The 56,269-nt window shown below is 65.9% G+C and carries 53 protein-coding genes (2 of these 53 running past the window's edge); 38 read left to right on the forward strand and 15 right to left on the reverse strand.

The window, feature by feature from the left end; translation table 11 throughout:
- Window positions 1-105, reverse strand: the 5' end (the start) of a protein-coding gene (locus tag N0B28_RS05545; RefSeq protein WP_058541449.1) for a LysR substrate-binding domain-containing protein. 777 nt of this gene lie to the left of the window's left edge; 105 of the gene's 882 nt are visible here — the first part of the coding sequence; its start codon is at window positions 103-105; the stop codon falls past the left edge of the window.
- Between the two features lie 124 nt (window positions 106-229).
- On the opposite strand from N0B28_RS05545, the gene N0B28_RS05550 reads away from it, so the two are divergent.
- From N0B28_RS05550 to N0B28_RS05570, 5 genes are all read left to right on the forward strand, one after another.
- On the forward strand, window positions 230-1,000 hold the full coding sequence (locus N0B28_RS05550) for a sulfite exporter TauE/SafE family protein (RefSeq protein ID WP_043860657.1): 771 nt from the start codon (window positions 230-232) through the stop codon (window positions 998-1,000).
- A 17-nt stretch (window positions 1,001-1,017) separates the two neighbouring features.
- Window positions 1,018-1,575 (forward strand): hypothetical protein, encoded by a 558-nt coding sequence (locus N0B28_RS05555; protein ID WP_054915068.1) that lies wholly within the window; start codon window positions 1,018-1,020, stop codon window positions 1,573-1,575.
- A gap of 84 nt (window positions 1,576-1,659) precedes the next feature.
- A complete protein-coding gene (gene guaB / locus N0B28_RS05560) occupies window positions 1,660-3,129 on the forward strand; it encodes an IMP dehydrogenase (RefSeq protein WP_043860652.1) in 1,470 nt (489 codons plus the stop codon).
- Window positions 3,130-3,208: 79 nt separating this feature from the next.
- Window positions 3,209-4,786: a glutamine-hydrolyzing GMP synthase gene (gene guaA / locus N0B28_RS05565; protein WP_043860651.1), complete on the forward strand. Its 1,578-nt coding sequence runs from the start codon at window positions 3,209-3,211 to the stop codon at window positions 4,784-4,786.
- 99 nt (window positions 4,787-4,885) lie between these two features.
- Window positions 4,886-5,239, forward strand: coding sequence for a helix-turn-helix domain-containing protein (locus tag N0B28_RS05570; protein ID WP_043860650.1), 354 nt, complete (start codon window positions 4,886-4,888; stop codon window positions 5,237-5,239).
- A gap of 2 nt (window positions 5,240-5,241) precedes the next feature.
- On the opposite strand, the gene N0B28_RS05575 is transcribed toward N0B28_RS05570, so the two are convergent.
- Window positions 5,242-5,790 carry an NAD(P)H-dependent oxidoreductase gene (locus N0B28_RS05575; protein WP_100633051.1) on the reverse strand — a complete coding sequence of 183 codons (549 nt, stop codon included), beginning with the start codon at window positions 5,788-5,790 and terminating at the stop codon, window positions 5,242-5,244.
- A 198-nt stretch (window positions 5,791-5,988) separates the two neighbouring features.
- On the opposite strand from N0B28_RS05575, the gene N0B28_RS05580 reads away from it, so the two are divergent.
- From N0B28_RS05580 to N0B28_RS05600, 5 genes are all read left to right on the forward strand, one after another.
- Window positions 5,989-6,903 carry a LysR family transcriptional regulator gene (locus N0B28_RS05580; protein WP_043860656.1) on the forward strand — a complete coding sequence of 305 codons (915 nt, stop codon included), beginning with the start codon at window positions 5,989-5,991 and terminating at the stop codon, window positions 6,901-6,903.
- Window positions 6,904-6,937: 34 nt separating this feature from the next.
- Window positions 6,938-8,395 carry a gamma-aminobutyraldehyde dehydrogenase gene (locus tag N0B28_RS05585; RefSeq protein ID WP_275730786.1) on the forward strand — a complete coding sequence of 486 codons (1,458 nt, stop codon included), beginning with the start codon at window positions 6,938-6,940 and terminating at the stop codon, window positions 8,393-8,395.
- Window positions 8,396-8,664: 269 nt separating this feature from the next.
- The gene (locus tag N0B28_RS05590) at window positions 8,665-9,822 is read left to right on the forward strand and encodes an iron-containing alcohol dehydrogenase (protein ID WP_043860647.1); all 1,158 of its coding nucleotides are present in this window, start codon (window positions 8,665-8,667) and stop codon (window positions 9,820-9,822) included.
- 10 nt (window positions 9,823-9,832) lie between these two features.
- On the forward strand, window positions 9,833-11,164 hold the full coding sequence (locus N0B28_RS05595) for an APC family permease (protein ID WP_275730789.1): 1,332 nt from the start codon (window positions 9,833-9,835) through the stop codon (window positions 11,162-11,164).
- A gap of 122 nt (window positions 11,165-11,286) precedes the next feature.
- Entirely contained in the window at window positions 11,287-12,711 is a 1,425-nt protein-coding gene (locus N0B28_RS05600; protein WP_275730791.1) for a gamma-aminobutyraldehyde dehydrogenase, read from the forward strand.
- Window positions 12,712-12,806: 95 nt separating this feature from the next.
- On the opposite strand, the gene N0B28_RS05605 is transcribed toward N0B28_RS05600, so the two are convergent.
- Together N0B28_RS05605 and N0B28_RS05610 are read right to left on the reverse strand one after the other, a co-directional pair.
- Window positions 12,807-15,737, reverse strand: coding sequence for a membrane-targeted effector domain-containing toxin (locus tag N0B28_RS05605; protein ID WP_275730792.1), 2,931 nt, complete (start codon window positions 15,735-15,737; stop codon window positions 12,807-12,809).
- A gap of 132 nt (window positions 15,738-15,869) precedes the next feature.
- Complete coding sequence (locus N0B28_RS05610) at window positions 15,870-18,770, reverse strand: membrane-targeted effector domain-containing toxin (RefSeq protein ID WP_275730795.1); 2,901 nt, start codon at window positions 18,768-18,770, stop codon at window positions 15,870-15,872.
- Between the two features lie 215 nt (window positions 18,771-18,985).
- On the opposite strand from N0B28_RS05610, the gene N0B28_RS05615 reads away from it, so the two are divergent.
- Window positions 18,986-20,368 (forward strand): multicopper oxidase family protein, encoded by a 1,383-nt coding sequence (locus N0B28_RS05615; protein WP_275730797.1) that lies wholly within the window; start codon window positions 18,986-18,988, stop codon window positions 20,366-20,368.
- Window positions 20,368-20,850, forward strand: coding sequence for a tRNA adenosine(34) deaminase TadA (gene tadA / locus N0B28_RS05620; RefSeq protein WP_054915054.1), 483 nt, complete (start codon window positions 20,368-20,370; stop codon window positions 20,848-20,850). The genes N0B28_RS05615 and tadA overlap by 1 nt, the downstream gene beginning before the upstream one ends.
- An 84-nt stretch (window positions 20,851-20,934) precedes the next feature.
- Here the strand turns inward: tadA and mltF are convergent, their stop codons facing one another.
- Entirely contained in the window at window positions 20,935-22,395 is a 1,461-nt protein-coding gene (mltF, locus tag N0B28_RS05625) for a membrane-bound lytic murein transglycosylase MltF (protein WP_043860640.1), read from the reverse strand.
- A 236-nt stretch (window positions 22,396-22,631) separates the two neighbouring features.
- Between mltF and purL the strand changes: the two genes are divergently transcribed.
- Together purL and N0B28_RS05635 are read left to right on the forward strand one after the other, a co-directional pair.
- Window positions 22,632-26,531 (forward strand): phosphoribosylformylglycinamidine synthase, encoded by a 3,900-nt coding sequence (gene purL / locus N0B28_RS05630; RefSeq protein ID WP_043860639.1) that lies wholly within the window; start codon window positions 22,632-22,634, stop codon window positions 26,529-26,531.
- 2 nt (window positions 26,532-26,533) lie between these two features.
- Entirely contained in the window at window positions 26,534-26,845 is a 312-nt protein-coding gene (locus N0B28_RS05635; protein ID WP_054915053.1) for a YqfO family protein, read from the forward strand.
- A gap of 99 nt (window positions 26,846-26,944) precedes the next feature.
- On the opposite strand, the gene tatC is transcribed toward N0B28_RS05635, so the two are convergent.
- The 3 genes from tatC to tatA are packed head-to-tail and all read right to left on the reverse strand — an operon-like array spanning window position 26,945 to window position 28,187.
- Complete coding sequence (gene tatC / locus N0B28_RS05640) at window positions 26,945-27,691, reverse strand: twin-arginine translocase subunit TatC (protein WP_054915052.1); 747 nt, start codon at window positions 27,689-27,691, stop codon at window positions 26,945-26,947.
- A complete protein-coding gene (gene tatB, locus N0B28_RS05645; protein WP_054915051.1) occupies window positions 27,688-27,975 on the reverse strand; it encodes a Sec-independent protein translocase protein TatB in 288 nt (95 codons plus the stop codon). Before tatB ends, tatC begins: the two co-directional genes overlap by 4 nt.
- Window positions 27,975-28,187 (reverse strand): twin-arginine translocase TatA/TatE family subunit, encoded by a 213-nt coding sequence (gene tatA, locus N0B28_RS05650; protein WP_275730804.1) that lies wholly within the window; start codon window positions 28,185-28,187, stop codon window positions 27,975-27,977. The genes tatB and tatA overlap by 1 nt, the downstream gene beginning before the upstream one ends.
- 141 nt (window positions 28,188-28,328) lie before the next feature.
- Here tatA and gspK point away from each other — a divergent pair, with 141 nt between their 5' ends.
- Window positions 28,329-29,294 (forward strand): type II secretion system minor pseudopilin GspK, encoded by a 966-nt coding sequence (gene gspK, locus N0B28_RS05655; RefSeq protein WP_054915050.1) that lies wholly within the window; start codon window positions 28,329-28,331, stop codon window positions 29,292-29,294.
- A 21-nt stretch (window positions 29,295-29,315) separates the two neighbouring features.
- Here gspK and N0B28_RS05660 read toward each other — a convergent pair whose 3' ends face one another.
- A complete protein-coding gene (locus N0B28_RS05660; RefSeq protein ID WP_043860633.1) occupies window positions 29,316-31,367 on the reverse strand; it encodes a PhoX family phosphatase in 2,052 nt (683 codons plus the stop codon).
- Window positions 31,368-31,595: 228 nt separating this feature from the next.
- Between N0B28_RS05660 and N0B28_RS05665 the strand changes: the two genes are divergently transcribed.
- The 12 genes from N0B28_RS05665 to N0B28_RS05720 are packed head-to-tail and all read left to right on the forward strand — an operon-like array spanning window position 31,596 to window position 42,242.
- Window positions 31,596-33,236 (forward strand): lipoprotein UxpA, encoded by a 1,641-nt coding sequence (locus tag N0B28_RS05665; protein WP_275730808.1) that lies wholly within the window; start codon window positions 31,596-31,598, stop codon window positions 33,234-33,236.
- Window positions 33,233-33,658, forward strand: coding sequence for a hypothetical protein (locus N0B28_RS05670; RefSeq protein WP_058541457.1), 426 nt, complete (start codon window positions 33,233-33,235; stop codon window positions 33,656-33,658). Before N0B28_RS05665 ends, N0B28_RS05670 begins: the two co-directional genes overlap by 4 nt.
- Window positions 33,659-33,662: 4 nt before the next feature.
- Window positions 33,663-35,618 carry a type II secretion system secretin GspD gene (gspD, locus tag N0B28_RS05675; RefSeq protein WP_058541458.1) on the forward strand — a complete coding sequence of 652 codons (1,956 nt, stop codon included), beginning with the start codon at window positions 33,663-33,665 and terminating at the stop codon, window positions 35,616-35,618.
- 5 nt (window positions 35,619-35,623) lie between these two features.
- Window positions 35,624-37,072, forward strand: coding sequence for an ATPase, T2SS/T4P/T4SS family (locus tag N0B28_RS05680; protein ID WP_078480108.1), 1,449 nt, complete (start codon window positions 35,624-35,626; stop codon window positions 37,070-37,072).
- A 3-nt stretch (window positions 37,073-37,075) separates the two neighbouring features.
- The gene (gene gspF / locus N0B28_RS05685) at window positions 37,076-38,278 is read left to right on the forward strand and encodes a type II secretion system inner membrane protein GspF (RefSeq protein ID WP_058541460.1); all 1,203 of its coding nucleotides are present in this window, start codon (window positions 37,076-37,078) and stop codon (window positions 38,276-38,278) included.
- A gap of 13 nt (window positions 38,279-38,291) precedes the next feature.
- Window positions 38,292-38,726 carry a type II secretion system major pseudopilin GspG gene (gene gspG, locus N0B28_RS05690; protein ID WP_100633059.1) on the forward strand — a complete coding sequence of 145 codons (435 nt, stop codon included), beginning with the start codon at window positions 38,292-38,294 and terminating at the stop codon, window positions 38,724-38,726.
- Between the two features lie 2 nt (window positions 38,727-38,728).
- Complete coding sequence (gene gspH, locus N0B28_RS05695) at window positions 38,729-39,169, forward strand: type II secretion system minor pseudopilin GspH (protein WP_058541462.1); 441 nt, start codon at window positions 38,729-38,731, stop codon at window positions 39,167-39,169.
- On the forward strand, window positions 39,166-39,534 hold the full coding sequence (locus N0B28_RS05700) for a type II secretion system protein (RefSeq protein WP_054915043.1): 369 nt from the start codon (window positions 39,166-39,168) through the stop codon (window positions 39,532-39,534). Before gspH ends, N0B28_RS05700 begins: the two co-directional genes overlap by 4 nt.
- Window positions 39,531-40,118 carry a prepilin-type N-terminal cleavage/methylation domain-containing protein gene (locus tag N0B28_RS05705; RefSeq protein WP_043860624.1) on the forward strand — a complete coding sequence of 196 codons (588 nt, stop codon included), beginning with the start codon at window positions 39,531-39,533 and terminating at the stop codon, window positions 40,116-40,118. Before N0B28_RS05700 ends, N0B28_RS05705 begins: the two co-directional genes overlap by 4 nt.
- A complete protein-coding gene (locus N0B28_RS05710; protein WP_275730818.1) occupies window positions 40,115-41,215 on the forward strand; it encodes a type II secretion system protein GspL in 1,101 nt (366 codons plus the stop codon). The genes N0B28_RS05705 and N0B28_RS05710 overlap by 4 nt, the downstream gene beginning before the upstream one ends.
- Entirely contained in the window at window positions 41,212-41,598 is a 387-nt protein-coding gene (gene gspM / locus N0B28_RS05715; RefSeq protein WP_275730821.1) for a type II secretion system protein GspM, read from the forward strand. Before N0B28_RS05710 ends, gspM begins: the two co-directional genes overlap by 4 nt.
- Window positions 41,599-41,618: 20 nt before the next feature.
- A complete protein-coding gene (locus N0B28_RS05720) occupies window positions 41,619-42,242 on the forward strand; it encodes a general secretion pathway protein GspN (RefSeq protein WP_275730824.1) in 624 nt (207 codons plus the stop codon).
- 87 nt (window positions 42,243-42,329) lie between these two features.
- Here the strand turns inward: N0B28_RS05720 and N0B28_RS05725 are convergent, their stop codons facing one another.
- Complete coding sequence (locus tag N0B28_RS05725) at window positions 42,330-42,887, reverse strand: L,D-transpeptidase family protein (protein ID WP_054915039.1); 558 nt, start codon at window positions 42,885-42,887, stop codon at window positions 42,330-42,332.
- 34 nt (window positions 42,888-42,921) lie between these two features.
- Complete coding sequence (locus tag N0B28_RS05730) at window positions 42,922-43,470, reverse strand: NUDIX hydrolase (RefSeq protein WP_043863174.1); 549 nt, start codon at window positions 43,468-43,470, stop codon at window positions 42,922-42,924.
- Between the two features lie 131 nt (window positions 43,471-43,601).
- Here N0B28_RS05730 and N0B28_RS05735 point away from each other — a divergent pair, with 131 nt between their 5' ends.
- The 5 genes from N0B28_RS05735 to purT all read left to right on the forward strand — a co-directional run bounded on the left by N0B28_RS05735 (window position 43,602) and on the right by purT (window position 46,761).
- Window positions 43,602-44,201, forward strand: a complete 600-nt coding sequence (locus N0B28_RS05735; protein ID WP_275730828.1) for a CoA pyrophosphatase — start codon at window positions 43,602-43,604, stop codon at window positions 44,199-44,201.
- A gap of 40 nt (window positions 44,202-44,241) precedes the next feature.
- On the forward strand, window positions 44,242-44,766 hold the full coding sequence (locus N0B28_RS05740; protein ID WP_054915036.1) for a gamma carbonic anhydrase family protein: 525 nt from the start codon (window positions 44,242-44,244) through the stop codon (window positions 44,764-44,766).
- On the forward strand, window positions 44,766-44,978 hold the full coding sequence (locus N0B28_RS05745; RefSeq protein ID WP_043863177.1) for a DUF1289 domain-containing protein: 213 nt from the start codon (window positions 44,766-44,768) through the stop codon (window positions 44,976-44,978). The genes N0B28_RS05740 and N0B28_RS05745 overlap by 1 nt, the downstream gene beginning before the upstream one ends.
- A gap of 62 nt (window positions 44,979-45,040) precedes the next feature.
- Window positions 45,041-45,508, forward strand: coding sequence for a VUT family protein (locus tag N0B28_RS05750; RefSeq protein ID WP_054915035.1), 468 nt, complete (start codon window positions 45,041-45,043; stop codon window positions 45,506-45,508).
- 71 nt (window positions 45,509-45,579) lie between these two features.
- A complete protein-coding gene (purT, locus tag N0B28_RS05755; protein WP_054915034.1) occupies window positions 45,580-46,761 on the forward strand; it encodes a formate-dependent phosphoribosylglycinamide formyltransferase in 1,182 nt (393 codons plus the stop codon).
- A gap of 100 nt (window positions 46,762-46,861) precedes the next feature.
- Here the strand turns inward: purT and N0B28_RS05760 are convergent, their stop codons facing one another.
- The 3 genes from N0B28_RS05760 to ccsA form a co-directional block, all read right to left on the reverse strand.
- The gene (locus N0B28_RS05760) at window positions 46,862-48,172 is read right to left on the reverse strand and encodes an MFS transporter (protein WP_043863180.1); all 1,311 of its coding nucleotides are present in this window, start codon (window positions 48,170-48,172) and stop codon (window positions 46,862-46,864) included.
- Window positions 48,173-48,245: 73 nt separating this feature from the next.
- Window positions 48,246-49,445 carry a transporter associated domain-containing protein gene (locus N0B28_RS05765; protein WP_088514564.1) on the reverse strand — a complete coding sequence of 400 codons (1,200 nt, stop codon included), beginning with the start codon at window positions 49,443-49,445 and terminating at the stop codon, window positions 48,246-48,248.
- A gap of 10 nt (window positions 49,446-49,455) precedes the next feature.
- Window positions 49,456-50,259 (reverse strand): cytochrome c biogenesis protein CcsA, encoded by an 804-nt coding sequence (gene ccsA / locus N0B28_RS05770; protein ID WP_162484878.1) that lies wholly within the window; start codon window positions 50,257-50,259, stop codon window positions 49,456-49,458.
- Window positions 50,260-50,464: 205 nt separating this feature from the next.
- Between ccsA and ffh the strand changes: the two genes are divergently transcribed.
- The 6 genes from ffh (at window position 50,465) to N0B28_RS05800 (ending at window position 54,526) form a co-directional block, all read left to right on the forward strand.
- On the forward strand, window positions 50,465-51,841 hold the full coding sequence (ffh, locus tag N0B28_RS05775) for a signal recognition particle protein (protein ID WP_043863183.1): 1,377 nt from the start codon (window positions 50,465-50,467) through the stop codon (window positions 51,839-51,841).
- A 238-nt stretch (window positions 51,842-52,079) separates the two neighbouring features.
- Window positions 52,080-52,331, forward strand: a complete 252-nt coding sequence (gene rpsP / locus N0B28_RS05780) for a 30S ribosomal protein S16 (RefSeq protein WP_028942918.1) — start codon at window positions 52,080-52,082, stop codon at window positions 52,329-52,331.
- A gap of 5 nt (window positions 52,332-52,336) precedes the next feature.
- Window positions 52,337-52,873, forward strand: coding sequence for a ribosome maturation factor RimM (gene rimM, locus N0B28_RS05785; RefSeq protein ID WP_043863184.1), 537 nt, complete (start codon window positions 52,337-52,339; stop codon window positions 52,871-52,873).
- A 3-nt stretch (window positions 52,874-52,876) separates the two neighbouring features.
- Entirely contained in the window at window positions 52,877-53,629 is a 753-nt protein-coding gene (gene trmD / locus N0B28_RS05790) for a tRNA (guanosine(37)-N1)-methyltransferase TrmD (protein ID WP_043863185.1), read from the forward strand.
- Between the two features lie 42 nt (window positions 53,630-53,671).
- Window positions 53,672-54,022: a 50S ribosomal protein L19 gene (rplS, locus tag N0B28_RS05795; protein ID WP_043863186.1), complete on the forward strand. Its 351-nt coding sequence runs from the start codon at window positions 53,672-53,674 to the stop codon at window positions 54,020-54,022.
- A 96-nt stretch (window positions 54,023-54,118) separates the two neighbouring features.
- Entirely contained in the window at window positions 54,119-54,526 is a 408-nt protein-coding gene (locus N0B28_RS05800) for an acyl-CoA thioesterase (RefSeq protein ID WP_043863187.1), read from the forward strand.
- Between the two features lie 21 nt (window positions 54,527-54,547).
- On the opposite strand, the gene N0B28_RS05805 is transcribed toward N0B28_RS05800, so the two are convergent.
- A protein-coding gene (locus tag N0B28_RS05805; protein ID WP_058541463.1) for a sodium:proton antiporter crosses the window boundary here: on the reverse strand, window positions 54,548-56,269 show its 3' portion. 81 nt of this gene lie beyond the right edge of the window; the window shows 1,722 of its 1,803 coding nt (coding positions 82-1,803); its start codon lies beyond the right edge, outside the window — the gene reads right to left on this strand; its stop codon occupies window positions 54,548-54,550.

Raw genomic sequence — 56,269 nt, forward strand, 5'->3', positions numbered from 1 at the left:
CCGGCTCAGCGCCGACTGCGCGACGAACAGGCGCTCGGCGGCAGCACTGAAACTGCCGGACTCGGCAATCTCGACGAAGTAGCGTAATTGTCGGGTGGAGATCATGAGGGATGCCTTTTCGAGATGGCTGATGGCGCAATTGCATATTAGTCGGCATGGCTGGCCAATGGCTAAAGTTCGTCTGAACGCTGCCTCACTCACGACTCAGGCATACACCATGCTCTCCACACTGCTCGACTCGCTCCCTTTCACTGCGCTCCAATGGCTGCCGATACTGCTTGGCATCGGCGTCGCCTACATCGTGTTCGGCATCGCCGGCTTCGGCACCGCGCTGGTCGCCGGGCCGGTCCTGATCAACTTCATGCCGCTGTCGCGCATCATCCCGTTGCTGGTGCTGCTGGACTTCGTCGCTGCCTTCGGCAACTGGCTGCCGGCGCGCAAGGCCGTGGTGCGAGGCGAACTGCTGCGCCTGCTGCCGTGCATGGCCATCGGCTGCACCCTGGGCGTGGTGTTCCTGCTCAACCTCAAGTCCGACCTGCTGCTGTTGCTGATGGGCCTGTTCATCAGCGCCTATGCGCTCTACAGCCTGGCGGTGAAGGTCAAGCCGGCGCGCCTGAATGCCGGCTGGTCGGTGCCGATGGGTATCACCGGCGGCCTGTTCGGTGCGCTGTTCGGCAGCGGCGGCTTCCTCTATGCCATCTACCTCAATGCCCGGCTCGACGCCAAGGAGCAGGTGCGCGCGACCCAGAGCGCGCTGATCAGTTGCAGCACCGTGGTGCGCCTGAGCCTGTTCCTGATTGCCGGGGTATACGCCGACCTGCCGTTGCTGCTGCTTGCCCTGTGCCTGCTGCCGATGATGTTCGCCGGCCTGTGGGTGGGGCGCCGGCTGACCCTGAAGATGTCCCGAGAAACCTTCGTGCGGCTGGTCACCTGGCTGGTGCTGGCCAGCGGCATCGCGCTGATCGCGCGCTACCTGAGTGAGGTAAACTGGCACCTTTAACCTGTTCGGCCGCCTTCATGACATTCCAGAGCATCATCGTCCCCAAGATCTCCACCGTGCCGGTGCACGAGCCGCGCGCCCGCGCGATCCTGCGCTGGCTGGTACGCGAAAAGGTGATCGAGGAACAGCTCAGCACCTGCGGGCGCACCGGCAACCGCATGGGCTATGCCATCGCCGAGGGTGCGCGCAAGGTGGTCGAGCGGCCGCAGTTGCTACCGTACGGCCAGCCCGTCAATGGCCTGGAAGTCATCTACAAGCGCTGCATCTATACACCTACCGAAGGCTTTCTCGAAGAAGCCGGCTGCGCCGAGTGCCGCCGGGAAGTGGGGGTGGAGCTGTTCGCCAGCCTGGAAGAGTGGATGCCCGGCATCAGCGACAACTTCACCTGCCCGCGCTGCGGCCATGAAGACGACATCAACGGCTTCCTTTACCTGCAGCCCTGTGCCTTTTCCAACCTGGGGTTCATCTTCAACAACTGGGGCGAGGCCGGTTTCAAGCCGTCTTTCATCGATGCCTTTGCCGACTGGCTCGACCAGCCGGTGGCAGTGGTGCAGGTAAAGCTGCAAGACAACTGACCGAAGGCCCATCTTTACATTGAGTCACACGGCGCGCATGAGTATAATGGCGCGCTTCCATTTTCCCGCCCGGGAGCCCCCGCGATGCTGCGTATCAGCCAAGAAGCCCTGACCTTCGACGACATTCTCCTAGTACCCGGTTACTCCGAGGTGCTACCTAACGAAGTCAGTCTCAAGACCCGTTTGACCCGTGGCATCGAGCTGAACATTCCACTGGTTTCCGCCGCCATGGATACCGTGACCGAAGCCCGTCTGGCCATTGCCATGGCCCAGGAAGGCGGCATCGGCATCATCCACAAGAACATGACCATCGAGCAGCAGGCTGCCGAAGTGCGCAAGGTCAAGAAGTTCGAGGCCGGCGTGGTCAAGGACCCGATCACCATCGAGGCCGACGCCACCGTACGCGACCTGTTCGAACTGACCCGCCTGCACAACATCTCCGGCGTGCCGGTGCTGCACAATGGCGACCTGGTCGGCATCGTCACCTCCCGTGACGTGCGCTTCGAAAACCGCCTCGACGCCACCGTGCGTGAAGTGATGACGCCCAAAGAGCGTCTGGTCACGGTCAGCGAAGGCGCCGACAAGAACGAGGCCCGCGAGCTGCTGCACAAGCACCGCATCGAGCGCGTACTGATCGTCGACGACAAGTTCGCCCTCAAGGGCATGATGACCGTCAACGACATCGAGAAAGCCAAGGCCTACCCGCTCGCCAGCAAGGACGACCAGGGTCGCCTGCGCGTCGGTGCTGCAGTGGGTACCGGCAAGGACACCGGCGACCGCGTGACCGCACTGGTTGCTGCCGGCGTCGACGTGGTGGTGGTCGACACCGCCCACGGCCACTCCAAGGGCGTTATCGACCGCGTGCGCTGGGTCAAGCAGAACTTCCCCGACGTGCAGGTGATCGGCGGCAACATCGCCACCGGCGCAGCCGCCAAGGCCCTGGCCGAAGCCGGCGCCGACGCGGTCAAGGTCGGTATCGGCCCTGGCTCGATCTGCACCACCCGTATCGTCGCTGGCGTCGGCGTGCCGCAGATCAGCGCCATCGCCAATGTGGCTGCCGCGCTGGAAGGCACCGGCGTACCGCTGATCGCCGACGGTGGCATCCGCTTCTCCGGTGACCTGTCCAAGGCCATCGTCGCCGGCGCCAGCGCCGTGATGATGGGTTCGATGTTCGCCGGTACCGAAGAGGCCCCGGGCGAGATCGAGCTGTTCCAGGGTCGTTCCTACAAGGCCTACCGCGGCATGGGCTCGCTGGGTGCGATGTCCCAGGCCCAGGGTTCCTCGGACCGCTACTTCCAGGACTCCTCGGCCGGTGCCGAGAAGCTGGTACCGGAAGGTATCGAAGGGCGCGTGCCGTACAAGGGCACCCTGACCGCGATCATCCACCAGCTGATGGGCGGCCTGCGTTCCTCGATGGGTTACACCGGCAGCGCCAACATCGAAGAAATGCGTACCAAGCCCGAGTTCGTGCGCATCACCGGTGCCGGCATGGCCGAGTCCCACGTGCATGACGTGCAGATCACCAAGGAAGCGCCAAACTACCGCGTAGGTTGATGCTCCTGGCAATACCTGTAAGCGGGGCTGTTCACGACAGCCCCGCGTCGTTTCCGATTACCACTGACGAGATTGAGTCATGGCCCTCGACATTCACGCTCACCGTATCCTGATCCTCGACTTCGGTTCCCAGTACACCCAGCTGATCGCCCGCCGCGTGCGCGAAATCGGCGTGTACTGCGAACTGCACCCGTTCGACATGGACGACGAGGCGATTCGCGAATTCGCCCCCCGCGGGATCATCCTCGCCGGCGGCCCCGAGTCGGTGCACGAAGCCGACAGCCCGCGCGCGCCACAGGCCGTATGGGACCTGGGCGTACCGGTATTCGGTATCTGCTACGGCATGCAGACCATGGCCGAGCAACTGGGCGGCAAGGTTGAAGGTTCCGAGCTGCGCGAGTTCGGCTACGCCCGTGTCGATGTGGTCGGCAAGAGCCGCCTGCTCGACGGCATCGAAGACCACGTCGACGCTGACGGCGTATTCGGCCTGGACGTGTGGATGAGCCACGGTGACAAGGTCACCCGCATCCCGGAAGACTTCCACATCCTGGCCAGCACCCCAAGCTGCCCGATCGCCGGCATGTTCAACGATGATCGCGGCTACTACGGCGTGCAGTTCCACCCGGAAGTGACCCACACCAAGCAGGGCGGTCGCATCCTGTCGCGCTTCATCCTCGACATCTGCGGCTGCGAAGCACTGTGGACCCCGTCGAAGATCGCCGAAGACGCAATCGCCCAGGTGCGCGCCCAGGTCGGCACCGACAACGTGTTGCTGGGCCTGTCCGGCGGCGTGGACTCCTCGGTGGTTGCGGCGCTGCTGCACAAGGCCATCGGTGACCAGCTGACCTGCGTGTTCGTCGACAACGGCCTGCTGCGCCTGCACGAAGGCGAGCAGGTGATGGCCATGTTCGCCGAGAACATGGGCGTCAAGGTGATCCGTGCCAACGCCGAGGACCAGTTCCTGAACAACCTGGCCGGCGAAGCGGACCCCGAGAAGAAGCGCAAGATCATTGGTCGTACCTTCATCGACGTGTTCGATGCCGAGTCGAACAAGCTGCACAACATCAAGTACCTGGCCCAGGGCACCATCTACCCCGACGTGATCGAGTCGGCCGGTGCCAAGAGCGGCAAGGCCCACGTGATCAAGTCGCACCACAACGTCGGTGGCCTGCCGGAGGAAATGAACCTCAAGCTGGTCGAGCCGCTGCGCGAACTGTTCAAGGACGAAGTCCGTCGTCTGGGCCTGGAGCTGGGCCTGCCGTACGACATGGTCTACCGTCACCCGTTCCCGGGTCCGGGCCTGGGTGTGCGCATCCTGGGTGAAGTGAAGAAGGAATACGCCGACCTGCTGCGTCGTGCCGACCACATCTTCATCGAAGAGCTGCGCAAGGCCGACTGGTACCACAAGGTCAGCCAGGCCTTCGTGGTATTCCAGCCGGTGAAATCGGTGGGCGTGGTCGGTGACGGCCGTCGTTACGCCTGGGTGGTGGCGCTGCGTGCGGTCGAGACCATCGACTTCATGACCGCGCGTTGGGCGCACCTGCCATACGAACTGCTGGAAACCGTCAGCGGCCGCATCATCAACGAGATCGAAGGCATCTCGCGCGTCACCTACGACGTATCGAGCAAGCCGCCTGCGACGATCGAGTGGGAATGATAGGGCGTCCGGCATTCGCCGGAACCCGCTAGCGACATACAGCCGAAAGCCCGCGTAACTGCGGGCTTTTTGCTACGCGCCTTTTGTCAGGAGAAGTACATGGTCAACCGCGTGTTCAACTTTCCCATCGACGCTACCATCGAGGCCATCGGCGGGCGCTGGAAGTGCTCCATCCTGTGCCACCTGATGGAAGGCCCCAAGCGCACAGGCGAGCTGCTGCGCCTGATGCGCCCCTTGTCGTCGAAGGTGCTCACCGAGCAACTCAAGGAGTTGCAGGGCGATCTGCTGGTCGAGCGCGAAGCCTTCCCTGGCAAGGTGCCCAAGGTGTTGTATCGGGTGACCGAGCACGGCCGCACCTTGCAGCCGATCATCGATGCGATGTGCCAGTGGGGTGCCCTGCATTCAGGTAATGCGCTGGCCACCGAGACACCGCCGGCGCCCGCCGAAGGCTGAACTCAGGCTGCCTGGGCAAATTGGCGCAGGTAATCCAGGTAACCTTCGGCGTTGGCCTCCAGCTCCGCCGGGTCGATGGCGTACTCGGCACCATAGAACACCCACGGGCGTACCGGCAGTGCTTCGATGTAGCGGAGGGTGACTTCCAGCGGGCGCAGCAGTTCGTCCAGGCTGTAGCTGTAACGCCCGCCGGCCCTGTAATCGTCTTGCCTGATGCCGGCAGAAATCGCCATGCCAATGCGTTTGCCCGCCAGCTGGCGCTGCCCTTCGCCGTGGCCGTAGGCAAAGTCGTGGGTGAGCACTTCGTCCTGCCATTGCTTGAGCAGCGGCGGGGTGCTGAACCAGTAGAACGGGAACTGCCACACGATGCTGTCATGGGCGCGAACCAGTGCCTGCTCGGCTTCCACGTCCAGCGCGCCGCCCTGGGGATACACCTCGTACAGGCGGTGCAGGGTGACGTTCATGTCGCTGGCTTCAAGGGCTTTCAGCCAGGCCTGGTTGACGACGGATTTTTCCAGGTTGGGGTGGGCGAGAATGATCAGGGTGCGCATGGCTCGGTACTCCAGTGATTGAGGCGGGCAATCTAGGGCGGGCGTCAGATCCTCACAAGTACGCACCTTTTTGTAACCACCCGGGGCCGCCCACGCGGTTTCACGTTGAACCGCAGGCGCGGCGGTTTTCACCAAGCCATCGATAAAAAAGATATACACTCGCCTGCATCTATAAAAACAACGTACCGGGTAATGCCCATGATGACTCTGCGTCAGATCCGCCACTTCATTGCCGTGGCCGAGACCGGTTCGATCTCGGCTGCGGCCCAGGCGGTTTACATCTCCCAGTCCACCCTGACCCTGGCCATCCAGCAGCTGGAACAGGAAATCGGCGTGAGCCTGTTCAATCGCCACGCCAAGGGCATGCACCTGACCCACCAGGGCCATCAGTTCCTGCGCCAGGCGCACCTGATCCTGGCCACGGTGGACAACGCCAAGCGCAGCCTGCAGCAGAGCACCGACCAGGTCGCCGGCCAGCTGGTGGTGGGTGTGACCAGCCTGGTGGCGGGTTACTACCTGGCCGACCTGCTCACGCGCTTCCAGCGTGCCTACCCCAACGTCGAAATCCGCGTGATGGAAGACGAGCGACCGTACATCGAGCACCTGCTGGTCAGCGGCGAAATCGATGTGGGCGTGCTGATACTCTCCAACCTCGAAGACCGTCACGCCCTGCAATCGGAGGTGCTGACCCACTCGCCTTACCGGCTGTGGCTACCGGCCCAGCACCCGTTGCTCGAAAACGACAGCATCAACCTGGGCGACGTGGCCCGGGAGTCGCTGATCCAGCTGAACGTCGACGAGATGGACCACACCGCCCAGCGCCAGTGGGCGCAGGCCGGGCTGCAGCCGCGCATCACCCTGCGCACGGCCTCGACCGAGGCGGTGCGCAGCCTGGTGGCAGCGGGCCTGGGGGTGTCGATACAGCCTGACATGACCTACCGCCCGTGGTCGCTGGAAGGCGACATCATCGAGGCCCGCCCGATTGCCGACCTGACCCAGACCCTCGACGTGGGCCTGGCCTGGCGCCGCGGCACGGCGCGCCCGGCGCTGGTCGACCCGTTTCTGACGGTCGCCCGCGAGCAGCCCCACGGCGGGCGCAAGTCATCCCTTTAGCCGCATGGCCACACCACAAGAAGGAACCCTGCACATGCCAGTCGCGCAGACCCCGTTGTCCACCGCACTCCTGATCGATGGCGAACTAGTCGCAGGCGAGGGCGTCGTCGAGCCGATCCTCAACCCGGCCACCGGCCAGGTGCTGACCCCAATCGCCGAAGCCAGCGCCGAGCAGACCGAGACCGCGATCCTGGCCGCCCACCGCGCGTTCGCCGGCTGGGCCCGCACCACGCCGCAGCAGCGCTCCAACCTGCTGCTGGAGATCGCCAGTACCATCGAGCAGCACGCCGACGCCTTCGCCCGGCTCGAAGCGCTGAACTGCGGCAAGCCGCTGCACCTGGCGCGTAAGGACGACCTGAGCGCCACCGTCGATGTGTTCCGCTTCTTCGCCGGCGCGGTGCGCTGCCAGACCGGCCAGCTCAGCGGCGAATACGTACCCGGCTACACCAGCATGGTGCGCCGCGACCCGATCGGGGTGGTGGCATCGATCGCGCCGTGGAACTACCCGATCATGATGGCCGCCTGGAAGATCGCGCCGGCCCTGGCCGCAGGCAACACCCTGGTGTTCAAGCCGTCCGAGCACACCCCGCTGTCGATCCTGGCCCTGGCGCCGGCGCTGGCGCGGATCCTGCCGCGCGGGGTGATCAACATCATCTGCGGCGGTGGCGAGAACGTCGGCGCTCACCTGGTCGGCCACCCCAAGGTCCGCATGGTCTCGCTGACCGGCGATATCGTCACCGGGCAGAAGATCCTCTCCACAGCGGCCAAAACCCTCAAGCGCACCCACCTGGAACTGGGCGGCAAGGCCCCGGTGATCGTCTGCGACGATGCCGACCTGCAGGCGGTGGTCGAGGGCGTGCGTGCCTATGGCTACTATAACGCCGGGCAGGACTGTACCTCGGCGTGCCGGGTCTACGCCCAGGCCGGCATCCACGACCGGCTGGTGGCCGAACTCGGGGCTGCGGTCAGCAGCATTCGCTATGCCGGCGCGCACGATGCCGACAACGAGATCGGCCCGCTGATCAGCACGCGCCAGCGCGACCGGGTGTCCAGCTTCGTCGAGCGCGCCCTCAGCCAGCCGCACGTGGAGTGCGTCACGGGTGCGGCGATGCATGCCGGGCCCGGGTTCTACTACCAGCCGACGCTGCTGGCAGGCTGCCGGCAAACCGACGAGATCGTCCAGCGCGAGGTGTTCGGCCCGGTGGTCACCGTGACCCGTTTCGACGAGCTGGCCCAGGCCGTGGACTGGGCCAACGACTCCGAATACGGCCTGGCCTCGTCGGTGTGGACCCAGAACCTGGACAAGGCCATGCAGGTGGCGGCGCGCCTGCAGTACGGCTGCACCTGGATCAACAGCCATTTCATGCTGGTAAGCGAGATGCCCCACGGCGGGCTCAAGCGCTCGGGCTACGGCAAGGACCTGTCCAGCGACTCGCTGCAGGACTACAGCGTGGTGCGGCACATCATGGCGCGCCACGGGCAGCACCTGTAGGCCGCTACCCCCGGTGCAAGGGGAGCATTCGATTTAATCGAATGCTCCCTTGAGTTTTTAGTAATTGTCGATCCGCTACCCGTGTCTTAGTGTCTGGCCCCATACCGGCCTGTGCCCACCGTGCAGCGCCTGGACAAGCGGTCCATCGGCTTCGGCGATCGGCAACCGCCACAACAATAACCAGACACCCACCGCCCAGGCGGCCCCTCTGACTCGTCTGCCATAACTACAACATTGCAAGTGCGCCCCAGTGCGAGAGGAACCTACCGATGCAATTCCAGTTTCTGTTACCTACCAAGATCGTCATGGAACCTGGCCTGCGCCAGCGTACCGGCGAGCACCTGACCGACCTGGGCCTGCGCCACGTGCTGCTGGTCACCGACCCGGGCGTGAAGAACGCCGGCCTGCTCGACAGCATCTATACCAGCCTGGACAAGGCCGGCGTGCGTTATGACGAGATCGTCGACGTCAAGCCCAACCCGCGCAGCGAAGACGTCAACCGCGCCGCCGAGCTGTATCGCGGCAAGGGCATCGACGGCGTGCTGGCAGTGGGTGGCGGCAGTGCGATGGACGCGGCCAAGGCGATCAGCGTACTGCTGACCCACGACGGCAAGGTCGAGGACTACGAAGGTGCCTTCACCCTCAAGGGCCCGGTGCTGCCTATCGTGGCGATCCCGACCACCGCAGGCACCGGCAGCGAGGTCACGTTCTTCTCGGTGATCACCGACACCCGCCGCCAGTTCAAGATGAGCATCCTGGACTACCGCATCGGCCCGGTTCTGGCGCTGCTCGACTCGGACATCACCGCCACGCTGCCGCCGCACATCGCCGCCGCCACCGGCATGGACGCGCTGACCCACGCCATCGAGGCCTACACCGGCAAGCCGGCCAACCCGATCAGCGACGGCCTGGCCCTGCATGCCATTCGCCTGATCGCGCAGTACCTCAAGCCCGCCGTGCAGGAGCCGGACAACCGCGAGGCCCGCGAACAGATGCTGATCGCCAGCCTGATTGCCGGCATGGCCTTCGGCAATGCCGACATCGCCAGCGTGCACTGCATCTCCGAAGCCATCGGCGGCATGTACGACACCCCGCACGGGGTGGGCAACGCGATCTTCCTGCCGTTCGTGTTCAGCCATAACCGCGACGCCGACCTGCGCCGCCATGCCGATGTCGCCTATGCCTTGGGCATCGACCCCAATCTTGGCGCCAGCGCTGCCGCCGAAGCGGGCGTGGAGCAGTTGTTCCGCATGAATCGCGAGCTGGGTATTCCGCGTTTTGCCGATGTGGCCGGGGTGCGCGAGGAGGACTTCCTGGCCATCGCAGAGAAGTCCAAGAGCAACATTTCCGATGCGAGCAACGCCAAGGAGATGTCAGTCGAGAGCTACCTCGACGTGATCCGCGCCGCCTACACCTACGCAGCCTGAGGCCCTAACCATGAGCGCATCGACTTCCTCCGCGCACCTGCGCCGGACCCTCGGGCCGGTGTCCGTGCTGTTGTTCGGCCTGGCCTTCATCGCCCCGCTGATCGTGTTCGGCACCTATGGCGTGATCGCCCAGGCCAGCCAGAACACCGTGGCGCTGTCCTATGTGGTGGCCTCCATCGGCGTGATCTTCACCGCCCTGAGCTACGGGCGCCTGGTGCGGATCTTCCCGGCGGCCGGTTCCGCCTACACCTACACCCGCAAGGTGTTCAACTCCGGCATCGGCTTCATGGTCGGCTGGGCCGCGCTGCTGGACTACTTCTTCATCCCGATGCTGATCTGGCTGCTGGGGGCCAGCTACCTGAGCCTGGCGTTCCCGGATGTACCGCAGTGGTGCTGGATCACCGGCTTCATCGTTTCCACCACCTTGCTCAACATCCTCGGCATCCAGGTCGCCAACCGCTTCAACATCATCCTGATGCTGATCCAGCTGACCATCATCGCGGTGTTCATCGCGCTGTGCTGGCACTACGTGTCGGCCATCAACGGCGCGGGCGGTCTGCTCTCGGTCAAGCCGTTCTTCAATGCCGACGTGCCGTTCTCGGCCACCATGGCCGGGGCCGCGATCGCCGCCTATTCGTTCCTGGGCTTCGACGCGCTGTCGACCCTGAGCGAAGAAACCGTCGAGCCCGAGCGCACCATCCCGCGTGCCATCCTGCTGGTGGCCCTGATCGGCGGCAGCCTGTACGTGGGCTCCTCGTACTTCATGTACCTGGCGCACCCGGCGGGCCTGTTCGAGAACATCGACGGCGCGGCCTTCGAAATCGCCAAGACCATCGGTGGCGACCTGTTCTTCGGCGTGGTACTCACCGGCATCATCATTGCCCACTTCGCCGCCGGCTTGTCGTTCCAGGCCAGCGTGGGGCGTCTGCTGTATGCCCTGGGCCGCGACAATCAGCTGCCGCAGAAGCTGTTCGGCGTGCTGCACCCGCGCTACAGGACCCCGGTATTCAACATCGCCCTGTGCGGGGCCTTCGGTTTCGTCGGGTTCGGCCTGACCATCGCCACGGCTACTTCGCTGGTCAACTTCGGCGCCTTCCTGGCCTTCACCTCGGTCAACCTGTGCGCACTGAAACTGACCTTCGACCGCAGCATCGGCGACAAGGCCGGCGTGGTCCGCGGGGTGATCTTCCCCCTGGCCGGCGCCTTCACCTCGGGCTGGATGTTGATCAGCCTGGATGCCGACGCGCTGATTCTCGGCTGTTGCTGGGTGCTGCTGGGGCTGGTGTACCTGGCCTGGCGCACCCGGCTGTTCAGCACGGCAGTGCCTGAAGCCGCACTCTGAACCTGCGGGCGCCCGGCGCCTGCCCCCCCTGTAATGCTCCCCCTGTGCGCAGCCCGGCTGCGGGCACGGGGCGCTTGCGACTTTTTTATGGCGGCGGCCAACCTCGCCGCACAGGAGAACCCATGCAAACCTGCCTGCTGATCAATGGACAACTCATCGCCGGTGAAGGCGAAACCCTGGCGGTGCTCAACCCGTCCCTGGGGGCCACGCTGGTGGAGATCCCCGAGGCCAGCCTGGCCCAGGTCGATGCCGCGGTGTGCGCTGCGGATGCGGCGTTCGACAGCTGGTCGCAGACCACCCCCAAGGACCGTTCGCTGCTGCTGCTCAAACTGGCCGATGCGATCGACGCCCACGCCCCGGAGCTGGCGCGCCTGGAAGCGGACAACTGCGGCAAGCCCTACGCGGCGGCGCTCAACGACGAGCTGCCGGGCGTGGCCGACGTGTTCCGCTTCTTTGCCGGTGCCAGCCGCTGCCTGCAAGGCAGTGCCGCCGGCGAGTACCTGGAAGGGCACACCTCGATGATCCGCCGCGACCCGGTGGGCGTGGTGGCCTCCATCGCACCGTGGAACTACCCGCTGATGATGGCCGCCTGGAAGCTCGGGCCGGCCCTGGCCGCAGGCAATACCGTGGTGCTCAAGCCGTCCGAGCAGACGCCGCTGACCACCCTCAGGCTGGCGCAACTGATGGCGGAGATTTTCCCGGCAGGCGTGGTGAACGTGGTCTTCGGCCGCGGCCCGAGTGTCGGCAAGCCCCTGACCGGGCACCCCAAGGTGCGCATGGTGTCGTTGACCGGCTCGGTGGCCACGGGCAGCCGCATCATCGCCGGCACCGCCGACAGCGTGAAACGCATGCACATGGAACTGGGCGGCAAGGCCCCGGTGATCGTGTTCGATGATGCCGATATCGATGCCGTGGTCGAAGGCGTGCGCAGCTTCGGCTTCTACAATGCCGGCCAGGACTGCACCGCCGCCTGCCGCCTGTATGTGCAGAAGGGCGTGTACGCGGCGTTCGTGAAGAAGCTCGGCGAGGCGGTGGCCAGCATCCGCTACGGCCTGCAGGACGACCCTGACACCGAGCTCGGGCCGCTGATCACCCAGCAGCATCTGGAGCGCGTGGAAGGCTTTGTGCAGCGCGCCCGCGAGCAGTCGCACATCGAGGTGGTGACCGGTGGCCAGCGTGTCGCCGGGCCAGGGTTCTTCTTTGAGCCGACCGTACTTGCCGGCGCCCGGCAGCACGACGAGGTGGTGCGCCATGAGATCTTCGGCCCGGTAGTCACGGTCACCGCCTTCGACGACGAGGCCCAGGCCCTGGCGTGGGCCAACGATTCGGACTACGGCCTGGCCTCCTCGGTGTGGACCCGCGACGTGGGCCGCGCCCACCGTTTGGCCGCACGCCTGCAATACGGCTGCACCTGGGTCAACACGCACTTCATGCTGGTCAGCGAAATGCCCCACGGCGGCGCCAAGCTCTCCGGCTATGGCAAGGACATGTCGATGTATGGCCTGGAGGACTACACCACCGTGCGCCATGTGATGTTCAAGCACTAGTTGACGCACCAGGCCTAGCGGCCCGGTTGCCTCGAGGCGAAAGCTAGGGCAAGGCCAGGCGGCCTTGCCCTTTTTTCATCGCCGGCTGCCTGGCGTCACAGCGGCACGTACTTCAAGCCGTACCGGGATAGCTGGAAGGCCATTTCCGACAGGCTCGGCAGGCGTCGCTTGTCCAGCCATGGCCAGCCGGCGCGTTCGATATAGATGAACTCACCGTCCCTTGCGATGGGCGTGTAGTGCAGCGCCAGGTCCTTGCTGCGATGTATCAGGGTCATCTTGCCGTCGATGTCCTTGAAGCCGAACGCCCCCGGTTTGGCCAGCAGGTTTTCCAGCGTGCCCGAGGCCGAGGGTGGCTGGGCAATCGGCACCTGCAGGCGCAGGTCGCCCTGCACGCGGGTTTCGCGGATACCGTCGTCCACTGCGTAAAGCCCCGGGTCGCGGCCGACGCTTGCGCTGCTGCCGATTTCGATGTCCTCGACGCGCACACCGATCACACCTTGCAGTTCGCTGACCCCGGGCACGCTCTCGAAGGTGTTGGCGTGGGTGTTGCCCATCAGCGCAACCCATTTGCCGGCGCCATGGGCAGCCTGGTCGGCAGCGATCACGCGGTGGGCGAAGAAGTTCATCATTTTCTGGCGAATCGCGGGTGGTCGGGGGCCCATCCATGCCTGGCGGTAACTGGCCATGCAATCGATGGCCTGTATCCGGATGCCCTGTTTCTGCGCGCTCCTGAGCACCTGCATGAAGGTGTAGCGCTGGGCGGGGTCGGTGTGCCAGCCGCGGTCCAGATCGGTCACGTAGGTCTTGAGTGCCTGGGGCATCTGCCCGGTCTGGTTGAACAGGTCCAGGTCGGCCTGCTGGAAGTCGGTCATCAGGTGCTCCATGTACAGCACCCGCACCTTCTGCTGCTTGAGCAGGGCCATGTTCTCGATCAGAAACTGCTTGCTGCCCAGTTGTGAATGGGCTTCGCCGACCACCAGGCCCTCGCTGTTTTCGTACACGCTGCGAATGATCTGCCTGGCGCTGGCATCGGCAGCCAATGTCGGCAGCGGTGGCCGCTGCGGCAGGCTTGCGGTGCTGAAAAACGCTTCGGCGTCGTCGACCAGCAGGTCGCGCAAGGTGCGAAATTGCGCGTAGGCCTGTTCGCGGGCGGGGTTGTTGGGGGAGAACGTGCGCCCGCTCAGGTTCGACTCCTCGCCACCGTTGGAGGCCTTGAGCAATTCGGGCTGCAGCGCCTTGTCGACTTCATAGGGGGTGGGCACGCGTTCCGGGCCGGGCGCGGGTACCTGGGCCTGGCCCCAGAGCTTGAGACGAAAGCGTGGCGCCCCGCCTTTCAGACCCTGCTCCAGCGGTTGCCATACGCCTTCGTCGTTCAGGCCAATGGGCACGTTGCGGTAGAACGAGTAGGGGTTTTGCGGGTCGACCACCGCCCATGAACGCAGCTCTCCGATGTAGCGCACGTGATAGGGGAACCCGTCTATCTGGGCATAGAAGCCATCGTCCAGGGTGTAGATACCCTGGAATTTGCCGCTGCCGGTGGCGTGCCCGTCCAGCAGCACGTTGGTTTCGAACGGGGCCAGCAGTTGCGAGCGCTCGGCCGGTATCAGCGGCGCAGGTGCCCACTCGGCGAGTTCCGCCGGGGTGGCCATTGGCGTGTGTTCGGGCTCGACGGGTGCAGTCTGCGTGCCCGCGTCCAGGTTGGGTTCGATCTCGGCGATTTCACCGGTGACGGCCGGGCCTGCGAGCAGGGTGGCATTGAACAGCGTGTTGATGGCCGCCAGCACGGCGCCGATCACGCCGGCCTTGCGTTGGGCAGTGGTGTGCCCGTTGACCGCCTGATCGATGTTCAGGCCGGTTTCGGCCAGCCCGGCGCCCACGGCAGCCAGCGCTACCGGCCAGTCGACCGCGGCCATGGCACTGGCGAAGGTGCCGAAGGCCTTGAGGTAGCCGATCCACAGTTGCTTGCGCAGGTCGGCGTTGGAGCGCAGCGAGAAGTGCGCATCGTCGATCATGCGCTGACGCGCTGCATCGCGCAGGTGGGTGAACGCGTCGCCATGCACGGTCGTGTTCGACTGGTTGAGTGCGTCGTGACCGTTGCCGCCCCAGTTGTTGAACAGCACGTCGATCAGGTGCTCGAGCCCCACCGCGCTGGCTTTTTCGCCGTGGTCCGCAAGGGCGAAGTGGGTCATGAAGCGTGCGCGGTTCTGCGCCGCATTGGTGTTGTGCAGCACCCACCAGTACAGCTCGCTGTGGTTGGCGAACAGGTGCAGGGCGTCGACCTCGCCCGGGATGTAGAGCAACTGGTAACCGTCGTCGAGTTCTACCCGCAGGATATCGGTGGCCACATGGCCGCCGATGTCGAAGGTGCACAGGCGCACCCCCGCCACCGGCCTGGCCTGCTGTTGCAACTGGCTCAGCGAGGGCGGCCAGCTGGCGTCACCGGCCAGGGCAGTGGCCACCCGCCGCAAGCGTGCCAGGCGGGCGGGGTCGGTCTGGTGCGCGCAGGTTTCGAGCACCTTGCTCAGGAAGTTGGCCTTGGCCAGGGTGCGGAAGTTGTCCGAATGACGGGCCCAGAAGCGGGTCAGGTCCTGGTGGAAGGCGCTGCAGAAGTCGACCTTCCACAGCTCGTCGAGTACCTCGCGCGGGGCCATCGGCACTTCATCGCGCTCATCGAACAGGCCTGTACCCGGCCCGCGGCTGTAGAAGCCGGTGCGGTAGCCGAGCAGGTCGGCGTTGTCCTGGTCGTTGACATCGAACCGCTGCATCACCAGTTGCGGCAGTGTCAGCGATTCGCTGGGCGGGCCGAGGTGTTCCCAGCCGCTGAAGGTGCGCGGGCTGCTATGCGCGGTGTTGAACCGGTGCAGGTACACCGCGTCCGGGTCCAGCGTGCTGCGGGTGTGCTTCTTCAGGATATGGCTGGCGATGTCGCGGGCCATCTGGCGCATGTCGGGGCAATGCTTGACCAGTTGTCGGGCCAGGTTCTGCAGCTGTTCGTGGTCGTGGGTCTGTTGGGCGGTCAGGGGCATGGCGGTACTTCCGTGTCAGGGGCGAGGGGCCAGCTTGGCCGGGGGGCGGCGAGCAGCGTGCGGTAAGTAAGTAGTGCGGGCCGCCCAGCCAGCCCGGGCCGTCCAGGCAGCAAGCAAAGCTGGGCGGCGCCGTTACAGTGGCACGAAGGTCAGCCCGTTGGATGTCACCAGGGTCGACAGTTGCACCAGGCTTGGCATGCGGCGCTTGTCCACGCGTGGCCAGCTCGCCCGATCGATGTAGTAGAACGTGCCGTCCCGTTGGATGGGGGTGTAGTGCAGCGTCAGGTCCTTGCTGCGGTGGATCATCTGCAAGGTCCCCTCCACCTGGGTGAAACTGAAGGAGCCGACAGCGCGCAGCTTTTCTTCCAGGGTGCGTGCCACGCCGTGTGCGGGAGCAATGGGCACCTGCAGCAGCAGGTCGCATTTGACCGCCGCCAGGTTGGCCGACTGGTCGGGTTGGATACCGGGGTCCACGCCGAATCGCACAGGCAGCCCGCACTCGATGTCTTCGATGCGCAGGCCGATGGCGCCCTGCAGCTCGGCAAGCCCTGGCACGCCGTCAAACGTATTGGTGTGGGTGTTGCCCACGAAGGCGATCCACCTGCTGGGGTGCAGGGCCTGGTCTGCTGCAATGACCCGATGGGCAAAGAAGTTCATCATCTGTTGGCGGATCGGGCCCGGCGGGGTGGCCAGCCAGGCCTGACGATAGCTGGCCATGCAGTCGATGGCCTGGAGGCGGACCTGGTTGGCCTGTGCGGTGAGCATCACCTGCTGGAAGGTATAGCGTCCGCTGCTGTCGGTGGCCTGGCTTCGGTCCAGTTCGGCCATATAGTCGCGCAGGTGCTGGCTCATGTTGCCTGTGCGGTTGAACGCATCGAGGTCGGCCTGGTGAAAGTCCGTCAGCAGATGCTCCAGGTACAGCACCTTGACCTTCTGCTTGCGCAGTTGCGCCATGTTGTCGATCAGAAAGCGTTTGCTGCCCAGGTGTGCGTGGCATTCGCCGATCACCACGCCGTCGCAGCGGGAGTAGCAACCACGCAGGATCTGCTTGGGCGCCGGGTTGCTTTCGAACAGCGGCAGTTGCGGGCGTGGCGGCAGCTCCACCGTGCTCAGATACTCCTTGGCATCGTTCAGCAGCTTGCTGCGCAGCTTGCGAAACAGGTCGCAGGCTTCTTCCAAGTGTGGCTGATTGGCCCGGTAGGTAATGCCACTGAGCTGTTCGTCATCCACCGAACGCAGCTGTGCCTGCTGGCGTGGGAGCAACTCGTAGGGCGTGGGGATACGTTCGGCAGGGGGTGGCGCGTAGTCGCTGCGACCCCACAGTTTGAGGCGAAAGCGCGGTGTACCCCCCAGAAGGCGGCCCTGTGCGACGGGCTCCCACTGCTGTTGCGCAGTGAGCCGGATGGGCACGTTGCGGTAGAACGAAAAGGGCGCGTTCGGGTCGATCACCACCCAGCTCTTGAGCTCGCCCACGTACCGCACCTGGTAGGCGAAATCGCCGATCGCTACATAGAAACCGTCGGCCAGCGAGTAGATGCCCTGCATCTTGCCAACCCCGGGTTTTTCACCATCGAGCAGGGCATTGGTCTCGAAGGTGGCCAGGCGCTGGGAAGCCGGTGTCGGTCGCAGGGGGGCGGGCACCTGGGCGTCAATATCCTCGGCAGTGGCAAGGGGTTCGTCCTCGGCCTCCACATAGGGCTCGGCGACGGCGGGCACCTCGCCGTCGACCCGTATCGCTTCACCGGTCTCCTCGCCGAGCAGCGTCGCGTTGAACAGCGTGTCGATGCAGGCCAGTACGGCGCCGATGACGCCCGCCTGGCGTTCGGCAGTGGTGTGGCCGTTGATCGCCTCGTCGATGGACAGGCCGGTCTCGCCAAGCCCTGCGCCCACGGCAGCCAGTGCAACCGGCCAGTCGAAGGCGGCCATTGCCCCGGCGAACCGGGTAAAGGCGTGCAGGTCCGCCACCCACATCTGTTTGCGCAGGTCGGCGTTGGAGCGCAGGGCGAAGTGCGCGTCGTCGCTCATGCGCTGTCGCGCCGCATCGCGCAGGTAGCTGAATGCATCCTGCTCGACCGGCTTGTCCAGCAGGTTGATGGCATCGTGTGCGCTGCCGGCCCAGTTGGAGAACAGCAGGTCGATCAGATGCTCGAGCCCGACCCCGGCGGGGTTTTCGGCATGGCTGGACAACGCGAAGTGGGCCATCAGGCGCGCGCGGTTATCTGCGGCATTGGTGTTCTGCAGCACCCACCAGTAAAGCTGCGCAGGGTTGGCAAACAGGTGCAGGGCCGTGACCTCGCCGGGCATGTACAGCACCTGGTAGCCATCGGGCAGCACGGCACGCAGCATGTCGCTGGCGACGTAGCCGCCGATGTCGAAGGCATGCAGGCGCACCCCCTGGTCGGGAACATGCGTTTGCTGCAGTTGTTCGAGGGTGGGCGGCCAGTCGGTGACGCCGGCCAGTGCCCGGGCCAGCAGGCGGTAGCGTTTGCGCTGTTCGGGCAGGTCTGCGTGTTCGCAGGCTTCCACCACCTTGCTCAGGAAGTTGGCCTTGGCCATGCTGCGAAACGCCTCTGCACTGTTGGCCCAGAACGCCTGCATCTTCTGCTTGAAGACCGAGCTGAAGTCGATCTGCCAGAAGTAGCGCAGCACATCGGCCGGTGCCATGGGGACTTCGTTGCGTTCGTCGAACACCCCGGCATGCGCGCCTTCGCGGTAGAAGCCGGTGCGGTAGCCGAGCAGGTCGGCGTTGTCCTGGTCGTTGGCGTCGAAGCGCTGCATCACCAGTTGCGGCAACGTCAGCGACTGGTAGGGCAGGTCACGGTGCTCCCAGCCGCTGAAGCTTCTGGGGTTGGACTGGGCCGCCTTGAAACGGTGCAGGTACACGGTGTCCGGATCGAGGCTGCTGCGGGCGAACTTCTTCAGGGCGTCGACGGCCACCTCACGGGCCATCTGGCGCATGTCCGGGCAGTTGACGACGAGCTGGCGCGCAATGTCCTGAAGCTGTGCGCGTTGTGGGTTGGGGGGCTGGGGCATGGCGATCCTTCCTTGGTCTGGGCCATGGCAGGATGGGCTGGCTCCAGCGGGCAGGTGCGGTAGATAGTGCTGCGCGGGTGGGTGCGGCATCGTGTGCCGCTGTCGGGGCAACTCTTCACTTAAAGTTTCGCAAATGCAGGTGTATCGTATTCGCCCTTACCGCCAGCCCGGTCATGGCTGGCAGGCTGTTTTCGCGATACGAGGTGCCTGTTCCGATGTCCTTTACCCGTCGACAAATGCTCAAGGGGCTGACTGGCCTGGTGGTGGTTGGCCTGGGCGCCGGGGGCGCCGCACGTTACTGGATGGGCAAGGTCGAGGACGAGCAGGCCGGGCATGACTATGAACTGATCGCCGCGCCGCTGGACGTCGAGCTGGTGGCCGGGCACACCACCCAGGCCTGGGCGTTCGGCCCGTCCGCGCCGGGCACCGAGCTGCGGGTGCGCCAGGGGCAGTGGCTGCGGGTGCGGTTCATCAACCACCTGCCGGTGGCCACCACCATCCACTGGCACGGTATCCGCCTGCCGCTGGAAATGGACGGCGTGCCCTACGTGTCGCAGCTGCCGGTGCTGCCGGGCGAGTACTTCGACTACAAGTTCCGCGTGCCGGATGCCGGCAGCTTCTGGTACCACCCCCACGTCAACAGCAGCGAAGAGCTGGGCCGCGGCCTGGTCGGCCCGCTGATCGTGGAGGAGCGCGAGCTCACCGGTTTCAAGCACGAGCGCACCCTGAGCCTGAAGAACTGGCACGTGGACGAGCAGGGCAACTTCGTCGAGTTCAGCGTGCCGCGCGAAGCGGCCCGTGGCGGCACCGCAGGGCGCCTGATCACCATCAACGGGCAGCCCGACGCGGTGGTGGAAATGCCCGCCGGGCAGATCGTGCGGGTGCGCCTGCTGAACCTGGACAACACCCTGACCTACCGCATCAACCTCAAGGGCGACTTCGAGGCGCGTATCTATGCGCTGGATGGCAACCCGATCACCCCGCGCCCATTGGGCAAGGACTACTGGCTGGGCCCCGGCATGCGCATCTGCCTGGCCATCCGCATGCCGGCAGCCGGTGAGGAGCTGTCGCTGCGCGACGGCTCGGTGCGCCTGGGCACCCTGCGTTCGGTGGCCAGCAGCGAGGCACCGGGCGACTGGCCACCGGCGCTGCCGGCCAACCCCATCGCCGAGCCGGACCTGGCCAACGCCGAGAAGATCAACTTCAATTTCGAGTGGGTAGGCTCGGTGTCGGTCAATACCGAGAACGGCAAGCCGCCAAGCCTGTGGCAGATCAACGGGCAGGCCTGGGACATCACCGACAAGACCTGTTCCGACCGGCCGATTGCCACCTTGAAGAAGGGCAAGAGCTACATCTTCGAGCTCAAGAACATGACCCAGTACCAGCACCCGATCCACCTGCACGGCATGAGTTTCAAGGTGCTCAGCTCCAATCGCCACAAGATCCCGGAGCAGTACTTCACCGACACCTACCTGCTGGGCAAGAACGAGCGGGCGCAGGTGGCGCTGGTGGCGGATAACCCCGGCACCTGGATGTTTCATTGCCACGTGATCGATCACATGGAAACCGGCCTGATGGCCGCCATCGAGGTGGCGTGATGCGTCAGCCGCAGATCATCGACCGCAGCCGCGACCAGCACTTCATGCGCCTGGCGCTGGAGCTGGCGGCGCAGGGGGCTGCATTGGGCGAGGTGCCGGTGGGCGCGGTGCTGGTGCAGCACGGCGAGGTGATCGGGCAGGGCTTCAACTGCCCGATCAGCGGCAGCGACCCCAGCGCGCACGCCGAAATGGTGGCCATTCGCGCGGCGGCGCAGGCGGCCAGCAACTACCGGCTGCCGGGCAGCACGCTGTATGTGACGCTGGAGCCGTGCAGCATGTGCGCCGGGCTGATCGTGCATTCGCGGGTCAACCGCGTGGTGTTCGGGGCCCTGGAGCCCAAGGCCGGGATCGTGCAGAGCCAGGGGCAATTCTTTACCCAGGGGTTTCTGAACCACCGGGTGCTGTTCGAGGGCGGGGTGCTGGCCGAGGAGTGCGGGGCGATTCTGACCGAATTCTTCAGGGCTCGGCGGGCCAAGGCCTGATAACCGTGGTGTGACCATCGCGGGCCAAGCCCGCTCCCCCGTTGTTGCGGGAGCGGGCTTGGCCCGCGATACAGGTGCTGCAAGCTAGAGCGGCGGCGAAGCGTCGGCCGGCTTGGTCTTGTTGACCCCCGGCACATGCAGGTTGCCTTCGGCCACCTGGCTGCCCTCCAGCTGCGGCTGGGTCACCCAGGTCAGGATGTCGTAGTAGCGCCGGATGTTGGCCACGAAATGCACCGGCTCGCCGCCACGGGCATAGCCGTAGCGGGTCTTGCTGTACCACTGCTTCTGCGACAGGCGCGGCAGCATCTTCTTCACGTCCAGCCACTTGTTCGGGTTCAGCCCCTCGCGCTTGGCCAGCTTGCGTGCATCGTCCAGGTGGCCGCTGCCCACGTTGTAGGCGGCCAGGGCAAACCAGGTGCGGTCCGGCTCCTCGATGTCGTCATCGAGCTCCTTCTTCACATGCATGAAATACTTGGCCCCGCCCTCGATGCTCTGGCGCGGGTCGAGCCGGTTGGACACGCCCATGGCCTGGGCGGTGCGCTGGGTCAGCATCATCAGCCCGCGCACGCCGGTCTTGGAGGTGACCTCGGCCTGCCACATCGACTCCTGGTAACCGATCGCCGCCAGCAGGCGCCAGTCCACCTGTTCCTTCTTGGCCGAGGTCTTGAAGTGGTTCTCGTAGCGCGGCAGGCGCTGCTGCAGGTGCTGGGCGAAGGTGTAGGCGCCGACATAGCCGAGCACGTCCACGTGGCCGTAGTAGCGGTCCTTGAGCCGTTGCAGGGTGCCGTTCTTGTGCACCTTGTCGATGAATTCGTTGATTTCGTTGAGCAGGCTGTTGTCTTCGCCGGCCGCCACCGCCCAGCGCTGGTCGCGCCCGTCGCCCAGGTCGAAGGCGACCCGCACGTTGGGGAAGTACACCTGGTTCATCGCCACTTCGTTGGAGTCGACCAGGGTCAGGTCGATCTGGCCCTCGTCGACCATGCGCAGCAGGTCGACCACCTCGACCTGGTCGGATTCTTCATATTGCAGGGCCGGGTACTGTTTTTTCAGCTCTGCCAGCTGTTCGGCATGGCTGCTGCCCTTGAGTACCAGAATGCGCTTGCCGACCAGGTCGCCGGCGTCGGTGGGGCGGGGCTTGCCGTTGCGGTAGATGATCTGCGGGGTGACTTCGAGATACGGGTGGGAAAAACGTACCTGCTGCTTGCGCTGCTCGCTGCTTACCAGGCCCGCTGCCGCCAGCACCGGGCCGTTCGGCTGGCCGAGCTGGTTGAACAGGTCGTCGAGGTTGTCGGCGGTCTCGATCTGCAGCTTCACGCCCAGGTCGTCGGCAAAGCGCTGGACCAGCTCGTACTCGAAGCCGGTTTCGCCGTTGCGGTCCTGGAAGTAGGTGGCCGGGCTGTTGCGGGTGATCACGCGCAGCACGCCGTCCTCCTTGACACGCTCCAGGGTGCTGGGTTTTTCAACACAGGCACCGAGCATCAGGAAGAGTCCGGTTGCGATGAGCCATTTGGCACAACGCTGGCGCAAAGCAGTCTGGGCAAACATACGGTGCAGTATACGCAAAGGACCTGCCGCGCCATATCTCGACAACATCCGGCTTGTCTGCTAGCACAGCCCGATAAAACCGCGTCGGGACGGGTTTTTGTCATCTCGTGAAGCACTCTTGTCGGCTTGCCGACATTCGGCCTGTCGCCGATGCAGCGTTTCGGGTGCCGTCGGCGGCGGTTTAGGCTAGAATGCACGGCCTCTAAGCACACCCCCTTCCTGAGGCTGTCCCGACGATGTTGATCCTGCGCGGCGCTCCTGCCCTTTCTGCCTTTCGCCACGGTAAATTACTCGAGCAACTGAGCCAGAAAGTCCCCGCTGTTAGTGGTTTGTACGCTGAATTCGCCCATTTCGCCGAGGTTGACGGCGAGCTGAGTGCCGACCAACAGCATGTGCTCGCGCGCCTGCTCAAGTACGGCCCGAGCGTGCCGGTACAGGAGCCCAGCGGTCGCCTGTTCCTGGTCATGCCGCGTTTCGGCACCATCTCGCCCTGGTCGAGCAAGGCCAGCGACATCGCCCACAACTGCGGCCTGGAGAACGTCAAGCGCCTGGAGCGTGGTACTGCCTTCTATGTCGGCGGTGAACTGAGCGAGGCCGATGTGGCCGCCGTCGCCGAGCTGCTGCACGACCGCATGACCCAGATCGTGCTGGGCAGGCTCGAAGAGGCCGCCGGCCTGTTCAGCCATGCCGAACCCAAGCCGCTGACCGCCGTCGACATCCTCGGCGGTGGCCGCGCCGCGCTGGAAAAAGCCAACGTCGAGCTGGGCCTGGCCCTGGCCGAAGACGAGATCGACTACCTGGTCACCAGCTTCCAGGGCCTCAAGCGCAACCCGCACGACATCGAACTGATGATGTTCGCCCAGGCCAACTCCGAGCACTGCCGCCACAAGATCTTCAACGCCAGTTGGGATATCGACGGCCAGAGCCAGGAAAAAAGCCTGTTCGGCATGATCAAGAACACGTACCAGATGCACAGCGAAGGCGTGCTGTCCGCTTACAAGGACAACGCCTCGGTGATCGTCGGTTCCACCGCCGGGCGCTTCTTCCCGAACCCTGAAACCCGCCAGTACGGCGCGGTGCAGGAGCCGGTGCACATCCTGATGAAGGTCGAGACCCACAACCACCCGACCGCCATCGCGCCGTTCCCGGGGGCCTCTACCGGTTCCGGCGGCGAGATCCGCGACGAAGGTGCCACCGGTCGCGGCGCCAAGCCCAAGGCCGGCCTGACCGGCTTCACCGTGTCCAACCTGCAGATCCCGGGCTTCGAACAGCCTTGGGAAAAGCCCTACGGCAAGCCGGAGCGCATCGTCACCGCGCTGGACATCATGATCGAAGGCCCGCTGGGCGGCGCGGCGTTCAACAATGAATTCGGGCGCCCGGCACTGACCGGTTACTTCCGTACCTTCGAGCAGTCGATCAACACCCCCCATGGCGAAGAAGTGCGCGGCTACCACAAGCCGATCATGCTCGCCGGCGGCATGGGCAACATCCGCGAAGGCCATGTGCAGAAGGGCGAGATCACCGTCGGCGCCAAGCTGATCGTGCTCGGCGGCCCGGCCATGCTGATCGGCCTGGGCGGCGGTGCTGCCTCGTCGATGGCCACCGGCGCCAGCTCTGCCGACCTCGATTTCGCCTCGGTACAGCGCGAAAATCCTGAAATGGAACGCCGCTGCCAGGAGGTCATCGACCGCTGCTGGCAGCTGGGCGATGCCAACCCCATCGCGTTCATCCATGACGTCGGCGCGGGCGGCCTGTCCAACGCCTTCCCCGAGCTGGTCAACGACGGCGGCCGTGGCGGTCGTTTCGAGCTGCGCAACGTGCCCAACGACGAGCCGGGCATGGCGCCGCTGGAAATCTGGAGCAACGAGTCCCAGGAACGCTACGTGCTGGCGGTCGACGCCAAGGACCTGGAGCGTTTCACCGCCATCTGCGAACGCGAGCGCTGCCCGTTCGCAGTGGTCGGCGAAGCCACTGCCGAACCGCAACTGACCGTCACCGACAGCCACTTCGGCAACAGCCCGGTGGACATGCCGCTGGAAGTGCTGCTGGGCAAGGCCCCGCGCATGCACCGTTCGGTCAGCCGCGAAGCCGAGCTGGGCGACGATTTCGACCCGAGCACCCTGGACCTCGCCGACTCGGTACAGCGCGTGCTGCGCCACCCGGCCGTGGCCAGCAAGAACTTCCTGATCACCATCGGTGACCGCACCATCACCGGCCTGGTCGCCCGCGACCAGATGGTCGGTCCATGGCAGGTCCCGGTGGCCGACGTGGCCGTCACCGCCACCAGCTTCGACGTGTACACCGGCGAAGCCATGGCCATGGGCGAGCGCACCCCGCTGGCCCTGCTCGACGCCCAGGCGTCCGGGCGCATGGCGATCGGCGAGACCCTGACCAACATGGCGGCCTCGCGCATCGGCAAGCTGTCCGACATCAAGCTGTCGGCCAACTGGATGTCGGCTGCCGGCCACCCCGGTGAAGACGCGCGCCTGTACGACGCGGTCAAGGCCGTGGGCATGGAACTGTGCCCCGAGCTGGGCCTGACCATTCCGGTGGGCAAGGACTCGATGTCCATGAAGACCCGCTGGGAAGATGAAGGTCGCGAGAAGACCGTGACCTCGCCGATGTCGCTGATCGTGACCGGCTTTGCCCCGGTTACCGACATCCGCAAGACCCTGACCCCGCAACTGCGCATGGACAAGGGCGAAACCGACCTGATCCTGATCGACCTGGGTCGCGGCCAGAACCGCATGGGCGCCTCGATCCTGGCCCAGACCCACGGCAAGCTCGCCAGCCAGGCACCGGACGTCGACGACGCCGAAGACCTCAAGGCGTTCTTCGCGGTGATCCAGGGCCTGAACGCCGACGGTCACCTGCTGGCCTACCACGACCGCTCCGACGGCGGCCTGCTGGCCACCGCGCTGGAAATGGCCTTCGCCGGCCATTGCGGGCTGAACCTGGAACTGGACACCCTGACCGGCAAGCGCGAGAAAGTCGCGGCCATCCTCTTCAACGAAGAGCTGGGTGCGGTGATCCAGGTGCGCCAGGACGCCACCCCGGACGTGCTGGCCCAGTTCAGCGCCGCCGGCCTTGGCGAAGACTGCGTGGCGGTGATCGGCAAGCCGGTCAATTGTGCCGACGTGGCCATCAGCCTGAACGGCGAAGTGCTGTTCACCGGCGACCGCCGCCTGCTGCAGCGCCAGTGGGCCGAGACCAGCTACCAGATCCAGCGCCTGCGCGACAACGCCGACTGCGCCGACCAGGAGTTCGACGGCCTGCTCGAGGAAGACAACCCGGGCCTGAGCGTCAAGCTGGGCTTCGACGTCAACCACGACATCGCGGCGCCTTACATCAAGAAGGGCATTCGCCCACAGGTGGCGGTACTGCGCGAGCAGGGCGTCAACGGCCAGGTGGAAATGGCTGCGGCGTTCGACCGTGCCGGCTTCAACGCCATCGACGTGCACATGAGCGATATCCTCGCCGGTCGCGTCGACCTGAACGAGTTCAAGGGCATGGTTGCCTGCGGCGGCTTCTCCTACGGTGACGTGCTGGGTGCCGGTGAAGGCTGGGCCAAGTCGGCGCTGTTCAACAGCCGCGCCCGCGACGCCTTCCAGGGCTTCTTCGAGCGTAGCGACAGCTTCACCCTGGGTGTGTGCAACGGTTGCCAGATGATGTCCAACCTGCACGAGCTGATCCCGGGCAGCGAGTTCTGGCCGCACTTCGTGCGCAACCGCTCCGAGCAGTTCGAGGCGCGCGTGGCGATGGTCCAGGTGCAGGAGTCCAACTCGATCTTCCTGCAGGGCATGGCCGGTTCGCGCATGCCGATCGCCATTGCGCACGGTGAAGGGCATGCCGAGTTCGCCAGCGAAGAGGCACTGCTGGAAGCCGACCTGTCCGGTTGCGTGGCCCTGCGTTTCGTCGACAACCACGGCAAGGTCACCGAGACCTACCCGGCCAACCCGAACGGTTCGCCGCGCGGGATCACCGGCCTGACCAGCCGCGACGGGCGCGTCACCATCATGATGCCGCACCCTGAGCGGGTATTCCGTGCGGTGCAGAACTCGTGGCGCCCGGATGACTGGAACGAAGACGCCGCCTGGATGCGCATGTTCCGCAACGCGCGGGCCTGGGTGAACTGAGGGTGTTCAAACTCGCCTTCTTCGTGCCGCCCAGCCATGTGGAGCAGGTCAAGGCCGCTGTGTTCGCCGCCGGTGGCGGACGCATCGGCGCCTACGACAGCTGTGCGTGGCAGGTGCTGGGCCAGGGCCAGTTCCGTCCGTTGAGCGGCAGCCAGCCGTTCATCGGGCAGAGCGGGGTGGTCGAGCAGGTCGAGGAGTGGCGGGTCGAGCTGGTGGTGGACGATGCGCTGGTGGGGCCGGTAGTCGCGGCCCTGAAGGCGAGCCACCCCTACGAGACCCCGGCCTACGAGGTCTGGCAGCTCGCTGATTTCTGATTGGCAGGTCTGCCTCTTCGCCGGCAAGGCCGGCTCCTACAGGGTTCATGTGCGACGCAACACCCTGTAGGCGCCGGCCTTGCCGGTGAAGAGGTCCGATCAGGCAACCTCCATCGTCTGTTCCTGCTTGCGCTGCACCCCCGCACACGCCAGCAACCCCACTTCAAACAGTATCCACATCGGCACCGCCAGCAAGGTCTGTGAAAACACGTCCGGCGGGGTCAGCAGCATGCCCACCACAAAGCATCCGACGATCACGTAAGGCCGGCTCTTGCGCAGTGTCGCCACATCCGTCACCCCCGCCCACACCACGATGAAGGTGGCCACCGGTATCTCGAACGCCAGCCCGAACGCCAGAAACAGCGCCAGGATGAAGTCCAGGTACAGGCTGATGTCGGTCATCATCGACACCCCGGCCGGGGTCACGCTGGCGAAAAAACCGAACATCATCGGAAACACCACGAAGAACGCGAAGGCCATGCCGGCATAGAACAGCACGATGCTCGATACCAGCAATGGCAAGGCGATGCGCCGTTCCTTGCGGTACATCCCCGGTGCCACGAACCCCCACACCTGGTGCAGCAGCACCGGCATGGCGACGAACAGCGCAGCCATAAGGGTCAGCTTGAAGGGCGCCAGGAACGGCGACGTCACGCTGGTCGCGATCATGCTCGCGCCTTCGGGCAGGTAACGGCGCAAGGGTTCGGACACGGCGGTATAGAGGGTCTGGGCGAACGGGAACAAACCCAGGAACACCAGCGTGACGGCCAGCAGGCAGCGCACCAGGCGCCGCCGCAGTTCGGTCAGGTGGGCAGTCAGGGGCATGCCCGCTTGGGTATCAGTCATGGGCAGGGTCCATTGGTCGAAGTCGGGGTCGGCTGCGCCTGCAGGCTCACGCCCTGGCGCAGTTCCTGTTCCAGACGCCGCAGTGGCTCGGCATCCAGCTCCTGGGTCAGTGCCTGGGTGTCGAGCTCACGCTCCACCTGTGCACGCAGCGCCCCCATGGCACGCCTGGCCTGGCCCACGCCACGCCCCACGGTGCGCATCGCCACCGGCAGGCGTTCGGGGCCCAGCACCAGCAGCGCCACCACGCCCACCAGCAGCAGTTCGGTAAAGCCGATCTCGAACATCAGCTGCGTTGTTCCGGTTGCCCCTGCTGTACCTGCTGCACCGGGGCAGGGGCGACCGGGGTGTCGGCCTGCGGGCCGTTGCCCATGGATTTGCGAAAGCCCTGGATCGCCTCGCCCACGTCCGCGCCCAGGCCCTTGAGGCGCTTGGTGCCGAACAGCATGAACACGATCATCAACACGATAACCAGTTGCCAGATCCCGATACCGCCCATGTGAAGCACTCCAAGGTCATGAAAAAGAAGGGTTTATCCTGCCTGCGCTTTATGACGCAAAGGTGACGGGCAACGCCTTTGCCATGTGCCTGAAACATCCGCCGTGTTGACTGGCCGCTCTTTGGCAGAGGTAGCGTGACGATGGGTGGCAAGCGACAGCAGGGCGCGGCATTGCTGATGGTGCTGGTGGTGCTGGCGATGATCGCCGGTGGCCTGGCATGGCTGGTACAGGAGGGGCGCGCCCAGGTCGATGCGGTGCGCCTGGTGCAGCAGCGCGTGCAGGCGCGCGGGCTGGAGCGGGCCGGGCTGGCCTTTGCCGAGCAGGCCCTGCAAGACCCCAGTTGGCGTGCCAGCCCGCTGTTCTGGCAGGCGCTGCGTGGCCAGGCGCTGCCGTATGCGTTCGACGGCGGTTCGGCGACCCTGCGCATCCGCGACCTGCACACCTGTTTCAACGTCAACAGCCTGGTGGGCGAGGATGCCGAGCGTGCCGAACGCCAACTGCAGTACCTGCTGGGCGGCGACATGGCCGCCGCCCAGCTGGCCCAGGCCCTGGCCGACTGGATCGACAGCGATCACCAGGCGCGTCGCGAGGGCGCCGAGAACGATCATTACCTGCGCCAGTCGCCGCCGCGCCTGGCGGCCAATCAGCTGATGCTGGACATGAGCGAGTTGAACCTGCTGCTGGGCCCCGACCCGCAACGCCAGGCCCGTTACCCGCAGCTGTGTGCGTTGCCCGAAACCACGCACTGGCGGCTCAATGCGAATGCGCTGAGCCTTGAACAGTTGCCGTTGCTGGAGGCGCTGTATGAGGGAAGGATGAGCCGCTCACTGCTGAGCCGGGTGGTCACTGCACGCCCGGCCACCGGCTACCGGGATGCCGGCGCCTTGCGCCAGGCACTCGGTGCGCTGGACGATGCGACCTTCGAACGCTTGAGTGAGGGGTTGTTGCTCAACAGCGGGGACTTTCTGTTGCAGCTGGAGATCGAGCAGGACGCTCACGTGCTGCGCAGCCAGTACCAGGTACATGCCCGTGGCGTGGTGCAGTGGCATGCCCTGGTGCCGGTGCAGCAGGTGCGGGTAACCCGGCGCGAACCGCTGCCCTGGTAAGGGCAGCGGTGCCGGTCGGGTCTAGACGCCGATTTCACCGCCATCGTTGCGCTGGATCACCACTGTCGAGGCGCGTGGGCGCACGGTGGTGCCGGCGGGGGTGACGGAGGTTGCGACGTCGGTCGACGGCCAGTTCTCCGGGTGCTGGATGTTGACGAAGATCGACTTGTTGTCCGGCGTGAAGGCGATGCCAGTCACCTCGCAGCCGTTGGGGCCGACGAAGAAGCGGCGCAGGTCGACCTGGTTCTGGGCATTGATCGGCACCTGCTTGCCGCTGGCATCGACCAGGTCGGTGGGGATCACCGCCAGCATCTGGTCGTTGGTGTAGTCGGTCAGGGTCGATTCGCCGTTGTCGGTCTGGAACCACAGGATGCCGCGGCTATCGAAGCTCATCCCGTCGGGGCTGGCGAACTGGTTGAGTTCGGTCAGCCCCGAGCGGTTGATGTCGGCGCTGCCGGCGGCGTTGGCGCCGAACACGAAGATGTCCCAGGTAAAGGTCAGGTGGTCGTCGCTGTCGTGCCAGCGGATGATGTGGCCATGCTTGTTCGGCCCGCGCGGGTTGGCGTTGTCGACAGTGGCCGGGGTGCGCTTGCTGTTGTTGGTCAGGGTCAGGTACACGTCGCCGTTGAGCGGGTTGACCGTGGTCCACTCCGGACGGTCCATAGGCGTTGCGCCCAGGGCATCGGCGGCGCCACGGGTGTTGAGGATGATGCCCGGCAGGTCGGTGTACAGCGCGCCCAGGGTGGTGCCGGCCTTGGTGGTGGTGGCGACGTCCAGCAACAGCCAGTGGCCGCTGCCGTCGGCGTCGAAGCGCGCCACGTACAGTTTGCCGTCGTCCATGTACTTGGCACCGGTAGCCAGGCGGTTGCTCGGGTTGGCGTCGGCGGTGTCCCACAGGGCGGTGGAGACGAACTTGTAGAGGTACTCGTTGTTGGAGTCGTCGCCCATGTAGAACACCACCGGCTTGCCGGCTACCGGCAGCGCCGGGCAGCAGCCTTCATGGCGGAAACGCCCCAGGGCGGTGCGCTTGACCGCACGGGTGCTGGCGTCATAGGGGTCGATCTCGACGATGTAGCCGTAGGTGCTGGCTTCGTTGCGGTAGTCGTCGGTGGCCGTCGCGCCGGTGGGGTCAAGAATGAACCGGGTGAACTCGCCGTCCACTTCGCTGGCATCGCCGGCAGCACTTTCCCAGGCGTAGTTGCCCTTGCTGGTGCTCACCCCGATGCGGCGCTGATCGTCCGGCACGGCGCCGCTGGTGTTGACGAAAATTCCTGGCCAGTTCTCTTCGCAGGTGAGGTAGGTGCCCCACGGGGTGAAGCCATTGCCACAGTTGTTGTTGGTGCCGCGGGCTTGGGTACCGGTGTTGGAGAACACGGTCTTGACGTGGTCGCTGCCGCGCAGCGGGCCGGCCAGGTCCATCAGCGTGGCGGTGGTGAATCGGCGGTTGAGCGGGTCGTTGTCGACCACTTGCCAGCGTCCGTTGACCTTGCTCAGGCGCACCACGCCGGCACCGTGGGCGTTGATTTCCTTGCGCACTTCCTCGGCCGGGCGCTTGCCGCTGCCGTCCACGGTCGGGCCGGCCGGGTGCAGGGCGTCGGCATCGATGTACTCGAAGTTGATCGCCAGCAGGCCGTCGTCGGAGCTGCCGTTGATGGGGAAGAAATGCATGCCGTCATGGTGCATGCCCATGGCGTTGGCCTGGTCGGCGGCAGTGTTGGTGCCGTCGCTTTTCCACGGGTTGCCCGCGCTGTTCAGCGGTGTACCCCAGGGTGCCAGCACGTAGGCGCTGTAGCCGTCGGCGACCACGCAGGCGTCGGTGCGCGAACCGGCGATGGAGTTGAAGCCCAGCTTGAGTTTCGGTTTCTCGGGTTCCACCGGAGGGGTCGGCTTGTGGCTCGAGCCCCCGCCGCTGTCGAAGCAGCCGCTCAGGCCTGTCCCTGCAATCATCGCGATCGCGGCACCGAGGCTGCCGCGCACCACGCTGCGGCGGCTCAGGTAGGCATCCAGGACAGTCGCCATTGGCAGGTTGCCACTGGTGTTGCGGTCCAGGTTGTCGCCGGTGTCTCGACTCATCTCTTCATATCCTTGTTGGGTGAAGTGGCTTCTACGGAAACCGGCACTGTAGAGAGCGAGTGTGATGATTGATTGGCAGTTTTGTGAACAGACCTTTAAGGAAATGAATCCTTACCATTTGATTTGGATGGGGTTTTGTACGCCCTGTCGAATAACTGCCATCAAACTGTAATCCCCTCGCCGCACTATCCGCTGCGACAGTTGATCAGCCCGAGGGCGATGGAGTAGATGGCGAGCATGTACAGACGCGATGTGTTGGGCTGGATGGGCGTTGGCGCAATGGCGCCGCTGCTGACCGCCTGTTCCAGCCTGGCCACACCGTCGACGGCAGAGGCCGGCACGGTGGAGCTGCTGTATTTCGCCGACACCCTGGATGCGCGCCAGCCCGGCATGCCCGTGGTGCCGGCGACGCGCCTGGGGCCGGTGAGCCACCTTGGCCAGGCACCGTGGATGAGCGGTATCAATGCCCGCCAGGGGCGTGCCGAGCTCAACCCGCTGCTCGACGCCAGCCTTGCCGAAGGCGTACAGACCGGCGGGTATGCGGTGTTGGGTGCCCTGCTCGAACAGCTGCGCGAGGCGGCGGGGCGGGGCAACTGCCTGACCCTGGAAAATGGCCAGGGCTGGAACGGCAGTGGCCTGGCCTACCTGACCCAGGGCGCCAGTGGCGTGCAGGGCAGCCGGATGCTGGGCAGCGAGGTACGCGTGAGCAGCGATGAGCGGGTGCTGTGGCCGCGCCAGTGCGCCGGCCTGTATCGCCAGTACGGTCAGGCCGTGCTTGGTGCGGGGCTGGCCCCCGAACGCGCCCAGGTCCTGGGCACGCCGGCCTTCACTGTGCTGCACCGCGGCGGCGTGCGGGTGGCGGTGGTCGGCATTACCGACCCGTACGCCCGCGACCAGAACGCATCCCTCAAACAGTGGTATCAGGCGCTGCTGCCGGCCTTCGAACAGGCACGCCAGGCGGCGGACCTGGTGATCGCCCTGGCGGACGTGGGCACCGGCCCCGGGCTGTGGCTGGCCGAGCGTCTGAGCGATGCCGACCTGCTGCTGTGCGCCCGTGGCCAGGACCTGTGGCCGCAGCCTGTCTCGGTACTGCAGGCCAGCGGCAAGCAGGTGCCGGTGCTGCTGGCCGGCAACCGTGCCAGCGGCGTGTTCGCGGTGAACTGCCTGCATCGCGACGGGCGCTGGCAGTTCACCGCGCAGTTTCATCCCGCTTTCGAGCACCGCCTCACGCCGGCTGCCCGAGCGCGGGTCGAGCCGTTGCGCGCGCAGTTGCAGCAACAGCGCGCCGGGCATGCCGCCTGGCTCGACCAACCCCTGGCGCAGGCACCGCAAAACCTGTGGCGACGCGATACCCGTGGCGGCAGCTGGGACAACCTGCTGCACCAGGCGCTGGCCGATGACAGCGGGGCACCGGTGCTGTTGCCGGGGCTGCGCTACGACAGCCCGCTGGCGGCCGGCCAGCCGATCACCCGCGAACACCTGATCAGCCTCACCGGCAGCTACCCGGCCCCGGTGGTGCAGGTGCCGGCACGCCAGGTACAGCAGGTGCTGGAAAACGCTGCCGAGCAACTGTTCGGCACGCCGCTGCTGCTCGACAACAGCCAGGATTTGCCGCGCTGGTTTAGCGCGCCCTGGCAGGTCAGCTACAGCCCGGGCGGCAAACGGGTCTCCGGGGTAGCCGTACAGGATGGCCAGTGCCGCACCTTCGGCCTGCAATTCGACAGCGACGCCGGCGAGCCACTGTGGCAGCGGGTGGAAGCATGGCTGGTGCAGCAGCCACCGGGCTGGCAATTGCCGCCGCTGGCCCTGCCGCAGGTGCGTTACGTCCAGGGCCACCCTGGCTGGCACCCGCGCGGGCTGGCCAGTTGATCAGCCCGGGCCGCGTGCTCGACGGCGTGCTGTTGAGCCTGGCCGGCTGGCTGGCTGCGCAGTGCGTGCTGCTGGCCGCCCGCGAGCCGCTGCCGGCGCCGGCCGCAGAGGCCCAACCGGCTGAGCTGCCCGGCCTGCTGGTCGGGCATTGGCAGGCGCCGCCGGCCAGTGACGCGCTGCCGCTCACGCGCTTGCCCGTGCATTACCTGGGCGGCCTCAAGGCCGTGCCCGCCAGCGCCACAGTGGTAGTGCTGCGCTACGAGCAGGCGGTGCGTACCTACGTTCGCGGCCAGCGCCTGGCACCGGGCATCGTGCTGCAGGACATCGATGACGATGGCCTGATTTTCGACAACCAGGGGCGGCGCGAGCGCTTGCCCTGGCCGCCACGGCCCGCCGTGACCGGCTTCAAGCGCCAAGGATGAAGGGATGATCGCAAGATTCTGCGTGGCTGGCGTACTGGCCCTGGGGCTCAACCTGGCCTGGGCGTTCGACGAGCCCGAAGCGGTAGCGGACGAAGACGGTACACCGCTGTACGAGGTGAATTTCGTCGACACCGACCTGGGCGAGTTCATCGACAGCGTGTCGCGCATCACCGGGACCACGTTCATCGTCGACCCGCGGGTAAAAGGCAAGGTCACGGTACGTACGGTGGACCGTCACGACAGCGAGGCGATCTACGATATCTTCCTGGCCCAGCTGCGGGCCCAGGGCTTTGCTGCAGTGGACCTGCCCAACGGCAGCGTGAAGATCGTGCCCGATCAGGCGGCGCGGCTGGAGCCGGTGCCCGTCGAGAGCGGGCGCAAGGCCCAGGCCGGCAGCGATGGCATCGCCACCCGGGTGTTCAACGTGCGCAACGCCGCCAGCGAACAGATGCTGGCGATCCTCAAGCCGCTGATCGACCCCCGTGTGGGGGTGATCACGCCGTACCCGGCCGCCAACCTGCTGGTGGTGACCGACTGGCGCAGCAACCTGGAGCGCATCGACAGCCTGCTGCGCCAGCTCGATCAGGTCAGCGAGGAGCCGCTGCAGGTGATGCCGCTGCACCATGCCAGCGCCAGCGATACCAGCCAGTTGATCACCCGCCTGCTGGCCCGCGAGCAGGGCGCCGACAGTGCCCAGGTGGTCGCCGACCCGCGCAGCAATGCCCTGCTGGTGCGCGGCAGTGCCGACAGCCGCGAGCGCGTGCGTGCCTTGCTGGCGCAGCTGGACCGCCCCGGCGACGCATTGCGCAGCTCCAACACTCAGGTGATCTACCTGCGTCACGCCAATGCCGGCGAGGTGGTCAAGGTGCTGCGCAGCCTCAGCCAGGATGCCGGCGCTGCGCCGGGCGAAGCTGACAAGGACGCCAAGGCGCCCGTGCCGGTCAACCTTTCGGGCATTCGCCTGGAATACGAGGAGGGTACCAACGCCGTGGTCATGGTCGGGCCCGACAGCGAGCTGGCGGCCTACCGCACCATCGTCGAGCAACTGGACATCCGCCGTGCGCAGGTGGTGGTCGAGGCGATCATCGCCGAAGTGTCCGACTCGCGGGCCCAGGAGCTGGGCGTGCAGTGGCTGTTCGCCGACGAGAAATTCGGTGCCGGCGCAGTCAACTTCGGTACCGGCGGTGCCAGCATCACCGGCATTGCCGGGGCCGTGGCCAGCGGCGACAACGCGGCGCTGGGCAAACTGTTGTCGGGCGTGAACGGCGTGACGGCCGGCATCGGCAACTTCGGCGGCGGCTTCAACTTCGCCATGCTGGTCAATGCACTCAAGAGCAACAGTGGCTTCAACCTGCTGTCGACCCCGACCCTGCTGACCCTGGACAACGCCGAGGCGTCGATCCTGGTCGGCCAGGAAGTGCCCTTCGTGACCGGCTCGGTAACCCAGGACAACACCAACCCCTACCAGACCATCGAGCGCAAGGAGGTCGGTGTAAAACTGCGCATCAAGCCGCAGATCAACAGTGACAACACCGTGCGCCTGGACATCGTGCAGGAGGTCTCGTCGATTGCCGACACCGCTGCGGCCAGCGACGTGATCACCAACAAGCGCGAGATCAAGACCAAGGTCATGGTCGAGGACAACGGCCTGATCATTCTCGGCGGGCTGATCAGCGACGAGGTCACCTCCAGCCATCAGAAGGTGCCGTTTCTGGGGGATATCCCCGGTCTGGGCCGGTTGTTCCGCTCCGATGCCAGCCGTGGCGTGAAGCAGAACCTGATGGTGTTCATCCGCCCGCGGATCCTGCGTGACGGGGCCAGCCTGACCAGCCTCAGCAGCGAAAAATACCGCAACCTGCAACAGACCACGCCGCTTGCCCTGCCCAGCCTGGCCGATGGCAGCGAGTTGCTGCGGGTGTTCCCGGCCAGCCGCCAGCGCCTGGACGAGGGCACCTGGTGAAGCCGTTGCTGCCCTATCGCCTGGCGCGCCAGGGCGGGCTGGCCATGGCGCCTGGCGCCGACGGCTGGAGCCTGTGGCTGCGCCCGGATGTCGACAGCGACCAGTTGCACGAGCTGCTGCGGGTGTATGGCGCGCCCCAGACCGTGTGCCATTTCGACGCGGGGGAGTTCGACACGCGCCTGGGCCAGTTGTACCAGGCCGGCGAGAACGCCACGGCGGCGCTGATCGAGGGCATTGGCGAACAGGTCGACCTGGACGGCCTGATCAGCGAGATGCCGCGGGTCGAGGACTTGCTCGAAAGCGATGACGAAGCCCCGGTGATCCGCCTGATCAACGGGCTGTTCGGCGAGGCGCTGCGTCAGCAGGCCTCGGACATCCATGTGGAAACCTTCGAGCAGAGCCTGGTGGTGCGCCTGCGGGTCGACGGCCACCTGCGCGAGGTGCTGCGCCCGCCACGTGCGCTGTCGGCCATGCTGGTGTCGCGGATCAAGGTCATGGCGCGCCTGGACATCGCCGAGAAGCGCCAGCCCCAGGACGGGCGCATCACCCTGCGCTCGGGTGGGCGCGAGGTCGATGTACGTGTCTCGACGCTGCCGGGTATCCACGGCGAGCGAGTGGTGATGCGCGTGCTCGACAAGCAGGCCAGCCTGCTCTCGCTGGGCAACCTGGGCATGCCCGGTGCCGTCGAGGCGGGCCTGCGCGCCTGCCTGGGGCGACCCAACGGCATCGTGCTGAGCACCGGCCCGACCGGTTCGGGCAAGACCACCACGCTGTACGCCAGCCTCAACAGCCTGAACGACGGCAGCCGCAATATCCTCACCGTCGAGGACCCGGTGGAGTACGCCATCACCGGCATCGGCCAGACCGCCATCAACCCGCGTGCCGGGCTGACCTTTGCCAGCGGTTTGCGCGCGATTCTGCGCCAGGACCCGGATGTGATCATGCTTGGCGAAATCCGCGACCGCGAAACCGCGCAGATTGCGGTGCAGGCCAGCCTCACCGGCCACCTGGTGCTTTCGACCCTGCACACCAACAGTGCGGTGGGCGCGGTGACGCGTCTGCGCGACATGGGCGTGGAGCCTTTTCTGATTGCCTCGTGCCTGCGCGGGGTCATGGCCCAGCGCCTGGTGCGGCGCCTGTGCAGTTGCGCCGTGGCGCAGCCATTGCAGGCGGCCGAGCGGGCGTTGTGGCCGGAGCTGGTCGAGCTTGAGCACAGTTATCACGCAGTGGGCTGCGCGCAGTGTCAGGGCAGCGGCTATCGCGGCCGGCTGGGGCTGTATGAGTTCATCGAGCTGGACGCCGGGCTGATCGGCCTGCTGTATGACGGGGCCAGTGAGGTGGCCATGCAGGCGCATCTGCAGGGCCGGCGCCAGAGCCTGGCCGGCATGGCCAGCGAGTGCCTGCGCCAGGGCCAGACGAGCCTGGCCGAAGTGCTGCGCGCGGTGCAGGGCTGAGCCATGCCGACCTACCGATACCAGGCCGTTGACCTCGCCGGGCGCACCCTCAAGGCCAGCCTGCAGGCCGAAAGCGAGCGCCATGCCCGCCAGTTGCTGCGCGAGCAGGGGCTGTTCGCGCGCCAGTTGCAGGTGCAGGGCAACGCGCAGGTGTTGCCACGGCGCCAGCGCGTGAGCCGCGCACAGCTGTGTGAACTGACCCGGCAACTGGCCACGCTGACAGGGGCCGGCATTGCATTGGTGGATGCCCTGGCCACCCTTGAGCGGCAGTTGGTGGAGCCGGCCCTGCGCAATCTGCTGGTGGGGGTGCGCGGCGCGCTGGCAGAGGGGCTGGGCCTGGCCCGCAGCCTGGCACGCCAGGGCGGGGTGTTTTCAACGCTGTACTGCGCGCTGGTCGAGGCCGGCGAACGCTCAGGGCGCCTGGCCCAGGTGCTGGAACGCCTGGCCGACCACCTTGAGCAGGTGCAGCGCCAGCAGCACAAGGCGCGTACCGCGCTGATCTACCCGTGCGTGCTGATGGGGGTGTCGCTGGCGGTGGTGGTCGGCCTGATGAGCTTCGTGGTGCCCAGGCTGACCGAACAATTCGCCCATTCCGGGCAGAGCCTGCCGTTGATCACGCGCCTGCTGATCGGCGCCAGCGAAGCCCTGTTGCTGGCCGGGCCGTGGCTGCTGGGCGCCGCGGTGCTGGGGGCGGCAGGCGCGGCGCGGCTGCTGCGTCGGCCGCACTGGTGCCTGCGCCGTGACGACCTGCTGTTGCGCCTGCCGCGCGTGGGTGCGCTGCTGCGGGTGCTGGAAAGCGCGCGGCTGTCGCGCAGCCTGGCGATTCTGGTCGGCAGCGGGGTACCGCTGCTCGAAGCCTTGCAGGTGGCCACCGCCACCCTGGAAAACCGACGCATTCGCCTGGCGCTGGAGCGGGTGCAGGTCGATGTGCAAGGCGGCGTCAGCCTGCACCGCGCGCTGGATGCCAGCGGGCAGTTCCCGCCGATGCTGCTGAACATGGTCGCCAGCGGCGAGGCCAGCGGCACCTTGCCCGACATGCTCGAGCGCGTGGCCGACAACCAGGAGCGCGGCTTTGCCCGTCAGGTCGACACCGTGATGGCGTTGTTCGAGCCGCTGATGATCCTGGTCATGGGCGCGGTGGTGCTGTTCATCGTGCTGGCGGTGCTGTTGCCGATCATGCAGCTCAACCAGGGCCTCACACTTTAATAGGAGCACTACCATGCAGACACGACGTTCCCGCCAGCACGGCTTCACCCTGATGGAAATCATGGTGGTGATCTTCATCATCGGCCTGTTGATCGCGCTGGTGGCGCCCAGTGTGCTGGGCAGCCAAGACAAGGCCATGAAGCAGAAGGTGATGGCCGACCTGTCGAGCCTGGAGCAGGCGCTGGACATGTATCGCCTCGACAACCTGCGCTTCCCCACCGCCGAGCAGGGGCTGTCGGCCCTGGTGAGCAAGCCGCAGACCGAGCCGGTGCCGCGTGCCTGGCGGGCCGATGGCTATATTCGCAGGCTCCCGCAGGATCCGTGGGCCACACCGTACCAGTACCGGGCGCCGGGGCAGCATGGGCGCATCGACATCTATTCGCTGGGTGCCGACGGGGTGGAGGGCGGCGAGGGGATCGATGCCGACATCGGTAACTGGGACCTCTAGGCATGCCGGCCCAGCGTGGCTTCACCCTGCTGGAACTGCTGGTGGTGATCGCCATCGCCGGGTTGATGAGCGCCCTGGCGGTGGCCTCGCTCGACGGTGCCAAGGCGCCTTTGCACCAGGCCCTGGAGCGCCTGGCCGCGGCGTCGCGGGCGCAGGCCGACCTGGCCCTGCATGGCGGGCAGGTGCGCGGCCTGCGCTGGAACGGGCAGCGGCCCGAGTTCGTGCGCCTGGTCGAGGGCGACCAGTGGCAGGTGGAGCCGGTGGCGCTGGGCGAGTGGCCGGCCGGGCTGCGCCCGGACTGGCCTGCGGGCAGCACGCCACGGGTGATGTTCACCCCCTCCGGGCTGGCCCGGCCGGTGAGGCTGGAGTGGCGCTGGGCCGAGGGCCGGCAGCGCTGGCACTGGCGTCATGCTGCCGGCCTGCAGGTGGTGAACGTGCCATGAAGGCCCGCCAGCGTGGTTTCACTCTGCTTGAAGTGAGCGTGGCCCTGGGCATCGCCGCGACCATGGCGATCATCAGCAGCCAGGTACTGCGCCAGCGCCTGGTGGTGCAGCAGGGCGTGCAGCAGCATTGGTTGGGCAGCCTGTGTGCCCGGGAACTGCAGGCGCGCTTTGTGGTGGAGCAGTACTGGCCGGCGCAGGCACTGAGTAGCGGCGAGCTGCGTCAGGGGCCGGGCACCTGCCACTGGCGGTTGCAACTGGGTTCCACCGGCGTGCGCAACCTGCGCGGTGGCGAACTGCGCCTGTTTGCCGACCGCGATGAACGTGAACCGCTGGGTCAGTACCGCCTGTTTCTGGTGCGCCCGTGAGGCGCAGGCAGCAGGGCCTGACCCTGCTCGAACTGCTGGTGGCGCTGGCACTGACCGCTGTACTGGGCGTGCTGCTGGCGGCGCTGGTCAATGGCTGGCTGAGCGTACGTGAGCGACTCGACCAAGCGCCGCAGGCGAGCCCGGTGCTGAGCTTCTGCCTCGGGCTGGAGCGCCGCTTCGACGCCACGGTGCTGCGCCAGTTGTACGAGCAGCGCCTGCCCCTGGCCTTGAACTGGCTGGACTGGCAGCCTGCCGAGTTGCAGCTGCAATGGGTGGCGCTGGCGGCGTGGCCGGCGGCCGAAGGCGGCTCGCGCTTGCAGCGCCAACGCCTGCGCTATGACCGGCGCGATGCACGCCTGCTGCTGGAGACCTCTGCCGACCTGTATGCCGTCGAGCGCCCGCACTGGGTGCTGCGCGACAGCCTGGCCGGGGTGTCCAGCCCCGTTTTCGAGTTTCGCCAGGGCAGCCGTTGGCTGGCCTGGCCCTCTGCCGAACGCGCTGCGCCCGATCGTGGTGTACGGCTCGAGTTCCAGCGTGATGGAGCCCCCTATGTGTGTACGTTTGCCCTGCCGGAGAGCCAATGATTGACATTCGATACTGGCGACGGCGCCAGCCTGGGTCGTGGTTGCTGGTGCGCCCCGATGAGGCCGGCTGGAGCTGGCTGCAGGTGCGGGCCGGTGAGGTGCTGCGTGCGGGGCACGGGCAACCGCCGGAAGGTGCCGGTCGCGTGGCGCTGGTGGTGCCGGGCAGTGAATGCGCGCACTTCCATTTGCAGGCGCCGCCGGGTCTCAAGCGTGAAGAGTGGCCATTGCTGCTTGAAGATCGCGTGTTGCAGCCAGCCGAGGCGATCCATGTCGGTTGTGTGTCGCGAGGTTCGGGATGGCTTGAGCTGGCGGTGATTGACCGGCAACGCCTGGCGGGTTGGTTGCAGGCTTGCCAGGGCTGGGGCCTGCAGGTCGAGCGCTGCTGGGCGGAGTTCCAGCTGCTGCCGGAGCTTGCCCCCGGCGATGCCTGGTGCTGGCGACGCAGCCCGGACCTTAGCCTGTTCAAGAGTTGCGGCGCCGACCGGCGCCAGGCGTGGCTGGCCTGGCCGACGGCGTTGGGGGCAACCCCGCCGCCGGTGTGGTGCGACAGGCAGGTGCAGGCATTCGAGGGCGCGTGGCCGGCGTCGCTGGCGGCGCTGGAACGTCTGCCCGGCCTGTTCGAGCTGCGCCGCACGCCCCGCGCGCGACCGCACCTGGCACAGGGGCAACGGCGCCTGGCGACGGCCTGCGCCGTGCTGGGTGTGGTGTGGTGTGCCCTGTGGCTCGGCCTGCAGTGGCGCCAGGTCACGCTGTACAAGGCGCAGGTGGTGGCCGTGACCGGGCCGCTGAGCACCCCGCGCCAGGCTACGCAGTGGCTCAAGCGCGAGCGCCAGACGCGGGATGAGCGCAACCTGCGACTGCGCCAGCTGGAGGCATTGCAGGGCGCCATGGTGCAGTGGCTTTCGGCGCAGCCTGGCTGGCGGCTGCAGCGTGCGCGCTTTGATGGCACACGCTGGACCTTGCAGTTGCAGGGTGCGCAGGCACCGTCGGACACGCCGTGGGCTGCCATGGCCGCTAGTGCCGGGGCGCAGGTGGCGGTGCAGCCGACCACGGCAGATGCCGTGCAACTGGTGTTCGACCTGGGGGCAGGAGCATGAGCAGCGTCACCGCACGGCACTGGTTGATGCCGCTGGCCTGGACCGCAGTGGCCCTCTTGCTGTTGAGCCTGGTGGTGCGCGAAGGCCTTGGCCAATGGCGTGAGCTTTCGCAGTGGCGCGAACTGGCCGCCTCGGTGACGGCCATGCACTCAGGCGCCGAGGTGACGCTGGAGCGATTGCAGCAGTCGGCTGCGGCGCAGCAGCTCGTGCTCAGCGACGTGCAGCCGGTTGACGCGGGGTGGCAGGTGCGCGGCCAGGTCAAGGACGAGCGGCGGCTTCAGGCGTGGTTGCTGAGCTTGCAGCGTGAAGGCGTTCAGCCGCTTCAATGGGGGCTGGAGCAGGCGCCGTCGGGCCTGAGTTTCGATCTGGTGCTGGCGCGATGAGCCGCAGGAGGTTGGGGTGGATGCTGTTGGTGTTCTGCCTGACGTTGCTGGCGGGGTTGCCGGCGCGCTGGTTGTTCAAGGCTGCGCCGTGGCCTGCGCAGGACGTGGCCGGTAGCGTGTGGCAGGGGCAGGCCGGGCGGATCGGCGACGTTGGCCCGTTGAGCTGGCAGGTGCGCCCGTGGGCGGTGCAGGTGCAGGCAGGGTATCAGGGCCAGCGCTGGGGGCTGGTATTGCGCGGCTGGCCGTGGGACTGGCAAGCGAGCGTCACGCCGCAGGGGCCGGCCAGCCGTGTGCCTTCGGCGTATCGCCTGGGGGGGGAGTGGTCGGGGCAACTGGCACTGAGTGGGCGTGGCGCGCGGTGCGTGAGCGGGCAGGGTGCGCTGGTGGCGGATCAGCTGGCTCTGGTGGCGCCATGGACGCTGGCCCTGGGGCGCGGCGAGGTGCGCGTGGTGTGCAACGAAGGCTGGCGGCTATCGGCGCGACTGGCGGCGGCGGGGCAGCACCACCTGGCGCTGGATGCGGGGGTGGCAGGCGGTACGCTGCAAGGGCAGGTGGAACAGGGGGCGGTATTGTATCCGGTGCTGGTCGGCGGGCAGTGGCTGCAGGCCGGAGAGCACGCGGTGCGGTGGTCCTTCAACTGGTGATTCGCCAGTGGGCGCTTTTTCGCCGGCAAGGCCGGCTCCTGCAGGTTTGGGGGAGGCAGGTAGGAGCCGGCGAAGGGGCACACTCGGTCAGGGCCGAATCTCGATCAGCGTGCCGTCGCTGACCAGGTTCCACACTTCGCGCATGTCGCGGTTGGTCATGGCGATGCAGCCTTCGGTCCAGTCCAGGGTGTGGAACAGCGCCTCGGGGTAGTCCGCACTGTCCGGGGTGCCGTGGATCATGATCATGCTGCCCGGTTTCACCCCTTCGCGGCGGGCACGGGCCGAGTCGCTGACATTGGGGTAGGAGACGTGGATGGCCAGGTTGTAACGGTCGGACACCTTGCGCCAGTCGAGCCAGTACAGCCCCTCGGGCGTGCGCTTGTCGCCCTCGCGCAGCTTGGCACCGGTGGGCTGCTTGCCCAGCGAGATGCGGTAGCTCTTCATCGAGGTGTCGCCGCTCATCAGTTGCAGGCGGCGTTCGGACTTGATCACCAGCACCTTGTCGATCAACGGGGCGCCGGAGGGGGTGGGCGCCGGGGTCGAGGGCGTCACCTGGCCAAGCGGTTTTCGCACAATGGTTTCGGTGAACGCCGCCTGGGACACCGACGCCACACCGAGGCAGAAGAGGGCAAGCAACCAGCGCATGAAACGGTATCCCTGAAAGTTGCGACGTTGGGGTTCAAGTGAGCGGTTCGACCCGCGGGGACAGGCATTCGGTGCGTACCGGGTAATGCTGCCCCTGGCGGTCGAGATAGTAGCATTCTAGGGCACGACTCACGGTCCTGAAAGCCAGCTCGTCCCAGGGGATCTCGCTTTCCTCGAACAGGCGCACTTCCAGGCTCTCGACGCCCACCGCAAATGCCAGGTCGGCCAGCTCGGCGCGGTAGAACACGTGCACCTGGTTGATGTGCGGCAGGTCGAACAGCTGGTACAGGGCCATCGGCCCCAGGCGCGCGCAGGCTTCCTCGTCGGCCTCGCGGCGGGCGGCGTGCTCCATGGTCTCGCCGTTTTCCATGAAGCCGGCCGGCAGGGTCCAGTAGCCACGTCGCGGCTCGATGGCGCGTCGGCACAGCAGCACCTGGCTGCCATGGCTGGGCAGCACGCCGGCGACGATATTGGGGTTCTGGTAATGGATGGTATGGCAATGATCGCAGACATGACGCAGGCGGTTGTCGCCGTCGGGGATGCGATGAGTGACCGGTTTGCCGCACGCACTGCAGTAATTCATGCTTATCTTCCTGGTGGCTGCGCCTATCTTCGCGCCAGTGCGCGCAGGCCCGCAAGCGCGATTGTCGCGGGGGCTTGGGCGGGCTGCGCCTTTGGTGCATCATGCAGAGACCCGACAGAACGAGAGAGACCATGCTGGACGAGTTACTTCGCCGAATGAGCAATCACACGCCGGGCACCCTGGAGACCGATCGTCGGTTCCCCGAGGCTGCCGTGTTATTGCCCATCACCCGCAGCGAGTCGCCCGAACTGGTGCTTACCCTGCGCGCCAAGGGGCTCTCGACCCATGGCGGCGAAGTGGCCTTCCCCGGCGGGCGGCGAGACCCCGAAGACCCGGACCTGGTGTTCACCGCGCTGCGCGAGGCCGAGGAGGAAATCGGCCTGCCGCCCGGGCTGGTCAAAGTCATCGGCCCGCTGAGCCCGCTGGTTTCGTTGCACGGGCTGAAGGTCACGCCGTTTGTCGGGCTGATTCCCGACTATGTCGAGTACCGCGCCAACGATGCCGAGATTGCCGCGGTGTTCAGCGTGCCGCTGGAGTTCTTCCGCCAGGACCCGCGCGACCATACCCACCGCATCGACTACCAGGGCCGCAGCTGGTACGTGCCCAGCTACCGTTTCGGCGAGTACAAGATCTGGGGCCTGTCGGCGATCATGATCGTCGAGCTGGTCAACCTGCTTTACGATGCGCGCATCAGCCTGCACCATCCGCCTGAGCGCACCCCTACAAGATGAGCGGGCCCACCCGCCGCCTTCCCACCGTGAGGAACCACGCATGAAATACCGTCTGGGCGACCTGCGCGTCGAAACCCACCCACAGAGCTGGGTAGCGCCCACCGCCACGCTGATCGGCAAGGTACGCCTGCAGGCGGGGGCCAACGTCTGGTTCGGCGCGGTGCTGCGCGGCGACAACGAGCTGATCGACATCGGCGAGAACAGCAACGTGCAGGACGGTACGGTGATGCACACCGACATGGGCTGGCCACTGACCCTGGGCAAGGGCGTGACGGTCGGCCACAACGCCATGCTGCATGGCTGTACGGTCGGCGACTACAGCCTGGTGGGCATCGGCGCGGTGATCCTCAATGGTGCGCGCATCGGCAAGCACTGCATCATCGGCGCCAATGCGCTGGTGCCCGAGGGGCGCGAGATTCCCGATGGGTCGCTGGTGGTCGGCTCGCCGGGCAAGGTTGTGCGCGAACTGACCCCGGCGCAGCAGCAACTGCTCGAGGCCAGCGCTGCCCACTATGTGCACAACGCCCAGCGCTATGCCCGTGACCTTGTACCCCAGGAGGACTGATGAGCAGCCCTGAACGACCGGTGGCCTCGCCTTGCGTGCACATCTGCGCGCTGGACGAGCAGGATATCTGCACCGGCTGCCAGCGCACCGCCAGCGAGATCACGCGCTGGGGCCGCATGGCCAACGACGAACGACGCCAGGTGCTGGTGCTGTGCCATGAGCGCGCCGTGGCGGCGGGGCTGGTGATGACGGTGGGCAAGGCCGCCGGCTGATCCCGGGCTTGGCCGTGCGGGGGCACTCAAGTACCCTGTACGGCTTGCCAACCGGTGTTTCTATGTTCTTTCTGATTGCTTATATCGCCAGCGTGGTGCTGATCAACTACGCGTTCTCCAGTGCCCCGCACCTGGACGTCATCTGGTCCGCCTGGGGCGGGCTGGTGTTCATCCTGCGCGACATGGTGCAGACCCGCTTCGGCCACGGCGCCCTGCTGGCCATGCTTGGCGCCCTGGTGCTGTCCTATATCACCTCCGACCCTGCCATCGCCCTGGCCAGCGCCACCGCGTTCGCGGTATCGGAGCTGATCGACTGGCTGGTGTTCAGCATCACCAAGCGCCCGTTGCATGACCGCCTGTGGCTGAGCTCGGCGCTGAGCATCCCGCTGGACACCTTCATCTTCTTCGGCATGATCGGCGCACTGACCCCGGCCGTGGTCGGTACCGCGCTGGGCTCCAAGTTCGCCGGGGTGACGGTGGTGTGGCTGGCGATGGCCTGGCGCGCACGCAAGAACGCCTGCGCCATGTAAAATGGCGCTTCTTTTCACCGGGTTGCACCGTGCTGGGGCGGCCCTGGATTCCTTCCCTCTGAGGACCTGAGATGACCCGTATCGGAACCCCCTTGTCGCCGACCGCGACCCGAGTACTGCTGTGTGGCTGTGGCGAACTGGGCAAGGAAGTGGTGATCGAGCTGCAACGCCTGGGCGTTGAAGTGATTGCCGTGGACCGTTACGCCGATGCCCCGGCCATGCAGGTGGCGCACCGCAGCCACGTGATCAACATGCTCGATGGCGCCGCCCTGCGCGCAGTGATCGAGGCCGAGCAGCCGCACTACATCGTGCCGGAAATCGAAGCCATCGCCACCGCCACCCTGGTTGAGCTGGAAGCCGAAGGCTTTACCGTGGTGCCGACCGCACGCGCCGCGCAGCTGACCATGAACCGCGAGGGCATCCGCCGCCTGGCCGCCGAGGAGCTGGACCTGCCAACCTCGCCTTACCACTTTGCCGACACCTTCGAAGACTACCGCAAGGCCGTCGAAGACCTCGGCTTCCCGTGTGTGGTCAAGCCGGTGATGAGCTCGTCGGGCAAGGGCCAGAGCCTGCTCAAGGGCGTCGATGACGTGCAGGCTGCCTGGGACTATGCCCAGGAAGGCGGGCGTGCCGGCAAGGGCCGGGTCATCATCGAGGGCTTCATCGACTTCGAGTACGAGATCACCCTGCTCACCGTGCGCCATGTGGGCGGCACCACCTTCTGCGCGCCGGTCGGGCATCGCCAGGAGAAGGGCGATTATCAGGAGTCGTGGCAGCCGCAGGCGATGAGCCCCAAGGCGCTGGCCGAGTCCGAGCGCGTGGCGCGTGCGGTGACCGAGGCCCTGGGTGGTCGCGGCATGTTCGGCGTGGAGCTGTTCGTCAAGGGCGACCAGGTGTGGTTCAGCGAAGTCTCGCCGCGCCCGCACGACACTGGCCTGGTGACCCTGATCTCCCAGGACCTGTCGCAGTTCGCGCTGCATGCGCGGGCGATCCTGGGCCTGCCGATTCCGCTGATTCGCCAGTTCGGGCCGTCGGCTTCGGCAGTGATTCTGGTGGAAGGCACTTCGCAGCAGACCGCCTTCGCCAACCTCGGCGCGGCGCTGAGCGAGCCGGACACGGCGCTGCGCCTGTTCGGCAAGCCAGAGGTGAATGGCCAGCGGCGCATGGGCGTGTGCCTGGCGCGTGACGAGTCGATCGAAGCCGCGCGGGCCAAGGCGACCCGGGCTTCGCAGGCAGTCAACGTAGAGCTGTAAGGCTTCGATACTTCATCGCGGGTCAGGCCCGCTCCCACAGGGACAGTGATGATGCCTGTGGGAGCGGTCTGACCCGCGATAGCTGCGCAGCAGCCCGTCTTCAGAGCTCCGTATGCCGGGTCTCTTTCAGGCACAGCACTGCAATCAGGCTCAGTACTGCCGCCGCCGACACATACCCGCCCACCCAGCTCAGGCCGCCCATGGCCACCAGCTTCTGTGCAAAGAACGGCGCCGCCGAGGCTCCGACGATCCCGCCCAGGTTGTACGCCGCCGAGGCCCCGGTATAGCGCACGTGCGTGGGGAACAGCTCAGGCAGCAGCGCCCCCATCGGCGCGAACGTCACCCCCATCAGAAACAGTTCGATGGCCAGAAACAGCGCCACGCCCGCGGTCGACCCCGACGTCAGCAGCGGCTCCATGGTGAACCCCGACAGGATGGCCAGCACCCCACCCACGATCAGCACCGGCTTGCGTCCGTACCGGTCGCTCAGCCAGGCCGACAGCGGCGTGGCCAGGGCCATGAACACCACCGCAAAGCACAGCAGTGCCAGAAAGGTCTCGCGGCTGTAGCCAAGGGTCGATACCCCGTAGCTCAGCGAGAACACCGTCGAGATGTAGAACAGCGCGTAGCACACCACCATCGCCGCCGCGCCCAGCAGGGTGGGCGCCCAGTACTGTGCGAACAGCTCGACCACCGGCATCTTCACCCGCTCGTGGCGCGCCACGGCCTTGGCGAACACCGGCGACTCCTCGAGCTTGAGCCGCACATACAGCCCCACGATCACCAGCGCGGCGCTGAGCAGGAACGGAATGCGCCAGCCCCAGCTGCGGAACTGCTCGTCGGAAAGGGTCATGGCCAGGGTCAGGAACAGGCCATTGGCTGCCAGAAAGCCGATCGAAGGGCCCAGCTGCGGGAACATGCCGAACCACGCCCGCTTGCCCTTGGGCGCGTTCTCGGTGGCCAGCAGCGCTGCACCGCCCCATTCGCCGCCCAGCCCCAGGCCCTGGCCGAAGCGCAGCAGGCACAGCAGGATCGGTGCCCAGGCGCCAATGCTGTCGTAACCCGGCAGCACGCCGATCAGCGTGGTGCAGATGCCCATCAGCAGCAGCGAGGCCACCAGCGTCGACTTGCGACCGATGCGGTCGCCAAAATGGCCGAACAGCGCCGAACCCAGCGGGCGCGCCAGAAACGCGATGCCGAAGGTGAGGAAGGCCGAGAGCATCTGCGCGGTGCCCGAGGTCTGCGGGAAGAACACCGGGCCGATCACCAGGGCCGCTGCCGTGGCGTATACGTAGAAGTCGTAGAACTCGATGGCGGTGCCGATGAAGCTGGCCGTGGCTACCCGGGCGGGCGAGTTGACTGGGGGCGCTGCGGTTTCATCGTTGTTGTTATAGGTGCTGCTGGTCGTCATGAACGTTTCCCTGTCGAGTGCTGCGAAGGCTCCGGCACCTGCCGCGGGCAAGCGCCGGCGGGCTCGAGTATAGCTAGCGGGAAACGGTCCAGACCAGTATGCGGCTGGCGCAATTGTCCTCGGTTTCGAGGATTTCCATGCGATAACGGCCCATTTTCAGGCACACCGCGCTGGCGGGGATGCTTTCCAGCGCCTCGGTCACCAGGCCGTTCAGGGTTTTTGGGCCGTCGCTGGGCAGGTGCCAGCCCAGGCTGCGGTTGAGCTCGCGGATCGAAATGTTGCCCTCGATCACGTAGCGCCCATCGGGCTGCGGGTGAATGTGCGGGTTGTCCAGGCTGTGCTCTTCCTCGAACTCGCCCACGATCTCTTCAAGAATGTCTTCCAGGGTGACGATGCCCTGCACTTCGCCATATTCGTCCACCACCACGCCCAGGCGCCGCTGCTGTTTGTGAAAGTTCAGCAGCTGCAGCTGCAGCGGGGTGCTTTCGGGCACGAAGTATGGCTCGTAGCACGCCGCCAGCAGGTTGGCCAGGGTCAGCTCGGCCTTGGGCAGCAGGTGGCTGATCTGGCGCGTGTTGAGGATCGCCTCGACCTGGTTGATATCACTGTGGAACACCGGCAGGCGGGTGTGACGGCTGACGATCAGTTGCTCGATGATCTTTTCGATCGGCTCGTCGAGGTTGATCCCGTCGACATCGTTGCGCGGCACCAGGATGTCGTTGACCGTCACCTTGTCCAGCGCCTGAAGGCTGCCGAGCAGGTCGCTCCTGTGCTGGGCATGTTCCTCGTCCGGCGCACCGGAGGCGCCGGGGGTGTCGTGGCGATTGTCATGCTGGGTGACAGCCGTGACCTTGCCCGCGAAGGGGCGCAGCAACAGGCGTGCAACGCCATCGAGCAGCCAGGCCAGTGGCTGCAGCAGCATGAGCGGCACCTTGAGCAGGCTCTCGCCCAGGCCCAGCAGGGCGTCGGGGTAGCGTCGGGCCAGCTGGCGGGGGAGGTAGTCGGTGAGCACCAGCACGGCCAGTGCCGCTGCCGCGCAGGCCAGCCAGAAGCCGCGCTCGCCGGCATGGGCAAAGCCCAGCAGCGAGGCCAGGGCGAACACCAGCAGCTTGCCCAGGGTGGCGCCCAGCATCAGTGCACGTTCGCTTCTGGGGCCATTGCGGCGGGTGCCGCCCTGTTGCTGCTGGGCGGCATCCACTGCGCTGAACAGCGCCGACCACACCAGGGTCAGTGCCAGTACCGCGACCTGTGGGCCTAACGGCAGAGTGTTCATAGGTCGCCTGTCAGATATGCAGAATGAATTCGCGTACCAGCTTGCTGCCGAAATACGCCAGCATCAGCAGGCAGAAACCGGCCAGGGTCCAGCGGATCGCCTTGTGACCGCGCCAGCCCAGGCGGGTGCGGCCCCACAGCAGGACGCCGAAGACGATCCAGGCCACGCAGGCGAGCAGGGTCTTGTGCACCAGGTGCTGGGCGAACAGGTTGTCCAGGAACAGCCAGCCGGAGATCAGCGACAGCGACAGCAGCGCCCAGCCGGCCCACAGGAAGCCGAACAGCAGGCTCTCCATGGTCTGCAACGGCGGGAAGTTGCGGATCAGGCCCGAGGGGTGCTTGTGCTTGAGCTGGTAATCCTGCACCAGCAGCAGCAAGGCCTGGAACACCGCGATGGTGAACAGCCCGTAGGCCAGGATCGACAGCAGGATATGCGCCAGGATGCCGGGCTCCTCGTTGACCAGCGGCACCGTGCCCGAGGGCGCGAACTGCGCCATCAGCGCGGTCAGCAGGCCCAGCGGGAACAGCAGCAGCAACAGGTTCTCCACCGGGATGCGCAGGGTGGCGACCAGGGTCAGGGCAATCACTGCGGTGGCGATCAGGCTGGCGGCGCTGAAGAAGTCCAGGCTCAGGCCCAGCGGCGTGAGCAGCTGCCAGCACAACGCGGTGCCCTGAGCGACCACGGCGAAGGCGCCGAGCATTCCGAGCAGCCGCTTGTCGGCCTTGGTGCCTCGGGCCAGGCGGGTGCCTTGATAGAAAATCGCGGCGGCGTACAGGCAGGCGGCGATCAGATTGGGTAGCAAGCTGGGTGACAAGGGGAGCATAAGTCCTGTTAGGCAAGCCCGAAAGGCCCTGAGTTTGGCATACAACGCGCCTGCCAAGGAAGACTGGTGGCCGACGCCATGGTGTGCGCGTGCGCGAGTCTTCGCTATAATCGCCGGCCTGCCCTTGCCCAAGGCTGGCCTAATGCGCCAGGGGCAGCTGATAAACCTCGGTTCTACAGAGCCTGAAAGGATCCCCATGTTTGAAAACCTGACCGACCGTCTGTCACAGACGCTGCGCCATGTCACCGGTAAAGCCAAGCTCACCGAGGACAATATTAAAGACACCCTGCGCGAAGTGCGCATGGCGTTGCTCGAGGCCGACGTCGCCCTGCCGGTGGTCAAGGATTTCGTCAACAAGGTCAAGGAACGCGCGGTCGGCACCGAGGTGTCGCGCAGCCTGACGCCTGGCCAGGCGTTCGTGAAGATCGTCCAGGCCGAACTCGAAGAGCTGATGGGCGCGGCCAACGAAGACCTCGCGCTCAACAGCGCGCCGCCTGCCGTTGTGCTGATGGCCGGCCTGCAGGGTGCGGGCAAGACCACCACCGCCGGCAAGCTGGCGCGCTTTCTCAAGGAGCGCAAGAAGAAGAGCGTGATGGTGGTGTCGGCCGACGTGTACCGTCCGGCGGCCATCAAGCAGCTCGAAACCCTGGCCAACGACATCGGCGTGACCTTCTTCCCGTCGGACATTACCCAGAAGCCGGTGGCCATCGCCGAGGCGGCGATTCGCGAAGCCAAGCTCAAGTTCATCGACGTGGTCATCGTCGACACCGCCGGGCGTCTGCACATCGATGCCGAGATGATGGGCGAGATCAAGCAGCTGCACGCTGCGGTCAAGCCGATCGAGACCCTGTTCGTGGTCGATGCCATGACCGGCCAGGACGCCGCCAACACCGCCAAGGCGTTTGGCGAGGCGCTGCCGCTGACCGGCGTGATCCTGACCAAGGTCGACGGTGATGCCCGTGGCGGTGCCGCGCTGTCGGTACGCGCGATCACCGGCAAGCCGATCAAGTTCATCGGCATGGGCGAGAAGAGCGAAGCGCTCGAACCGTTCCACCCGGACCGCATTGCCTCGCGGATCCTGGGCATGGGCGACGTGCTCAGCCTGATCGAGCAGGCCGAGCAGACCCTGGACAAGGAAAAGGCCGACAAGCTGGCCAAGAAGCTGAAGAAGGGCAAGGGCTTCGATCTCGAGGACTTCCGCGACCAGCTGCAGCAGATGAAGAACATGGGCGGCCTGAGCGGCCTGATGGACAAGATGCCGAGCATCGGCGGCGTCAACCTGTCGCAGATGGGCAATGCCCAGGGCGCGGCAGAGAAGCAGTTCAAGCAGATGGAGGCGATCATCAACTCCATGACCCCGGCCGAGCGCCGCGACCCCGAGTTGATCAGCGGTTCGCGCAAGCGCCGCATCGCCATGGGCTCGGGCACCCAGGTGCAGGACATCGGCCGCTTGATCAAGCAGCACAAGCAGATGCAGAAGATGATGAAGAAGTTTTCCACCAAGGGCGGCATGTCGAAGATGATGCGCGGCCTTGGCGGCATGCTGCCTGGCGGCGGCATGCCCAAGCTGTAACCACATTCAGGCCGGTGCCTCCCGTGGGGCACCGACCGGAACCCCGCCGCTGGCGGGACCCGTGCCGCCTTCTATATACAGAAGCGGCTCATTCGCAGATCAGCACGGCGGCTTGTCGCTCGCCGTTAAAAGGCATTTGCAAAAGTCCGTGTATTCCTTGAGAATATGCGGCCTTTCGGGCACCCGTGTGCCCGCTGTGCATTATGATTTGCAGCACCGACTACAGGAACGATGTTCTATGCTAACCATCCGTCTTGCCCGTGGCGGCTCCAAAAAGCGCCCATTCTACACCCTGACCGTGACCGACTCGCGTAACCCGGTTACCGGTTCGCACATCGAGCAGGTTGGTTTCTTCAACCCTATCGCTCGTGGCCAGGAAGTTCGCCTGTCCGTTAAGCAGGATCGCGTTGCTCACTGGCTGAGCGTTGGCGCACAGCCATCCGAGCGCGTTGCAAAACTGCTGAAAGATGCTGCTAAGGCTGCTGCCTGAATAGTATGAGCGCGACGCCAGAAAAAGCTGACGACCTGATCGTTGTTGGCAAGATTTTTTCGGTTCACGGCGTTCGCGGCGAGGTGAAGGTCTTTTCCTTTACCGATCCGATTGAAAACCTGTTGGATTACCGCAACTGGACGCTCCGGCGCGAAGGTGTGGTCAAGCAGGTCGAGCTGGTCAGCGGCCGTTCCACTCAAAAGGATCTGGTTGCCAAGCTCAAAGGCCTCGACGATCGCGATGAAGCCCGTCTTCTGAGCGGTTACGAGATTTGCATCTCGCGTAGCCTTTTGCCCGACCTGACCGAAGACGAGTACTACTGGTACCAGTTGGTAGGTCTGAAAGTCATCAACCAGGACGAACAGCTGTTCGGCACGGTTGATCACCTGTTGGAGACCGGCGCGAACGATGTAATGGTGGTCAAGCCCTGCGTGGGCAGCCTGGATGATCGTGAACGCCTGTTGCCCTATACCGGGCAGTGCGTGTTGAAGGTCGACCTGGCTGCAGGCGAAATGAGGGTGGAATGGGACGCGGACTTCTAGACGATGGCGAGCCTTCGTGTCGAAGTCATTACGTTGTTCCCCGAGATGTTCTCGGCCATCAGTGAGTACGGCATTACCAGCCGCGCGGTGAAGCAGGGGTTGTTGCAACTGACCTGCCACAATCCGCGGGACTACACCACAGATCGCCACCACACCGTGGATGATCGGCCGTTTGGCGGTGGTCCGGGCATGGTGATGAAGATCAAGCCCCTGGAAGATGCGCTGGTTCAGGCCAGGCAGCAGGCAGGGGAAGCGGCGAAGGTGATCTACCTGTCGCCACAAGGCCGTCAGCTGAATCAGTCGGCGGTACGCGAACTGGCGAATGCAGAGTCGTTGATTCTCATCGCAGGTCGTTATGAAGGCATTGACGAGCGGTTCATTCAGGCTCATGTCGATGAAGAGTGGTCGATTGGCGACTATGTACTGTCTGGCGGCGAGCTGCCGGCGATGGTCCTGATCGATGCGGTTACGCGGCTGCTGCCCGGAGCTTTAGGGCATGCGGACTCGGCGGAGGAAGACTCCTTCACCGATGGTCTGCTCGATTGCCCGCACTACACCCGACCGGAGGTGTATGCGGATCAGCGTGTTCCCGACGTGTTGCTCAGTGGCAACCATGCACACATCCGGCGCTGGCGTTTACAGCAGTCCCTTGGGCGGACCTATGAACGACGCGTCGATCTTCTGGAAAGTCGCTCACTTTCTGGAGAAGAGAAGAAGCTGCTCGAGGAGTATCTCCGAGAGCGGGACGATAGTTAACGTATCGATGGTGGGTCTGACGACCTATCTTAGGAGCACAGCATGACCAACAAAATCATTCTGCAACTCGAAGCCGAGCAGATGACCAAAGAGATCCCGACCTTTGCCCCAGGCGACACTGTTGTCGTTCAGGTGAAAGTGAAGGAAGGCGACCGTTCGCGTCTGCAGGCGTTCGAAGGTGTTGTTATCGCCAAGCGTAACCGTGGTGTGAACAGTGCTTTCACTGTTCGTAAAATCTCCAACGGTGTTGGCGTAGAGCGTACTTTCCAGACCTACAGCCCGCAGATCGACAGCCTGGCCGTGAAACGTCGTGGTGACGTGCGTAAAGCCAAGCTGTACTACCTGCGCGACCTGTCCGGCAAAGCCGCTCGCATCAAGGAAAAACTGGCCTGAGGCTAGTTTGACCGGCGGGCACGGGACCGCCATGCGAAAAGAAAGCAGCCTTCGGGCTGCTTTTTTGTTGTCCGTCATTCGTGTTTCAGAGATGTCATGAACAGTAGAGAGCAAGAGATCCAGCGCCGTACCCAGTTGTCGGTGACCCGCGTGACCAAGGCGGTGTTCCCCTCGACCACCAACCATCACAACACCCTGTTCGGCGGCACCGCGCTGGCGTGGATGGACGAGGTGTCGTTCATTGCCGCCACGCGCTTCTGCCGCTTGCCGCTGGTGACGGTGTCGACCGACCGCATCGACTTCAAGCACCCGATTGCCGCCGGCTCGATCGTGGAACTGGTGGGGACGGTGGTGAAGGTGGGTACCACCAGCCTGAAGGTCGAGGTGGAGGTGTTTGTCGAAAGCATGAGCTGCGACAGTCGCGAGAAGGCGATTCACGGGTTGTTCAGCTTCGTCGCCATCGACGAAGACAAGCGGCCGGTGCCGGTGTTGCCCGGCTTCTGAACGGCCAACAAGCCCGCGCGATCAACCTGCCTGCGGCTGGACCAGCGCTACCAGCGTCCACCCAGGCGCCGGCTTCAGCGCCATATCCGGCCCTACCACATACACCCAGCCACTGGCATCGCGGGCAAACAGCAAGGTCGCGCGATCGCCATGCAACGCCTGGTAGTCCGCCCAGCCAAACGCCTCGGTCAGGTGTGTGGTGTACAGCTCGGCGCCCTGGTTGAACAGGTTGGCCAGTTGCACATAGGTCAACGCCTGGCTGCCAAACAGGCGCCCGCGATGTTCGTCACTGGCGCGGTGCTTGTCGCTGCGCTGGCGCTCCAGCCCGCTGGCCAGCACGAACAGGCGCTGATGCCCGAAATCATGTCGAAAGCGCGTGCATGCCAGGGTGTTGAGCTCGCCCGCCGGCGACAGCCCCAGCAGGTGCCCCAGGCCTACAAGGTCCAGGTGCGCATCTGCATGCTGCGAGGCCGGGTGACCGAAATAGGTCGGCAACCCCTCCATGCGCGCCGCGCGGATGTTCTCCCAGCTCGAATCGGCCAGCAGCACCCGGCTGCCCAGTTGTTGCAAGGCCGTGCCCAGGGCCCTGGCCGGCGCGTTGGCGCCCACGATCAGAAACCCGCTGGGGGCAGGCTCGGCCACCTTGAGCAGGCGCGCCAGCGGCCGCGCCGTGGCGCTTTGCAGCACCACCGTACCGATGATCACCGCGAACGTCAGCGGCACCAGCAGCAAGGCCCCCGCGTGCCCGGCCTCGTCCAGGCGAATCGCGAAAATCGCCGATACTGCCGCGGCCACGATGCCGCGCGGGGCGATCCAGGCCAGCAGCGCACGCTCGCGCCAGTTGAGCTGCGAGCCCCAGGTCGACAGCGCCACGTTCAGCGGCCGCGCAATCAGCTGAATCACCAGCAGCAGGGCCAGCACCGCAGGGCCCAGGCCGAGCAGGGCATTCAAGTCCAGGCGCGCCGCCAGCAGAATGAACAGGCCGGAGATCAGCAGCACGCTGAGGTTCTCCTTGAAGTGCAGGATCTGGCGCACATCCACGCCCTTCATGTTGGCCAGCCACATGCCCATCAGGGTCACCGCCAGCAGCCCCGACTCGTGCATCACCTGGTTGGAGGCGATGAAGATCCCCAGCACCGCTGCCAGCGAGGCCAGGTTGTGCAGGTACTCGGGCAGCCATTGATGGCGGATCACCTGGCCCAGCAGCCAGCCACCGGCCACGCCGAAGGCGCTGCCGCACAGGATCACCCCGGCGAACGTCAGCAGGCTCTGGCTCAGGCCGTCGCCAGCGGCGCTGGCAATGATGAAGCTGTACACCACCACCGCCAGCAGGGCGCCGATCGGGTCGATGACGATGCCTTCCCAGCGCAGGATGTTGGCCACCGCCGCCTTGGGCCGTACCACCCGCAGCATCGGCACGATCACGGTCGGCCCGGTGACCAGGGTCAGGGTGCCGAACAGGATCGCCAGCAGCCAGTCGAACCCCAGCAGCCAGTGGGTGGCCGCGCTGATCACCACCCAGGTGGACAGCGCGCCGAGGGTCACCATGCGCCGCACCACCGTGCCGATCTCGCGCCATTGCGACAGGTGCAGGGTCAGGCTGCCCTCGAACAGGATCAGCGCCACCGCCAGCGACACCAGCGGCATCAGCAGCGGGCCGAACATTTCCTGCGGGTCGAGCCAACCCAGGATCGGCCCGGCCATTATGCCGCTGAGCAGCAGGAACAGGATCGCCGGCAGCTT

The sequence above is a fragment of the Pseudomonas sp. SD17-1 genome (assembly GCF_029201585.1).
Taxonomy (GTDB): domain Bacteria; phylum Pseudomonadota; class Gammaproteobacteria; order Pseudomonadales; family Pseudomonadaceae; genus Aquipseudomonas; species Aquipseudomonas palmensis.

Bases quoted from the DNA above. Each gene is read 5' to 3' on its own strand.
- N0B28_RS05665 (WP_275730808.1), top strand. From the start codon at position 31,596: ATGGCGAGCATGTACAGACGCGATGTGTTGGGCTGGATGGGCGTTGGC.
- guaB (WP_043860652.1), top strand. From the start codon at position 1,660: ATGCTGCGTATCAGCCAAGAAGCCCTGACCTTCGACGACATTCTCCTA.
- N0B28_RS05800 (WP_043863187.1), top strand. From the start codon at position 54,119: ATGAACAGTAGAGAGCAAGAGATCCAGCGCCGTACCCAGTTGTCGGTG.
- rpsP (WP_028942918.1), top strand. From the start codon at position 52,080: ATGCTAACCATCCGTCTTGCCCGTGGCGGCTCCAAAAAGCGCCCATTC.
- rplS (WP_043863186.1), top strand. From the start codon at position 53,672: ATGACCAACAAAATCATTCTGCAACTCGAAGCCGAGCAGATGACCAAA.
- N0B28_RS05750 (WP_054915035.1), top strand. From the start codon at position 45,041: ATGTTCTTTCTGATTGCTTATATCGCCAGCGTGGTGCTGATCAACTAC.
- N0B28_RS05730 (WP_043863174.1), bottom strand. From the start codon at position 43,470: ATGAATTACTGCAGTGCGTGCGGCAAACCGGTCACTCATCGCATCCCC.
- N0B28_RS05720 (WP_275730824.1), top strand. From the start codon at position 41,619: ATGCTGTTGGTGTTCTGCCTGACGTTGCTGGCGGGGTTGCCGGCGCGC.
- N0B28_RS05745 (WP_043863177.1), top strand. From the start codon at position 44,766: ATGAGCAGCCCTGAACGACCGGTGGCCTCGCCTTGCGTGCACATCTGC.
- N0B28_RS05710 (WP_275730818.1), top strand. From the start codon at position 40,115: ATGATTGACATTCGATACTGGCGACGGCGCCAGCCTGGGTCGTGGTTG.
- gspH (WP_058541462.1), top strand. From the start codon at position 38,729: ATGCCGGCCCAGCGTGGCTTCACCCTGCTGGAACTGCTGGTGGTGATC.
- N0B28_RS05585 (WP_275730786.1), top strand. From the start codon at position 6,938: ATGCCAGTCGCGCAGACCCCGTTGTCCACCGCACTCCTGATCGATGGC.
- guaA (WP_043860651.1), top strand. From the start codon at position 3,209: ATGGCCCTCGACATTCACGCTCACCGTATCCTGATCCTCGACTTCGGT.
- gspF (WP_058541460.1), top strand. From the start codon at position 37,076: ATGCCGACCTACCGATACCAGGCCGTTGACCTCGCCGGGCGCACCCTC.
- N0B28_RS05740 (WP_054915036.1), top strand. From the start codon at position 44,242: ATGAAATACCGTCTGGGCGACCTGCGCGTCGAAACCCACCCACAGAGC.
- N0B28_RS05555 (WP_054915068.1), top strand. From the start codon at position 1,018: ATGACATTCCAGAGCATCATCGTCCCCAAGATCTCCACCGTGCCGGTG.
- N0B28_RS05760 (WP_043863180.1), bottom strand. From the start codon at position 48,172: ATGACGACCAGCAGCACCTATAACAACAACGATGAAACCGCAGCGCCC.
- ffh (WP_043863183.1), top strand. From the start codon at position 50,465: ATGTTTGAAAACCTGACCGACCGTCTGTCACAGACGCTGCGCCATGTC.
- tatC (WP_054915052.1), bottom strand. From the start codon at position 27,691: ATGACTGATACCCAAGCGGGCATGCCCCTGACTGCCCACCTGACCGAA.
- N0B28_RS05735 (WP_275730828.1), top strand. From the start codon at position 43,602: ATGCTGGACGAGTTACTTCGCCGAATGAGCAATCACACGCCGGGCACC.
- N0B28_RS05725 (WP_054915039.1), bottom strand. From the start codon at position 42,887: ATGCGCTGGTTGCTTGCCCTCTTCTGCCTCGGTGTGGCGTCGGTGTCC.
- tadA (WP_054915054.1), top strand. From the start codon at position 20,368: ATGCGTCAGCCGCAGATCATCGACCGCAGCCGCGACCAGCACTTCATG.
- gspM (WP_275730821.1), top strand. From the start codon at position 41,212: ATGAGCAGCGTCACCGCACGGCACTGGTTGATGCCGCTGGCCTGGACC.
- N0B28_RS05595 (WP_275730789.1), top strand. From the start codon at position 9,833: ATGAGCGCATCGACTTCCTCCGCGCACCTGCGCCGGACCCTCGGGCCG.
- N0B28_RS05615 (WP_275730797.1), top strand. From the start codon at position 18,986: ATGTCCTTTACCCGTCGACAAATGCTCAAGGGGCTGACTGGCCTGGTG.
- gspD (WP_058541458.1), top strand. From the start codon at position 33,663: ATGATCGCAAGATTCTGCGTGGCTGGCGTACTGGCCCTGGGGCTCAAC.
- mltF (WP_043860640.1), bottom strand. From the start codon at position 22,395: ATGTTTGCCCAGACTGCTTTGCGCCAGCGTTGTGCCAAATGGCTCATC.
- N0B28_RS05660 (WP_043860633.1), bottom strand. From the start codon at position 31,367: ATGAGTCGAGACACCGGCGACAACCTGGACCGCAACACCAGTGGCAAC.
- gspK (WP_054915050.1), top strand. From the start codon at position 28,329: ATGGGTGGCAAGCGACAGCAGGGCGCGGCATTGCTGATGGTGCTGGTG.
- N0B28_RS05765 (WP_088514564.1), bottom strand. From the start codon at position 49,445: ATGAACACTCTGCCGTTAGGCCCACAGGTCGCGGTACTGGCACTGACC.
- N0B28_RS05575 (WP_100633051.1), bottom strand. From the start codon at position 5,790: ATGCGCACCCTGATCATTCTCGCCCACCCCAACCTGGAAAAATCCGTC.
- purL (WP_043860639.1), top strand. From the start codon at position 22,632: ATGTTGATCCTGCGCGGCGCTCCTGCCCTTTCTGCCTTTCGCCACGGT.
- tatA (WP_275730804.1), bottom strand. From the start codon at position 28,187: ATGGGCGGTATCGGGATCTGGCAACTGGTTATCGTGTTGATGATCGTG.
- gspG (WP_100633059.1), top strand. From the start codon at position 38,292: ATGCAGACACGACGTTCCCGCCAGCACGGCTTCACCCTGATGGAAATC.
- N0B28_RS05610 (WP_275730795.1), bottom strand. From the start codon at position 18,770: ATGCCCCAGCCCCCCAACCCACAACGCGCACAGCTTCAGGACATTGCG.
- purT (WP_054915034.1), top strand. From the start codon at position 45,580: ATGACCCGTATCGGAACCCCCTTGTCGCCGACCGCGACCCGAGTACTG.
- N0B28_RS05580 (WP_043860656.1), top strand. From the start codon at position 5,989: ATGATGACTCTGCGTCAGATCCGCCACTTCATTGCCGTGGCCGAGACC.
- N0B28_RS05570 (WP_043860650.1), top strand. From the start codon at position 4,886: ATGGTCAACCGCGTGTTCAACTTTCCCATCGACGCTACCATCGAGGCC.
- N0B28_RS05700 (WP_054915043.1), top strand. From the start codon at position 39,166: ATGAAGGCCCGCCAGCGTGGTTTCACTCTGCTTGAAGTGAGCGTGGCC.
- N0B28_RS05590 (WP_043860647.1), top strand. From the start codon at position 8,665: ATGCAATTCCAGTTTCTGTTACCTACCAAGATCGTCATGGAACCTGGC.
- rimM (WP_043863184.1), top strand. From the start codon at position 52,337: ATGAGCGCGACGCCAGAAAAAGCTGACGACCTGATCGTTGTTGGCAAG.
- trmD (WP_043863185.1), top strand. From the start codon at position 52,877: ATGGCGAGCCTTCGTGTCGAAGTCATTACGTTGTTCCCCGAGATGTTC.
- N0B28_RS05605 (WP_275730792.1), bottom strand. From the start codon at position 15,737: ATGCCCCTGACCGCCCAACAGACCCACGACCACGAACAGCTGCAGAAC.
- tatB (WP_054915051.1), bottom strand. From the start codon at position 27,975: ATGTTCGAGATCGGCTTTACCGAACTGCTGCTGGTGGGCGTGGTGGCG.
- N0B28_RS05600 (WP_275730791.1), top strand. From the start codon at position 11,287: ATGCAAACCTGCCTGCTGATCAATGGACAACTCATCGCCGGTGAAGGC.